Genomic DNA, 57,671 nt, shown 5'->3' with positions numbered 1-57,671 from the left:
TCGCAGCCTTTGGTTTGGTTAAGATACACAGTTTATCTTGGTAAAGATTTGGTATTGCTGCAAGGGGCCCTGTTTGTTCAGAACCACACATGGGATGTGCAGAAATATAGTTGTGCTCAAAATTTCCGAAATGTTGGTCCACTGCTGCAACAATAGATTGTTTGGTGGACCCTAAATCCATAAAAATTGTCGAACTTTTTTTTGGTAAACTAGGAATGAGTTTTAAAACTGACGTTACAGGTGTACTAAATACAACAAGATCATATTGATCCCAATCGATACTAAAAGTTTCATCGTTTAACAATACTTGGTCAGCTAATTTTTTTTGAATAATTGAGTTTTTACTTTTTTCTGACCGAACCACAGCAAATATTTTTGCATTGGGGAATTTTTCACGAATCGTTAATGATAGAGACCCTCCCATAAGCCCCATTCCATAAATGAGAACACGGTCTAGTTTCATGTGGGAAAGGATCCTGCAGTTGGATAAGAACCGAGGACTTTCAAAGCGGTACATTGTGATCTTATGGTTTCTAGGAGAGATTTGATCTTAGGATCTGATTTATGACCAATAAAATCGATGAAAAAATGATACTCCCATAAATTACGTTTTAATGGTCTTGATTCTATTTTGGTTAGGTTCACAGAAACATCATTAAAGGTTTTTAAAATTTGAAATAATGACCCTGTTTGGTTAGGAATAGAAAATACAATTGAAGTTTTGTCTTCATTCGTTTGAGGTGATTCTGTTTTTCCTATGACTAAAAACCGAGTTGTATTACCTGAATAATCTTCGATGCCCTCAGCTATGATACCTAAATTATAAATTTCGCCTGCAATTTTTGAAGCGATGGCAAGGCCATCTCTTCTTTCAGAAACTAGTTTTGCGGCCATCGCTGTAGAAGATGTGTCGACAACTTCCGCATTTGGTAAGTTAGCCGAAATCCAATTCCTACATTGTTCGTTTCCAATACGAATTCCATAAAGTTTTTTCACAGATGCTAAATCTGTTTCAAACCCTAGTAAAGAAAATGAAATCCTTTGGTATAACTCTGAATACACAATGAGATCTGTTTCTAAAAACATATCAAGAGTAGAACTCACTTGTCCTTCAGTCGAATTTTCCACTGGGACAACGCCATAATCTAATTTTTCTTCTTCTACCATACGAAATACATCAGGAATAGAAGTTTGTGGTACAGCTTCAATGGAAGTACCAAATTTTGAACGTAATGCTGAATGAGAAAAACTACCTTCTGGTCCTAAAAAACCGATCTTTAACGGATGTTCTAAGGCGATTGTACCTGACATCATTTCACGATAGATTGCGCGGATTACTGCAGAAGGAAGAGGACCTTCGGAAAGTTTTGTAACTTTTTCATAAACATCTTTTTCACGGTCAGGTCTATAAATCGGACCACCTGATTCTTTTTTTACACGACCAATTTCTTGTGCGAAACCTGCACGTTTTTGAATCAGATTGATAATTTGAGAATCGAGAGAATCGATATCAGCCCTGAGTTTTTTTAATTCTTCTTCTGCATTACTCATTGATTTTCTCTTCTTTTAATTCTTCAGGTAGAGAATCTAAATCAAAGTCCGGATTCATTTCTGTCTCATCTGTCACAACAATAGAATCTAGTGAAAACTCTTCAAATTTGAGCTCTTTCACTTCCACTGGAGTAGGAAGGTCAGTGAGTTTACTCAATCCAAAATGTAATAAAAATTCGTTTGTAGTACCATATAAAGTTGGTCGACCTGGAACTTCTTTTTGTCCAACTGCTTTGACTAATTTTTTGGACATAAGGCTTGCAACCATTGCCCTAGAAGATACACCACGAATTTCATCTAACTCTGTTAAGGTGATTGGTTGTTTGTATGCAATGATCGCGAGGGTATCGAGAGTCCCTCTAGAGAGAGTTTCCCTTTTTTTATCTTTAAATATATGAGATAAGATTTCGCTGTATTTTTGATTGGTAATGAATTGGTATCCACCAGCGATTTCTCTTAGCAAAAAACCACCTTCTCTTTCTTGGTAATCCAAAATCAATTCATCTAAAAGTTCTCGAGCTTCGGTTTTTTCGATTCCACAAGACTTAGCAAGGGCAGATAATTTGATTGGATCCGAAGACAAAAAGAGAAGTGCCTCAAGAAGGCCCTTTGTATAGTTTCTTTCTTCCAAGTTGATCTAAACCTTGACTATTTTGATTTCTCCGAAAACTGCGTGTTGGACCACTTTGCAAACTCGGATTTTAACAACTTCTAATACAGCAAGGAAGGCTGCGACGATTTCTTTTTTTTCTGGTTTGTCATTTTCAAACAAATCCAAAAAGTGAATTTCGCCAGATTTTTCCAATAAATTCTGCAAGTAGGCCATTTTATCTTCTACCGAATATTGGGAAACCCCTTCGTAGATAGGGATTTGTTCCTCTTCCTCATTGGAACTCTCCTGTTCCAAAATGGAATTGAAGGCAGAAATCAAATCAACAAGGCTCACATCGAGCCATACTTCCGTTTCATCTAAAACTTGGTTGGTTTCTCTCGTGAACATTCCTGCGGTCAATCTGTCCAGTTCAGCGAGGCGTTGCCCAGCCATTTGGAATTTTTTGTGTTCCAAAAGTTTATCCACAAGTTCTTTCGGTAGGGGCGGATCGTAATCTTCCTCTTCAAAACCTGGGTCAGGGAGTAATGCCTTAGATTTTAAGTACACCAAATGTGACGCCATCACAGCAAACTCAGAGGTAAGCTCAATGGACAAGGATTGACTCGTTCTCAAAAATTGAATGAAATCAGATGTGATACGCGAAAGGGAGACTTCAAAAATATCAACCTTATAACTATCAATCAGAGACCATAAAACCGTCAAAGGTCCTTCAGTCAATCCACCGTCCTGGTTTTGCCACCGGACGATAAACTCCGGGGTTTGAGACACGACTTATAAACCTAATGCTTTAGCGGCTGCTTGTTGCAATCTCTCCGGTGGAAATGGTTTCACAACGAAATCTTTCACACCCATTTTGATGGCCTTTGCTAAAAGGTCTTCTTGTCCAAGTGCTGTCACCATAATGATCTTTGCAGAAGCATCAAATTTTATGATTTCTTTTGTGGCTTCAATTCCATCTTTTTCACGCATGGTAATGTCCATGGTGACCAAATCTGGTTTGAGGTTTTTATACTGTTCAACCGCAATGTTACCATTTTCTGCTTCACCAACGATTTCGTGACCTGCTCCAACTAACGCATCTTTAACGAGCGTTCTCATGAATTTTGCATCATCTACAACCAAAATTCTTGCCATTTTAATTCCCTCTCGACTTTAATAATTCTATCATTTTTGGTACTAATTCTTCAACAGGGAGAACAAAATCGATCCCCCCAAGTTCTACCGCAACGCGGTTCATCCCATACACTACAGAAGTTGCTTCATTCTGTGCCAAAGTAATACCACCTTTCGCGTGTATGTTGGATATTGCCTGAGATCCATCTTTTCCCATCCCAGTCATAATCATAGACAAAAGATGATCTGCTCCATATGACTCTATTAAACTATCAAATAATACCTCGATGGAAGGCCTATGGCCATTGACTTGTTCGCTATGGGTAAGTTCTATGAAATGATCTTTACCTTTCGCAACTACCTTCATTTGGTAATCTCCAGGAGCAATGTATGCCGTACCCGAATGCACCAAATCGCCATGTTCTGCTTCTTTCACTTGTATTTTTGACAAAGAATTCAATCTGTCAGCAAAAGCTTTCGTGAATCCTGCTGGCATATGTTGCACAACAAAAATCGGCTTTGGAAAATCAGCTGGTATCCCTGCAAAAACGGTTTGTAACGCTTTTGGTCCTCCAGTGGAGGTACCAATTCCGATAGCATCTACTTGGATTGGTTTTTGAAAACTTTTATTTATTTGGCGTTCCGGTCGGGAAACCGTTTCAAAACTAAGTTGTTTGGAATCTGAAAATCCTTTGATTTTTAAAGATAATACAGCCGCAATGTCTTCTGGTGAAAATTGATTCCCACTTGATGGTTTTGGAATAAAATCCACTGCCCCAAGTTCGAGTGCCTTAAAAGTAGCATCTGCGCCATGTTGGGTGAGAACGGACAACATGATGACATGACTTGGGAGTTTTTTCTTTTTGATTTCAGCAAGTGCCGTTAACCCATCCATAATCGGCATTTCGATATCTAAAACAATAAAATCAGGTTTTAGTTTTTCAGCGAGATCAATGCAGTCCATGCCTGTTTTGCCTGTGGCAATGACAGATACTTCCTCTTTTTTAGTGAGTGCATCACTTAAAATATTTCTCACAAGTAGTGAGTCATCAATGATCACGACCGTCGGTTTTTTGTTCATGATTTATGGATTAACTCAACTAACTCGTCAAAATCAGGCAAAAATACTAAAACACCAATTAGGTTGCTCCCTTGGTGGTTGAATTCTGTATGCATTGACAAAAATTTGGTTCGTTCTGGTTTCACAATATCCACAACTTCCATAAAACTTCCTGTGATCATCTCAGGCACAGAAGGCAAAATTTCTTTTTTTAATTTATTTGAAAGTGAATTCATCACACTCGAACAAACAATATTCGAAATTTCGGATAAAACAGACATCATATCATCAGATAACTTATGATTATTTCCATCAGCATATTTTGCTTCTTCCGATCCCAAAAGTTCTTTTGCAATTTCAGATCCATTTTCTTCTGAAAACATCATCAAAAGATTTCCGTTTAAATCCCCGGTCATTCGGATTTTCATTCCAAAAAATTGGTCCATGGAATAACGGAATTCTTTTGCCAAACCATCTCGATCAGTTAACTTAATTTCAGGAATAAATAATTCTACTTCCTTACCAACTAACTGCGATAATACAACACCAGCATTCATCATTCCAGTGTTCACAATATTTTCCAATTTTTTAATATCTTTGGAAGACATGATTTCATTGATTGCATCAGTGCTTAGTGCAGAAACTTGGTTAAGGCGTTCTTCCTTTTGTTCCACAAATCCTTTGATGATTTCGGCGGCTTGTTCCCTTTCGGTTAACTTAACGTTGTCAATTTTTGCAACATCTGCAAGTCGATGAATTTCATCTGTTTTATGATCGAGAACAAGAGTAGAAGTTGCGGAATCAGAAGTTTGTGAATGCCCATCAGAGTGTCCATTTACAGTTGTTTCTTTTTTGGATACTTCTGTAGTTACTTTTTGATTGGTTACAGCTTCTTCTGTAAACACTTCTTCTTTTGGAACGATGATATGCCTTTCGATTTTATGTTTATCTTTTTTGGTACGTGACTTGTCTTTTGCACGTAATTCTATGAGTTGAGCATTGTAACGATTGGTTGGATGATTGGATTTGAAAATATATTCTGAATCAGACATTTCAAGAGAACGAATCGTTGAAGAACGTTTCATCATCTCACCTGACACAAGTTTGTCTGTCCAGTCTATTTTATCCGCAGCAATTTCCACAAGCCCAGGGATATCTAATACCAAAATAATGGTTCCATCTCCCATGATGGTAGCTCCAGTTAAACCCTGTACATCTTGGAAGTTTTTGCCAAGAGATTTGATCACTGTTTCATGTTTTCCGATGAGGTCATCTACCATAAATCCAAGTTTACGCGTTTTATAGTTTACGATGACAACAGGAACTTCCACCATTTCTTGTTTGTCAGCAAGTCCCAAAATACGATTCAATCTGTAAATTGGTAAAACTTCTCCCCGTAAGTTGATGATCTCATGCCCTTCAAGCGTTGTGATTTGGTCTAAGTTAACCTTAATCGTTTCAGATACTTCTGATAATGGGAAGGCATACACTTCTTCTTCCATGATCACAAGGATGGAAGGAATGATGGCAAGGGCTTGCGGGAATGATAGGGTAAATGATGAACCTTTTCCTTCTTCCGAATGGATAATAATTTTTCCTTTGAACTCTTCAATGAGTTTGTTCACAACATTCATCCCAACACCACGGCCTGAGATATCGGAAATTTTATCTGCTGTAGAAAAACCCGGTGCAAAGATAAATTGAAAGATATCAGATTCTGAAAGATTTTGGGAATCAGCTTCTGTGACTAACCCACGTTCGATGGCTTTTTTCAAAATTTTACTTTTACTCAGACCTTTTCCATCATCGCGAATTTCCACAAGGATATTGGAACCACCTTGGTAGGCGTTGAGTTCCACCGTGCCCTCTTCTGACTTACCTGCAAGTTTTCGTTCTTCAGGGGATTCAATTCCATGGTCCACTGAATTTCGAATCAAATGAATGAGAGGTTCCCCAATCGCATCGATTACTTTTTTATCTAACTCCGTGTTTTCACCACGTAAAACTAAATTCACCTGTTTACCGGTTTCCAGTGAAAGATCACGAATGAGCCGTGTGAATCGATTGAACACAGATCCAATCGGAACCATACGGATGTTCATAATTCCAGTTTGTAAGTCTTTTGAAATACGATTGATCTGGTCGATTTTCCCTTTTAGTTCATTGAAAAGAGAATCTTCACCAAACTGAGATACTAAATCATCGTAGATCTTTTGGAATCCAGAGTTTGTGATGACAAGTTCACCAACATTATTCATAAGTTGGTCAAGTTTGTCAGAGGATACCTTTATTGTACGCATGACAACTTTAGAATCAGTGACTGCTTTTTCAAAATTGGCAGACCCTTTTGAAACTAACTTTTCTTCAGAATCAATTGCGTTCGGATTTGATTGAGTAGAGCTCACAACAGAAGATTCGGAACGTTTTTCGAGAGCTTCCATTTCTGTTTCAGGGATTTTAATGGATTGAATGGAAAGATTCTCAACCATATCAATGTTACACTGAGTATACAATTCGTCTTTGTTAAATTTAGTAACCGTGATAAAGGAAAGTGCATAACTCCCTTGTCCATTATCTAAAGCCTCTTCGGTTGGATCACATTTGATCACAACACCAGACTGAGTAACCGACTGCAAAATCAAAAGCAAACGAAGATTTTGCATAGGAGTTTCATTTTTCAATCGAAGGTCGACAGAGAAAACAGAAAGACCATCTTCTTCTCTGAGAGCCATTCTGATTTCGGCGATTTCTTCTTCTGTTAAATTGCCTAGAGAAGTTTGATTTGTATTTTGATTTGATGTATTATTTTGCGGTGCTTCTTTTGCTGCAGTCCCGGATCCACTTCCAGATACCGATACCTCATAATCCTGTAATTTTTGAATCATGTCGGTGAATGGAGTTTCAACCTTTACTCCATTGGCAACACCTTCAATCACTTGTTTGATCAAATCAAAACATTCAAACAGTAAATTAACAAGTTTTACATTTATTTCTAAACTGCCTTCTCTGATTTTCTGGAGAAGGTTTTCCATCGTATGTGCTAAGTCGGATAAATTGTACAATCCAACGAATGCGGAAGAACTTTTTAAGGAATGGGCCGCACGAAAGATATCATTGATGATTTCTGGGTTTTCATGATCTTTTTCAAGTTTTACCAAATTGGAATTGAGTTCTTCAATTTGGTCCTCGGATTCTTCCAGGAAAACTTCTGTGTATTCGCCTAAAATTCCAGCCAATGTCGTAACCCTTTTTCCTTACTTAGTGGATGAAACAAAATCTACAATTTGTTCCAAATCCAAATTCAAAATCAAATGATCCTCGTATCGAGAAACAGACTCTACCATCTTACTATAGTTTAACGACAAGTCATCTGTTGTATAACTGATAAAATCCTTTTGGATTTTCACGACTTGTTTGACTTCATCGACCAAAATACCAATTCGTTTTTCATCTAACATCACAACTACAATCCTTGAAATGGGATGGATATCAGAATCAATTGCGTGGAATCTTTTTTTAAGATCCACGATTGGGATGATCTCTCCACGAAGATTGATCACTCCTAAAATATAATCATCCACATTGGGAATTCGTGTGATGAGAACCGGTTTTAAAATTTCATGGACAAGTAATAAACGTATCCCAAAGAATTCCCTTTCGATGGTAAATGTAAGAAATTGTTCAAGGTCTCCCAAATCGGATTCTTGTTCCATTTTGGTCTTTTCCGCAAGGGATGTGAGAAGTTTTTCTTGGTCCATATTCTACCTGGAATCGTGTCAGAATCCTACGTGGATTCAATCGAAAAAAGAATGAATCTGAAATTCCGTAATCATTTTTCCGACTTTTATATCATGCCCTTCTGTTATGAATGGGACGGGAAAAAATTTAGAAAAACTAAATCCAATGGTTTTCTTTTGCACAGTTTCAGAAGATAAAATGCGATCATAATAACCACCCCCCCTACCGAGCCTTGTTCCATTTTGGTGGTAACCCAGTGCGGGAACGAGGATCAAATCGGCTTCGTCTACGGATATCTCCTCATCCCCTTTTGGCTCAAAAATTCCATGTGGGCCTTTTTCAAAAGAGAACGGACGTATGAAACGTAAGGTAAAATTTTCTCCTACTTTCGGGAAGTACCACTTAGCAGAATGACGGGCTTCCATAAAACTTGTGGGTTTTGGTAAAGGCGACGATTCCACAACAGGCAACACATCCACTTCAAATTGTAGATCGGGAACATAAGTGATGATCTTTGATTTGCCTTGTAATAATGGGAAAAGTCGTTTGAGAATGGCGACTTCCAAATCCTCACGTTCTGTGAGTTTGGCGATATTTGTTTTTAGAATTTGTCTAGCTTCGGATTTTGAAATTGGATTCAAAAATGATCCCCAATGATCCCTTCTTCCAGAAGTGAGATGATTTTTTTAGTTCTTTCTTCGAGTTCCGGATTTTCTTTTGCCTTGGCAGTCACATCTCGCATCTGGAACAATTCGTCTGCAAGATTTAAGGCACAAAGCACAGCAATTTTTGTTTTAGAAGCATTGGGCAATACTTTACCAAGCTCCAAAAGGCGATCTTCGACATAGTCAGCCACTTCAGAAATATACCCTGAAGAAGCTTCACCTACGATTGTATACGTCTCACCAAATATTTGTTTGGTTATTTTTTGTGATTTTGGGGCAGATTCTGCCATATCATTTATTTGGGATCGTCTTCAATGATGAGAAAATCATCGTCATCATCAGCATCAAATACACTGATCGCTTCATCCTCATCGTCAATAATGATATCATCATCCTCATCAATTTCCACTGTAGGGACTTCATCATCTGATTCTACAACGAGTTCTTCTTTTTCAAAAGAAGCGGAGGCTGGAGTTTTTTCTAAAACATCTTCCGCATGGAATTCTGATTCATCTTCATCGAGTAAAATAATTTCATCGTCATCTTCTGAAGTGAGGCTTGGTGTCGTAGCGACAGCAGCAGCCGCTAATGGAGCCGCTGGAACATCAGATTCTGATGGGGGCGTTTGAGTTGATTTCGGAGTGGAACTACCTGTCGTAGGAAGTCCGTCCAAACGTCCAAGCAGTTGGTGCACTTTGGATTCGAGTAAACTTTCTCTTTCTTTGAGTTGGTTTAATTCATCCGTCGCTTCTTGGAGCTGTGAACGCAACGTTTTGAGTTCGCGCTCTTTTTCCTCCATTGCGAGCTTCATTTGGTCATTTTCCGCGCGGAGGGATTCGTTCTCTGTCTCCAGGCGTGCGTTTTCTGTTCTTAGGTCCTGGATAAGCTCAAGGGCCTTAACAACTTTACTTTCTAGCTCTTCAATGGTTTCGATTTTTAACATGATAACAATCCGATGGAATAGAATAGACGAGCTATTCCATTCCTATCAAGCACTAATTTACTTAGCGACTTTGGTTTTTTCGACGATGGCGTTGAATACTTCTTTGTGGTTGTATGCAAGGTCAGCCAATGTCTTACGGTCTAAGTTGATTCCGTGAGTTTTGAGAGCGTGAATGAATTTTGAGTAAGACATTCCATTTTCTCTGACTGCGGCATTGATACGTGTGATCCAAAGTTTTCTAAATTCAGACTTTTTCTTTCTACGGTCACGGTATGCCCATTGACCCGCTTTCATCACAGCAGATTTAGCTGTTCTAAAAAGTTTTGAACGTCCGCCTCTAAAACCTTTCGCTTTAGCGAGAACTTTTTTTCTACGATTCTTATGGATGGTTCCGTTGACTGCGCGTGGCATCGTTTAACCTCCGTAAGGTAGAAGTTTTTCTACACGGTTGTAATCGGTTTCATGGATGAGGTGCATTCCACGGCTTTGGTGTTTCATCTTAGGAGATTTTTTCTCCAAGATATGTCTTCGGAAGGCGCAACCGCGTTTGATTTTACCTGATTTGGTAAACTTAAAACGTTTGGCTGCTGCCCTATTTGTCTTCAGCTTATACATAGTTGTTTTATCCTTTAGGTTTTTCACCAATTGGGTTCATCACGACCACTATCGTCTTTCCGTCGTGTACCGGCATTTTTTCGGGAGAGGCATGCTCTTTTAGGTCCTCGACAAACCGGTTAACAATATTCATTCCAATTTCAGAGTGAACCATCTCTCTGCCTCGGAATCGAAGTGTCACTTTTACTTTATCACCCTTTTGCAAGAATTCTAAAGCATGACGCTTCTTAATCTCGAAGTCATGGTTATCAATCCGCGGGCGGATTTTAATTTCTTTCACCGTGACAACGTGTTGTTTCTTTTTCGCTTCTTTCGTTTTTTTAAGAAGTTCGAATTTGTATTTTCCAAAATCGATCAGCTTACAGACATGAACATCTTGGTCTCCCGAGACTTCCACCAAATCAAGGTTAGCTTCCTTAGCTCTTCTTAGAGCTTCGTCCAGAGTAACGATGTCAGACCCTTCGTCAGAGACGAGTCGGATCGATGCTACATTGGTAATTTGTTCGTTAATTCTGATGTGGGCGAATTTATCTTGGTTTGGGTTCCCTCTAGGGTTGGGCCGTTTCTGCATTCAGTCTCCGAAATTTCTTTCAATTTCCAATTTCGGATGAAAAACGAGGCACGCAAGTACATTTCTTTGCAAATGCACAGGTTCGATGGCTAAAGCGTTCCGCTAGGCCCTTCCCAGACCACATATTCAATGGAAAGGGATTCCGAATCTAAAATTTCTGGCAAAATGGGGATAAGAGACAGATATTCCCCGTGATTTCCCATTCCCATACAAGAACCACCATGGCAAATCCGACCGAACTCATCATACAAAACATACTGGATCAGGTTGTCCCATTTGGTATCTTTCGAAACAGGGTCTGGTGTTTGGACAAGGGCAAGGTAATGGAACGACTGGTTTTCCCTTCTCTCCAAGCGAAAACGAAGTTTATTTTCCTTGGTTAGAGGTTCTGTTGCAAACAAAAGTTTCCCTTTGCCTGGATTCCATTTTTGGACACCATGGATTCCTACCACGTGACCTGCGCGTTTCCATTCTTTTTTGGATTCTTTTTTAATGAGTTTGTATTGGGTTGAGAGTATGTGTCCTTCATTCCTTATTTGCAGGACACACCCAGAGACAGTGATACGTACGGCCACTCTTGCGATTTCAGAAATTGGAAAAGGAAACCGACTCCAAAGTCCCGGCACATCGTATCGTTCCCAAGGTTGTATGCTGTGTTCGGAAGTTTGGCATGACAAAAGTCGATCGTTCTGATCATAGAAGGCTGCAACTACATAGAACGAGACAGGATTGTTTCCGATGTTTTGTCCGCCAGTGATGACAATGTTCGGACAATCGAATGTAACATCCCGACCCATCCCATCGACAAACTGCATTCGACTTACTTTCCAGCCAAGTGTTACACCTTCAGTAATGGGGAGACCCATCATGGGAATGGCATCATACGCATCACATACATCATACGGTGGGTGAATGGGTAAGTCCAGATAGAAAGTAACTGGCTCATTGATCGTATGATAAACTTGGCTCTTGGACACTGGTAGGAAACATATGTTCCGACCAGTGTTAGTCAAGAAATTTCTTTAGTTGAGTTCCCCTTTGAGAAGAGAGAGGAATCCATCTCGAGAAACCGTATCCGTTTTTTCTTCGCCCATACGACGGAACGATATACTCCCTGCTTCTTTCTCTTTATCACCAAGGATGAGCGTATAACTACTACGTTTTATGATGGAATCCCTAATCTTACTTCCGATCTTTTCATTCCGTACATCCAGTTCGACGCGGAATCCATGCATCACCAAATCCTGATATACTTCTTTTGCATAATCACTATGAGATTCTGCCACAGTTAAGACACGAATTTGTGTCGGATTGAGCCAAAGCGGAAATTTACCTTCAAAGTGTTCGATGAGAATTCCAATGAAACGTTCGAGAGAACCGTAGATAGCACGGTGGATCATGACGGGTGCATGTTTTTTTCCATCGGATGCAGTGAAGTCGAGTTCAAATCGGTTTGGCATGGAAAAGTCAATTTGCACTGTCCCACATTGCCATAACCTTCCCAATGAATCTTTGATATTGAATTCGATCTTTGGTCCGTAAAAAGCACCATCCCCTTCTTTGATCCCGTATTCGATCCCTTTTTTCTTTAAGGCATCGTGTAATGCTTGTGTGGCGAGGTTCCAATCTTCATCGCTACCTTGCGATTTTTCTGGCCTCGTAGCAATGAAGGTTTTGAATTCAGTGAATCCAAATTTTTTATACACATCAAATGTAAAATCGATGATGTCTTCTACTTCTGATTCTACTTTTTCCAATGGAGCATAAATATGAGCGTCGTCTTGAGTAAAAGCACGAACTCGAAAGAGTCCATGTAAAACTCCAGACATCTCATGCCTATGTACATTCCCAAGTTCCATAAAGCGAAGTGGAAGTTCTCTATAAGAGTGCATATGGTATTTGTAAATCAAACAACAACCAGGACAGTTCATGGGTTTTACCGCAAACTCACTTTCATCGATGTCAGTGAAGTACATGTTTTCTTTGAAATTATCCCAATGGCCTGATTTTTTCCAAAGCGAAGAATTTAAAATCGCAGGTGTTTTGATTTCTTGGTACCCACGTCTAAAACATTCTTCTCTGATGTAAGAAGCGAGTGTATTCCAAAGTACGGTTCCCTTTGGATGCCAAAAGGGGAAACCAGGAGCTTCATCTTGGAAACTAAACAGATCGAGTTCTTTCCCAAGTTTTCTGTGGTCCCTTTTTTTTGCTTCTTCGATGAGAAAAATATATTCATCTAACTGTTTCTTTGAGGGAAATGAAACTCCATAAATCCGAGTGAGTTGTTTGTTTTTAGAATCCCCTTTCCAATACGCACCTGAAATGGCAGTTAGTTTGAAAGCTTTGATTTGACCTGTGCGGGCAACATGTGGCCCACGACAAAGGTCATACCATTCCCCTTGTCCGTATAACGAAACCGATGCGGAATCAAACCCTTGGATGAGTTCTACTTTGTAAGGTTCGTTTTCTTGTTTGAATTTCTGAATGGCTTCTTCTTTGGAAAGTTCCCAACGTTTTACTGTTAGGTCTTCTTTCACAATTTTTCCCATTTCTGTTTCAATTTTGGGAAGGTCATCGACAGTGATGACGGTGTCTCCAAAATCGATGTCATAAAAGAAAAACCCAGGACCATTTTCTATGACAGGACCTACGGTGAGTCTCGCATGTGGCCATAACCTTTGGACCGCCATCCCTAGTAAGTGGGCTGACGAATGGTGGAATACATCCCTTCCTTCTTTTTCATCGAAGGTGAGAAATTTTACAGTGGTGTTTTCGGTCGGAACAAAAGATAAATCAACAGTTCGTCCATCGGACAAAACAACGGCAAGAGCTTTCTCTTTTAAGAAAGGCAGTTGGTTTTGGATAAAATCAGAAAATGACTTTCCTGATTCGAGTTCTTTGGAACTTCCATCGGGTAGTGTAATCGTAAGTGCTGCCATAAGTGTATTCCCAGGTTTTCGCACACACATTCTCCCGAAAAGTAAAGTTTTACCAGAGTTTTCCAGTTTCGAGAGATTCCGTTAATTTCTGAAAACTTTCATCAACAGATTCCTTTCTCCCAAATCCACCTTCCCGTTCTAGGTCGATGAATCCATGGACGAAAGAACGTATGATTCGAATCTTGTGAACGGTTTCATTGTCCAGATTGACTAAATGAAAAGCATCTAAACAAAGTTGTAAAATTCGATCACCATAACTTTTAATTTCGGGATCAAATTCGGTAGAGGCAATCACAAGAGGATACAAATGTGGATAATCTTTTGCAAATTTTCTATAGGTAATCAAAAATTTAGAAATCCGTTTGGACCTAACTTGATTTAGTTTTAACACTTCGTCTAATTTGTCACCTAATAACCGCAATGTCCTAATTTTCATTTCTCGAAATATATCTTCCATATCTGAAATATGATTGTATAAGGAAGGAGTTCTGATTCCTAAAGTTTCTGCAAGTGTTGACAATCTAAATTCTGAAAACCCAACTTTTTGAATCATATCCCAAGCAACGTCGAGTACCAAATGACGATTGATTTGGATTTGTCCTTTTTTCGGCCTTCCGATTTTATTTTTTATTTTTTTTGCCATAAAGATTGTATGTTTTGATAGAATCGGTTGGGTTCTTCTACAAAGGGATAATGCCCTCCGTTTTCATACAGAAAAACTGTCCCGCCAATTGTATCACGTATCCAATTTGCCTCTCGTTCTGGTGAATCAAAGTCTGGATCTTTGGCACCCATGATGATGATGTGGTTCCCTTTCGCATTATTTAACTCATCCTCACATTCTTTTTTGGAAGCAAATAACATCGATCGAATCGCGGCCATCCTTCCCTCTTGTTTTAAATTCTCTCTAAGTCTGTTCTTTCGTTCTTCTAAGTCTTTTGGAGGTTGGACAGGGAAAAGTGATTCATAAAATTTGACCCAAGCACTTGGCCCCCAAGGTCCGCGAAACATAATTTGTAAAATAGATTTCAAAACAAAGGACATAGGTTCATTGTCACGCACAAATGGACCGGAAAGAACAAGTCCCAACACTCGTTTTTTTTCTTTTGATTGGATGTAAACGGCAGATGCAGCCGTCATTGAATTTGCAATTATATAAACATCTTTTAAATTTTTTTCCCGAATAAATGCCAAAGTATCTAACGCAGTTTCTTTTGGACCATATGAATTAAAATTGATATCTGAATCACCTAACCCTCTTAGGTCGAAAACATATACATTTCCATCTTTTGAAAGTAAACTGGCCAATTCTGCATAACTTTCTTTTCTATCCCCAATTCCTGGGAGTAAGATAAAATTCTTTTTCCCACTACCTAGTTGGTAATACGCAATCTTACCTTCAGTCGTTTGGAAATAAGATGTAATTTGTTTTTGTGATTTGGGAATCTCATCGGCCCAAAGGAATAAAGGGAAAAAAATCGTAACTAAAAGCAGAATCATGTGGTAGTGTGATCTCATAAAATCTAATATAATTAGTTTTTTTAACTAATGCAATTAGTTTTTATAAAAATGGATAGAATTTTCACCCAAATTCGAAAGAAAATAAATAAAAAAAAGGATTTTTTGGTTGCAGCGAAAATAATTTTAAATTTAAACCGAGTGAAAAATAAAAGACTGCGAACAGCTCTAAATCAATTCTCTTCAGAGATCCGAATCCAATAGGTAGATTTCAAAAATAAATCTTGCGTTTCAAAAAATTTTGCTTTTAATGAAATTCAATTCCCTTCATGGCCATCGAACCAATCAAATACCCTCCTGGAAAACATTTACTAAAAATCATTTCCCAATTACTAAATTCCAAACAAGGGCCAACGGCAATTCGTTACAGCATCTACCTGATTGTACTTGTCATCCTATTCAATGTATTTAATGTTTTTAATAGTTTCGTTGGAAGAGATTTTATCTCTTCAATAGAACAAAAAAATCAAAAGGGATTCTATCAATATGCAATTTTGTATGCAATTGTATTTTTAATCTCAGCTGGGATCGGCTCCATCTATCGTTTTATTGAAGAAAGACTTGGGATTGTATGGAGAGAACAATTAACATGGAGGCTCACAAATTCTTACTTAAATGGAAAAACATACCATTTAATTTTAAACCAAAAAGGAATCGAGAATCCTGACCAAAGGATCTCTGATGATGTCAAATCCTTCACTACCACAACTCTTTCATTCATTTTACTTTTTTTAGGAGGACTTTTTTCTGCAATTTCCTTTGCCGGTGTTTTATGGAGTATCAATCCAACTTTGTTTTTGGTAGCGGTTCTATATGCTACGATCGGAACCATTTCTACTATCTTTCTGGGAAAAGAGCTCATTCGACTAAATTACAACCAATTGGATTTAGAAGCAAACTATCGTTCCGATTTACTCCACATCAAACAACATGCAGAATCCATCGCCGTTACCCATAGAGAACTCAGAATGATAGTAAGACTAAAGTCGAAATTGAAAAAACTTGTGACGAATTTTAAAAAATTAATCTCAGTCAATTTAAGACTTAGCTTATTCACAAATAGTTATAACTATTTTATCCAAATCATTCCCATGCTCATCATTGCACCAAGTTATATGCGTGGTGAAATAGAATTTGGAGTTATCACTCAAGCAGGGCTTGCTTTTACTACACTATTAAATGCGTTTTCACTGATAGTAACACAATTCCAATCTATATCAGCTTTCACTGCGGTTGTAAAACGTTTACATACATTGGATACAGCAATGGTTCATTATGAAAAGACGAATCAAAAAAAGGAAGAAACTAACTACAAGTCCAACGAAATCATCTTTGAAAATTATTCTATCTATTCAGGTGATAAATCAAAATTCATCATCGATCACTTAGATCTAACCATCAAAACCAGAGAAAGATGGCTTGTTACAGCCATTGATGAGGAAACAAAATTTAGTTTTTTTCGATCTCTTGCGGGAATCTCTCATCATGAAGAAGGAATCATTTTAAAACCAAGCCGAGATGAAATTTTATTTTTACCCGAACAACCTTACTTACCTCCCGGAAGATTACGCAATGTAATCGTACCTGCATTTTTGGGTAATTCAGTTTCAGACCAACAAGTAATGAAAGAACTGAAAAATCATAACATTGACATGTTAGTTAAACGATTGGGCGGATTATCTGCCCTAAAAGAATGGGACGACGAACTTTCATTAGCTGAAAAATTCAAAATTTCCACTATTAGAATCGAGTTAGCGAAACCAAAATTTGTTGTGATTGACCGTCCGACTTCGAGTGTCGGTAAATTCGAAATTTCTAAAATATTAAAAAAATTCCATAATTTAGGAATTACATGTATTGTCATTGCGAAGGGAGAAGAAACAGCACTTGAATTTGATTACCATCTGAACTTTTCTCATTTTGGGAAATGGAAGGTCATTACGTTAAACCCATTTTTAAAGGAGGTTTAATGATAATCCTTAAAAACAAATCTGGACTCAATGTTCATTTTTTTTCAAATGTTTCATTACATTCCATTTATTTAAACGATACGTTAATGAATTTATATTTTGGAAATGAAATGGATCAAAGTGTATTCAATCTAACTTTAGAATATAGATTAGAATCAAAAACAAAATCCATCGCACTTTTTTCTCCAATTGGATCACCTTTGATCCAAACATCTGAACGTAAGGTTACTATCAGTCGAAAGATTGATAATTTAAATATCATCACGAAATTTGAAATCCATCCTATTCAAAATATTTGGCAAGTCCAAACAACAATTCAAAACCAATCAAACAACATGATCCCAATATCTTTGGTTTACACCCAAGACATTGGACTTTGCGATCCCAATTCCGCAAAACTAAATGAAGCATTTGTTTCCCAATACATTCATCATGAAGTGATCCAAAACCAAACATATGGAACTTCCATTTTATCTAGACAAAATGAATTGGTTTTTGGAAAACACCCAGCAAGTTTTACGTTCTCTGACCAAATAGTTTCTTCCTATGCGACAGATGGAAGGGATATATTTGAACAAGGAAAAGTAAAACCTTTTCAAAACCGAAGATATCAAGGAGAACACTCAATCATTGGACTAGGAACAGAGGAGACAGTTCTACAACCTCAAGAAACAGTTGTTAGCCATTTTTATACATTTCTCATTGAAAATCTGGATAGGATCGAAACATTTTTTTCTCAACCATATGAACCAAAATCCATGTTAGACGATTGGGAGTATGATGTATCACCTGTTGAAATCACATTAGCACCAAATATCAGTTTATTTCACCATCGCAAAAATGGGAATGGCAACAAAGTCAATGAAAATACATTGAAATTACAGTTTGCGAATCCTTGGCGAAATGTGGAACGATCTCAAGACGGATCCATCTTGTCTTTTTTTACCGATGAAGACACCTATGTTTCTCTTTTGCAAAAAGAAATTTTATGTAAAAGACCGCAAGGCCAGCTCTTAAGGACAGGAGTGAATCTCACTCCAGAAGAATCATCTCTTACTTCCACTTCTTATTTTAATGGACTATTTATTTCTCAACTCACACAAGGTCATACTAGCATCAACCAATTGCTTTCGCGAAAAAGTGGTGATTTGGGAACGAACCAATCAAAAGGTCTAAGGATTTTTATTAAAGTAAAAGGGGAATGGATCTGTTTAGAAAATCCATCTTTTTTGGTGTTCAAACCAAGTTCCTTAAAGTGGGTCTATTTTTTTAACAACGAGTCCATTCAGATCCAATTAAATGCCAATGATAACGATTCGTTCACGATCAATTTTTCGCATGACTTTTCGAATCCATTAGAAGTCATTTTTTCTTTTGCGACTAGTTTAGATGGAGACAATGGTAATTTACCATTTCCTCTTACCATCAACAAATCAACCCATTCTATTACAGTTTCTCCAAACCAAAAGAGTACTATTTTCGAAAGATTCAATGGAAAAGGATTTCGGATAGAAACTGATTCAATTGCGAATTTAAATGTTTCCGATGACCGAATGTTATTTGAATCGAATCAATCACTCAACCTACCCTATTTGACCATCAGTACAGAAATTCAATCATCCATTACATTACATATTTTTGGAGAATTACAGGTTGAAAAAAGGGCAAAAAAAACTTCATTTAACAATGAATATCTAATTCAATATCGATCACTATTAAACTCTGCAAAAAAAGCAAATAATCAAAGTTTTTTGGAGATGATTGAAATCCTTCCGTGGTTCAAACAAAATGCCGAAATCCACTACCTAAATCCGAGAGGTTTAGAGCAATTTTCGGGTGGTGGATGGGGAACAAGAGATGTTTGCCAAGGTGCATTTGAATACTTATTGACCTCGGGTAATTTTTCTGCGATCAGAGATTTGTGCATCCGTGTCTTCAGCGAACAGAATGAAGATGGAGATTGGCCTCAATGGTTTATGTTATATGAAAGAGATAAACATATCCGAGCCGATGATTCACATGGAGACATTTTATATTGGCCGATTATATGTATCCTCATTTATCTAGAGAGGACAGACGATTTTAGCATATTGGAAGAAACAACCTCAAATCAGGTCCGAATCAACAAACGTAAGATTGCAGAGGGAATTGAAATCCCTCTAAAAGAAATTTTGAATCGCTTTATTCCCAATACAGTTTTACCAAAATATGGGAATGGAGATTGGAATGACTCGATGCAACCAAAGGAAAAAAACTTTCGAGACGAAGCTGTAAGCCCTTGGACTGCGGAACTACAAATTATCCTCTTTCAAAAATTAGTTTGGTATTATCAAATCCTTGGAAATGAAGAAAAGAAAAATTTCTATTTATCATTATCCAATACGCTAAGTTTTCAAATCCGAGAGAATTGTATGGAATCAGGAATCATTGCCGGACTCATTCAATTTTCATCTAACGGAGAAAAAGAATTTCTATTACACCCAAAAGATAAAGTTTCAAGCATCCGATACAGTATTTTGCCAATGATTTACGGAATCATTTCCAATGTTTTTACGAAGGACGAAGCAGAATTCCATTTAAAAATAATAGAATCTCATCTAACGGGACCAGATGGTGTGAGATTATTTGACAAACCAGTTCCTTACAAAAATGGACAGTCAACATTTTTTAAACGAGCAGAGACTGCCAGTTTTTTTGGACGCGAAATAGGACTTATGTATACCCATGCCCATCTTAGGTATTGTGAAGCATTGGCTGAGATGGGAAAATCACAGGAGTTTTTCAAGCAACTCAATCTAATCAATCCAATAGGAATTAGAAATCGTATTCCAAGTTGTGAAATACGTCAGTCTAACTGCTATTATTCGAGCTCCGATGGAGTATTTTTGGATCGAACGGATGCGGAAACCAATTATAATAAACTTTTAAGAGGAGAAATTCCTTTAGAAGGTGGCTGGAGAGTATATTCCAGTGGACCAGGAATATTCTTAAAATTATTTTATGAAACTCTTCTGGGGATTCAAATCCAAAAAAATGGAATCATCTTTGATCCAATACTACCAATCGATCTAAATGGTTTAAACATTGAAGCGGATTTTTTCTCTACGAAATTCAATCTTAAATATGAAGTTAAATCCATAAATGGATTAATCCATTCAATAAAACTCAATGGTAAAAAAATCAGTGCAAAAAGAATGCCCCATCAGTATCGAACCGGTGGCCTTAAGATAACAAAGGAACAACTGTTATCTGAAATAAAATCTGAGAAGAATACATTGGAGATTTTGATTCAATAAAAAACGCACGAATGAAAAATACCTCACCCGCGCGTTTTCCGATTTTTCCTATTTGAAAGGAATGTTAAATGGCGTTTTTACCTTTTTCGCCAGTTCTGATTCGAATCACTTCTTCTAAAGGAGTGATAAAAATCTTACCGTCACCGATTTTTCCATCACCACTTTTAGCTGCTTTTAGAATCGCATCTACAGTTGGTTTTACGAATTCATCGTTTACAGCAATTTCTAACCTTACTTTCCTGAGTAGGTTCACAGTATACTCATGACCGCGGAAAACTTCAGTTTTTCCCTTTTGTTGTCCGTAACCTTGAACGTCTGATACTGTTAAACGATAGATTTCGTTTTTGGTTAACTCAGCTTTTACTTCTTCCAACTTATGTGGCTGGATGATTGCAATGATCATTTTCATAATGTTAAACTCCTATTTCCTTAACCACGAACTCGGATATTGAAATCAGGGTATGCTTCTGCACCATGTTCTCCAAGATCCAATCCACTTAATTCTTCTTCTTCACTTACTCGGATTCCACCAGCTAGTTTTAATACAAACCAAAGGATGAGAGAAACGGCAAATGTGAATCCACCGATTGCTAAAATTCCATAGAGTTGTGTAAGAATGGAAGGAACGTCTACTCCAGCAGGAGATCCTTCGTATCCAAAAATGGCAACTGCAAGTGTTCCCCAAATTCCACACACCAAGTGAACTGATGTTGCACCAACTGGGTCATCAATTTTCATTTTATCAAAGAATAATACGGACAACACCACTAACACACCTGACACAGCGCCGATGATTGCAGCAGAAGTTGGGCTTACAATTGCACAAGGTGCAGTAATCCCTACTAGTCCAGCAAGTGTTCCATTGAGAATCATACCAAGATCTGGTTTTTTTAGGATGATCCAAGCAGTCACTGTGGATGCAAGTGCTCCGAGTGCTGCAGAAATATTTGTGGTAACAATAACGTGTGACATTGTACTACCATCACCAACACCCATCGTTGAACCAGGGTTAAATCCAAACCAACCGAGCCAAAGGATCAGTGTTCCAAGAGCTGCAGATGTCATATTGTGGCCAAGGATTGGTTTGATACGACCATCAGGTAAAAATTTACCTTTTCTCGCTCCAAGTACGATGGCACCAGCAAGGGCTGCCCATCCACCTACAGAGTGTACGACGGTAGATCCTGCAAAGTCATGAAAACCAAGTCCAGCTAACCATCCACCACCCCATACCCAGTGACCTGTGAAAGGATACATCACGGCAACAAGTATGAATGAGAATATTAAAAAGGAATGGAACTTAATCCGCTCAGCTACAGCTCCTGATACAATTGTGGCAGCAGTAGCAGCGAAAACTAATTGGAAGAAAAATTTCGCAAGTAGCGGAACACCAGTCCAATTCATTGAAGAATAAACACCTTTGTAGTCATCCCCAAGTGCAGGAGAGTTATCAAGTCCAGTTAAAAAGAAAACACCTTCCGTAGCATAATAAGGAGTTCCGTCACCAAACATCAATCCCCAACCAATTGCCCAATAAGAGAATGTTGCGGCTGCAAAAACGATAAAGTTTTTTGCTAAAATATTTACTGTGTTTTTTGATTGTGCAAATCCAGATTCTACTAATGCAAATCCAGCATTCATAAAGAACACCAACATACCTGCAACTAACACCCATAATGTGTCGAGTCCTACAGTTAATGTTTGGATTGCTTTTGCGGTTTCTTCTGCTGGGCTCACGACTGTTGCAGCTTCATCTGCAAAAAGGAACATCGGAACTACCAGGAGAAGGAAGGCGATTGATTTGAAATATTGTTTCATATTGCCATGTATCCTTTCCATGTTATTTGCTGAAAAGTGATGCAAGATTGGTACCCATTGGGAATAATCAGCCAATTTTAGATAAAAAAAAGAAGAACTTGCCTAGAAACCCTCCAATATGCCCTAAAAACCAAGCAGTGATACCATGAATGTATCCCTCTTCGATGGGAACCCTTAATCAATTTGAGTTAATCTAAAACAGACAGCTTAATTTTTAAGCATTTCGTTCGAATGAGTAGGATCCCACAAAAAAACCAAAGCAAGAATTCAATCATAGCCCTCTAATAGGAGTGAATTCCGAACGTATTCGAGTCTGTAACAACAAACCCATTGATGCTAAAAAGCCATTTGTACTCTATTGGATGCAAGCATATAGGCGTTTTGATGCCAACCATGCATTTTTCCATGCCGTCAAGTTAGCGAAAGAATTAAAAAAACAACTCGTTGTTTATGAAGGTCTTCGGATGGATTACCCTTGGAATTCAGAACGGATCCATCAATTTATTTTGGAAGGGATGTTTGAAAACCAAACAAGAGCAGACGAACTTGGAATTCAGTATTGGCCTTTTGTAGAAACACCAAATCATTCAGCTAGAGGACTTCTTAAAGAAATTTGTGAAAACGCAGCCGTTGTCGTAACGGATGACTTTCCATGTTTTATCATTCCCGAACAAACTTCGAAGTTAGCAAAAAAAGTCGAATGCCAATTGTTATCCATTGATGGTAACTCTCTCATTCCATTCTCACGCTTTGAAAAACAAGCAAGTGCAGCAAGAATTTTGAGACTTTGGATCCATAAAGTACTCAATCGAGAATTTCCAAAAACTAACACAATCATTTGGAAACATGAAGATCTAATAGACGTAAAAGGAAACGCAAAACCTCCAAAATTGATAGGCCTTCCAAAATCGATGGGAGAAGTAATGAAACAAATTCCGTTTCAACACCAAGTCTCACCCGTCAATGGAGTCAAAGGTGGGCGAAAAGAAGCACTTCGTTTATTGGATGATTTTTTAAAAAACAAATTAGATTTATATCTGACAAAAAGATCTGAACCAAATAGACCTGAACTTACCGCCACAAGTGGCTTATCTCCATACTTACATTTTGGTTGGATCAGTATTGATGAAATCTTTTTAGCAGTTTTGAAACATAGTACAAAAGGTAAATGGAATCCAGAAAGATTCAGTCACGCGAAACCAGGAGATCGTGAAAATTTTTACTCTCCGTCGTTATCGGCCAATCATTTTCTAGATGAACTCATTACTTGGAGAGACATAGGTTATTTATTCTTTTGGAAAGACAAACCAAAACAAATCAATTTAGAACACTTACCAGATTGGGTAAAAACCAATTTCAATAAACACCAAAACGATCATAGGGAATTTCTTTATACCTTAGACCAATTTGAAAATGCAAAAACCCATGATGAACTTTGGAACGCCGCACAGACGGAATTAGTAAAAACAGGAAAAATCCATAATTATATGCGAATGTTATGGGGGAAAAAAGTCATCGAATGGACAAAATCATATGAAGAGGCATTTTTGATCCTAGAACATCTCAACAATAAGTATGCTTACGATGGAAGGAATCCGAATTCTTATACTGGAATTTTATGGTGTTTTGGATTATTTGACAGGCCTTGGTTTCCCGAACGAAATGTATTTGGGAACGTACGTTTTATGTCTTCGGATTCAACAAAAAAAAAGTTTAAACTGAATTCCTATTTGGAGTATATTGGTGAACTGAGTGGCAAGTCCAACTCACTCTTCCCATGACAGACCAGACAAAACCCATTTTTGAAGAAAAAACAGATTTAAAAACAGATTCGGTTTATTCTTACTTTGTCATTTTGTTCAATGATGCAATCCATGAATTTTCGTATGTAGAAGATTGTCTCATGAAACTATGTTTTAAAACCAAACGCGATGCTAAAAAAATTGCAATCGAAGCCCATTCCAACGGGAAGGCGATTTGTTTCCAAGGGAGTATGGAAGAATGTGAAACCGTTGCAGAAAATATGACAAATGCTAAATTAACAGTGAGTTTTGGAGTATGAATCTGACAAAAGAAACTCTCATCGAAGAGTTAAAAAAACTTAAAGATCCCAAAAAGGCAAAATTTTTTCCACGTTTCTTTAAATCCGGTCCTGGCGAATACGGTGAAGGTGATTTATTCCTTGGAATCACCGTTCCAAATCAAAGAATCATTGCAAAAAAATATGCACATTCACTTGATCTGAAGGATTTACAAATTCTAATGACTTCACCCTATCATGAAGTGCGATTGACTACTTTATTAATTTTAGTCCACCAATACCAAACCAAAAATATTGAAGAGAGTAAAAAAGAAAAAATTGTAAAATTTTATCTAAACAATACAAAATACATCAATAACTGGGATTTGGTAGATGCCAGCGCGGATAAAATTCTTGGTGAATATTATTTCGAAAAAGATAAAAGTTTTATCACCAAATTGAGAAACTCAAATGATTTGTGGGAAAATCGAATTGCGATCTTAACCACTTTTTATTGGATTCGAAAAGGTTTATTCACGGAAACGATTTCACTCTGCGAATATTTCCTAAACCACCCACATGATCTCATTCACAAGGCAACAGGATGGATGTTAAGAGAGATAGGCAAACGAGATTTGGAAATATTAAAACAATTTTTAAAATCACATGTAACTCAAATGCCTCGCACTATGCTTCGTTATGCGATTGAAAAACTTCCTCCCAAGGAAAGGAGGAAGTGGTTGGATTTTAAAAAAGTAAATTAATCTCGTGGAAGGACTTTGGTAACAAAGTATACTTTTACAGGTTCCGATTTCCCTTTTAAGGTTAATTCTTTGGTGTCTTCGTATTCAATGTATTTTTCGCCACCTGCAGCAAGAAAAGCTGCTTCGGATACTGCTACTTTTCCAGGAATTCCATGGCTTTCAAGTCTAGCAGCCGTATTCACAGCATCACCAATCACGGTGTAATCCATCCTTTTAACAGAACCGATATTTCCCACGATTGCTTCTCCAAAATTTACACCAATTCTCAAGCGAAAAGTTCCAGGTTCTAATCCTAACTCTTTATTGATTTCTACCATTCGTTTTTGCATATCAACAGCACAGGCAATTGCATGGTATGCATCTAAATCGGTTTGTTTTGGTGCCCCCCAAAATGCCATAATAGCATCCCCAATGAATTTGTCCAAAGTGGCTGAATAATGAAAGATCAAATCGGATAAGGATTCAAAAATTGTATTTAAGTGATTAAGGACAACACCAGGAGGATTTTTTTCTGCAAACGTGGTAAATCCAACAATGTCAGAAAATAATGTTGCTATGTCTTTTTCTTCACCACCTAACTTTATGCTGTCCGCAACAATGGTTTCCATTACTGCAGGTGAAAAGTACCTAGACAATCTTTCCTTTTCTTCTTTTTGTTTTTCCACAAGTTTTCTAGAATCAATCATGTTTTTGACAATTGATAAAGCAACCGAGATCGTAAAGGCAGCAAAAGCGTAATCTTTTACATAAGTATGACTTGGATACCATTCCCATTGCATTTCCACAAAAACATCATTTAACATAAGTAATATAAATGCAAAAAAACCAAATGAAACAGTTCCCATTGAAGGAATTTTCCTTCCTAGAAATAAAATATAAAACAATGCACCACCGAGTAATATTGTTAGGAAACTCCAGTAAAAGAAAAATTTAGATAAAAATAATAAGTTAGGAGAGAATAGGATCACGAGAGCAGAAATCAATCCTGCGCCATCAATATAACGATTGGTTAAGAGTATCCAACCACTTCTTACATGGGCAAAACGGACAATAAAGTTAAACAAAAAATGGACGAGTCCAACCCATGCAAAATATTCCATTTTTTTTATCCAAAAACCATCACTTAATATGGAATAAATGATTTGGCTCTGAAATAAAGTGTTAAGAGCCATAAAAATAGAACCTAACGAAAAATAAATGGTGGAATGTTCCTCATTTCGGAATAAGATTTGCCAATAGAGATAAAAACATCCAAGTAAAATAGTAAGGACGATGACAAAAATTTTCTTAAAATCATTCCAATACTCTGCTCGTTCCGAATACTTATAGGAAGAAAGATAAAATTTATCATGTGATAAACCTGGACTCAACGGATACTTTGCAAACACTCGGACGGCAAGTACATTAGGTTCATCTATTTTGAGTAAATGATACGGAATTTTGTAGAATCGAATTTTATCACTATACAGTGACTTATCATCTAATTGCACATTAGTGTCTGTATCCAAATGCAAACCAGTACCGCCAATGAATTTTCCATTCCAATAAACAGCATCTGCCTGGCTAATTTGCCCTAGTCTTACGGTTAAACTCCGTGATTTGAATTTATTTTGGATGTCATCATTTGTGATGATAATCTCAGTTCTATACCATCCATATCCTTTGTATTTTTCTAAATAATCTATAAAACTAGGGAAATACAATTCTCCATCACCATCAGTCACTTTATCCCAACCTGTTTGGATTTGGAATCCAGAGATCCAACCATTACGAGCCGACTCCTCTAATACGGGTTGTGCATAAGCAAATGTATGCGCTTTGATCTCACCTGCATCCTCATCTAAATACAAATCGTCCTCCGTATTTTCTGTCACAAGGGGTGAATCTCCAGGTTTGAAACTCCATTTATGAATTTGATTTCCAAACGACGATTCTGATCTTAAATCTAAGATTTGATTGGTTAGCAAAACCTGAGCCGAAACCTGTGAAAGGTTAGAAAGAGAAAGGAAAGATAAAACAAATACTGAAAAGAGTCTTTTCGAAAAAACCATGTCAGAAATCCTATTCAAAAGAAAAGGAACTGGCAAGAAGAAAACATTGGACAAAGTCAAAGTTGAGGGACTCAATTCCGATTTTTCGGGCATAGTGACCGCACCTAACGGAAAGAAGGTGGACATTTTTTTCGTACACCCGGGTGACGAACTGATTGTAGAATATGTGAAACGAAGGCCACGCCAAAGATCCTTAAAAATCCACGAAATCATACGAAATCACAAATGGGATTTAGTAAAATGTAATGTATTTGGGAAATGTGGAGGTTGTACTGGACAACACATTCCATACGAAACCCAATTGGATTTAAAATTCAAACCAATTCTAGATTCCTTCCAAAATGATTTAGGAATATCCTTAACTCCAGTCCCTCAATCCAAAACTTATGCCTATCGTTCTAGGATGGATTTTTCGGTGTTCCCTGGTCCTGTGATTGGACAAAGGCAACGAGGTAATTTTCGTAATGTGGTTCCCATTAATCAATGTTCCATCCAATCTAATTGGGCAAACATTGCTTTACAAGATGTACAAAATTTACTGAATCAATTTCCCGATGTCATTTGGGATAGAAAGTCGGAAGAAGGCGGACTCAAATATCTAACAATCCGCAAAGCTCAAAACACAGACGATGGGATTCTGATTTTTACCTTTACGGATGGGTATGAAAGCCATCCGAACATGGAAACATTTCGCAAATTATGTTTGGAAACATTGTCCCAAGATTCCCTTCTTTTTTGTTACAATCGTCCCAAGTCGGAGGTTTCCGCCGTTGGCCGTCCTGAAGTTTTACGAGGGAAACCAAGTTTTACGGAAACTGTCCTTGGACAAAATTTTGAAGTTCCCTTTGATTCTTTTTTCCAACCGAACCCAAATGGGTTTTTGCCTATTTTACAATTTATCAAAGACCGAATTCCAAAACACCAATCCAATTTAATCGATCTATTTTGTGGTAATGGATTCTTTTCTTTGTTATACGGAGGTTCGTTCCAACATGTTGACGGATATGAACTAACAGAATCCTCAATTCAAATTGCTTCTCATCTTTTTGCACAGACGTATCCTTCGAAATCACAAAATTTTCTGGTGACCAATTTATTTCAATCAGTCGAATCGATCGAAAGAAAAGAAAATGCAACTCTCATCCTCGATCCACCGAGAGCAGGCGCAGGAAAACTGGTGAATCATTGGATCCGAGATTTTGGACCAGAGTTTGTATTCTATGTCTCATGTAATCCCTACTCACAAAAAGAAGATGTGAGTTCCTTTTTATCTACCTACGAATTTGTCGATGGAATGCTTATAGACCCTTACCCACAAACACCTCATACGGAATCTGTCCTTTTCTTCCAAAGAAAACGATCATAAAATCCCTTTACCGATTTTCTATTTCTTCCGAAAGGAATACTGAGGGAACTATGAAACTACGGACATCGATTTTATTTTTCTGTATCGTCATTTTAGGACAAATCGGTTGTGCGAGTGTGATGGTGACTAACTGGGCACCAGAGGAATCTAATTTTAAATCACGGCCTGTCAGAGTTTTTTTGGGTCATGCAAGTGAAGAAGAAATCTTTAAAACCAGTGGTGAAATTGTTGTCAAAGATGCAAATGACTTAGTCATCAAAAAGGCTTACGATTTTTTATCTTTGAATCCGACTGCAATCAAAGCTCCTATCTCGATTCAAAGTCAATCGGAATGGATTGAATATAAAGGAGTAAGTTACCGTGGCACGGTCCTACTCAAACCTATTGATGGAAAAGTTTTAATTATTAATTTAGTGCCAGTCGAGTTATATTTACTTTCTGTTGTACCTTCTGAAGTCAGTGCTTCATGGCCTAAAGAAGCACTAAAGGCACAAGCAATTTGTGCAAGAACTTACGTTGTCAAAGAAATGTTAAGCCGCAAAAAACAAGAGTATGATGTTGATACATCAACCAATACTCAAGTGTATAAAGGGAAAAACAAAGAACACAAAAATACATCTGAAGCAGTTTTTGAAACGGAAGGATTAATCCTTATTCATAAAGGCCAACCTATCCAAAGTTTTTTCCATTCTAATGCCGGTGGGTATACGGAAGACCCTGCAAATGTCTGGGGAAATTCAGTAGAATATTTAAAAGCCGTTCCATCAGAATATGATAAGGATGGAGATCAATATTCTTGGGAAGAAAAATGGAAAACTGATTACGTGAATAACAGCTTACGTGACTTAGGTGTTGGTGATATACAAGATATCATTGTTGCAAGTCGATTCCCTACTTCACGTGTGAATGAATTGGAAATCATTGGAACTTCAGGCAACAAAAGAATCAAAGCCACAGAATTCCGCAAAAAAATTGGTGCCACAAAACTAAAATCCACTCGTTTTGGAATTCGAAAAGAGGAATCTGGAGATTTTTATGTGAAAGGGTTGGGTTCCGGACATGGAGTTGGAATGTCCCAATGGGGAAGTTTTGCAATGGCAAAAAGCCAATTCAACCACAAAGAAATTTTACAACACTATTTCAAAGGAATTGAATTCGCAAGAATCGTTGCCAGATAAGTCATAGTTTTTGGTTTCCAATGCCAGAAGATTTTAGATTCTGGCGTTAGGTCCCAACACAAATGGCAACACTGGAAGAATACCTATCCCAAATCAAAGATCTGACGATTGTTCCGCCAGTCTTACTTTCCGTACTTTCCCTAGACGATGACAATGAACTATCCTTCGGTGAGCTCGAAAAAAAAGTCCAGTCAGACCAAGTCTTAGTTGCTCGACTTTTGAAATTAGCCAATTCACCTTTTTTCTCTCGTGGGAATCCGGTCGCAAATATGAAACAAGTCATCACAAGACTTGGATTCAAAACAGTACGAAGTATGGTTGCGATGTCGATGACAGATTCACTCTTTAGCCAAGGGAATTATAAAAAATTTCGAGATGAAGTTTGGGATCACTCAGTTGCAAAAGGAATCTATGCACAAATTCTTTGTGAAGAAAAAAAATTCAAAAAAGAAGCGGAACTTGCCATCACTTGTGGATTGATGCAAGACTTAGGAAGAATTGTTTTGAATACAATTGATCGGAAAAAATACGTCGAAGTATTAACTGAATTTCAAACATCTGATTTAAGCCTGATCTCATTAGAAAAAAAAGCATTCGGTGTGGACTCATATGAAATGGGAAGTGCCGCCGCCAAACTTTGGAAAATGCCAACGATCATTATCACATCCATTGAAGATTTATCCAAACCGATTACTGAACAATCTACATTGGGTCAAATCATCGGTTTTGCAGGTGTAATTGCCAAACTCACAGGACATGGAAAACCAGAACCAGGCACATTAGAAAAACTTGATGAATACAAATCGGTTCTAGGTTTAGAAATTGAAGATGTGAAAGTTTATCTCTCAGCTAAAGACGAAAAACTGAAAACAAATGAATTGTATCAGTTCTGCAGTACGTTATAGTTTTGTTAATTTGGTTTGACACTTAAGATACGATGTAATCCCTCTTTCCCTTTAATTTTGACAGGTTCCAATTCTTCGTATCGATATTTTTTAGAATACTCTTCCGGTAAGTGATTGTACAATCCTTCCGAAACATAAACATGCATAGGTTTTGCCATCGATTCTAATCGACTTGCCATATTGACGGTGTCCCCTACCGCCGTATAAGATAATTTTTGGAAGGAACCAACGTTTCCTACAATGGCATTACCTGAGGCAACACCGATTCCAATTTGGGGAGTAAAACCATAAATTTGGTCCCACTTTGGTTGCCATAATTCAAACACTTGTATCATTTCCAGCGCACAATCCAAAGCATTTTGTCTATGGTCCTCTTGGAAAACCGGAGCACCAAACAAACACATAATGGAATCGCCAATATATTTATCAATCATCCCACCATAACCTAAGATGACTTCCGTCATTGCAGTAAAGTATTCATTTAAAAATGAAATGACTTGCTCAGGCTTCATCTTTTCGGACAGCGATGTATAACCTCGAATGTCAGAAAATAAAACGGATACTTCCTGTTCCTTTCCTTTTTGATCCAAAGAGAGTGAGTTATTCATCAAACTTTCGACAATGATTGGGTCGACATACATCCCAAATACGTTTTGCATTTTCTTTTTTTCGTGTTCTAAATTTAATTTTTCTTCGTATTCTTTTTCGAGTTCTTTCTTAAATTTTTTCACCATGGTATTCAAATCTTGAATTTCAGACTGGTTCATACCATACAAATCTTGAAAACGTTTCAGACTATCATCCATCTGAATAGAAACAACTTTCTTACGGTATATTTCTCGAAACAAATTACGGAATCGATGTTCTAGAATATTTTTCTTTAACCTTCGTTTGCTGAAAAATTCATTGATCCCTAATTGAAATGCATGGATCGGAAGTTGTTTGCCTTCTGCTTTTGTAAAAACAACGACTGGTAATTCTGATGGACCAGCCATATCCATAATTTTTTCTAAGATTTCTTCAGAAGTTTCATCAATATCGGGAAATTGGATTTCTGTTATCAATAGATCATATTGGACTTTTTTTATTTCTTCTGCACCATTTTCAAATACAGAACGCCAAGTCAGATCAATGTAATCACCAAACCACTCTACAAGTAACTGAGAAATGGTATCATACGATTTCTTCTGTGGTTCTAAAACCAACACCCTGACGATTTCTTCTTTTTCTAAATCCACGCGCCTTATTTTTCACTCTCTAAAAATTTGTGAAGCGCCTCTTGGAATTGGAAAGAAAATCTTCCTAATAATAATCGAAATCCTTGTAAAATGACATCAGGTCTAGGGGGATCTCCTGAAATGTACAAATCTGGCTCCTTGGGAATTTTACCTTTAGGGAAAAGTCCACCACTCACAGCTTCCGTACCACAAGCGATCAGTGCCTTGGGTTCACTCATCACATCCCAGGCGACTTGCAAGGGCATCTCCATATTAGAACTAACGGGACCAGAAAACACAATTGCATCTGCATGTTTTGGACTGGCGACACAACGAATCCCTTCTCTTTCTGAATCAAATACGGAATTGAAGGAAGCATTGAGTTCTGACTCCACTGTATTGTTGCCACCTGCCGCGACTTCTCGGTATAAAAAACCACGTTTATGGGTTAATGCGCGAAAACGCTTTTGATTTTCAGTGAGTGTAAAATTGGAGAGAGTGTTTTTTTGCAATTTACCATTTTTGTAGGAAGTGTAAAATTCCTCTCGGTGCAAAGTGAAAGTGTAAATAAATCCTGAATTACGAAGTTTACCTTCGGGGCAAACTTCTACACAATTTCCGCATTGCAAACATTTCCCATAATCGATATTTAGAACACTTTCGCCAGACCTTTTGATGGCAGACGTCGGACAATTTGTTTCACATTCTCGACAGGCACCACATCCTTTTTCCATTTCCTTTGTAGGTGTGGGTATTCCTCGATTGTTTGCATGAACAAACGAGGTTTTGTCAAAATTGAGGACATTTTTTTTTGTGAAAAAATTTTTAAATTCAAAAAGGAAATTCATAAGTCAAACCCAACATAACTTAAATTAAATGATTTATTATTTAGTGGGAAATCGGCGACTTGTTCCCCACGTACAGCCAATTCAAGCGCATGCCAATTTAATACAGATGGATCCCTTATATATGAATTTGTTACCAAACCATTTTCATTAAAATTAATTGCAACAAGCAATGGACCTCTCCAAGCTTCAACAGCTGCATAAAAAACACCAGGATTTGGTTTTTTACTTATTATATCTTGGTACTTAATTTTTTCTTCAAAATTCCATAACACATCCCAGTTTATCTCTTGAAGAGTCTGTTCAATCCAAGCGAGAGATTGTTCAATTTCCGCATAACGAATGTACATTCTAGCCCAAACATCACCATTATAATGATGGTGTTCTTCCTTCAGAGGAAGTGGACTCCAATTAGGATAATCAGGATCATCAATACGCAAATCTTCATTCACTCCAGCCATTCGTGATACCATTCCAACAAAACCAAATTTTATAACATCAGTTTCAGATATAAAGCCACATCCTTGCATTCTTTCTTTTAGCGTTGAAATAGAAAGTGCCCTTAGTATCTGAGGACGAATTCTTTTTTCAAATATGGTTTTTAATTGTTGAAATGAAACCTTAGCTTGTTTCGCATCAATTCGACGGTTTAAGTTCAATTTACCTGGCCGAATCACTGACTTTCCAAATCGATGTCCAGTCCAAGTTTCCATGAGTCCTAACGCAGCACCTCGATCAGTGACACAAACTCCATACAAAGGATAGTATCCAATATCTTCAGAAATCCCACCCAAATCACCGATATGAACTGCAATTCTCTCTAACTCAACTAAGATCGATCGGAATAAACGAATGTCCTTGGATACATTTAAATCGTATAAGTTTTCATAGATTTTTGAAAAAGCTAAAGCATATGCAATACTACTATCCCCAGAAATCATTTCCGAGAATGGCATCACTTGATTCATTGATTTATTTAGGATAGACTCTCGGATCCCTCTTTTTTGGAAACCTAATCGAATTGTTAGATGGCGAATCACTTCACCATCGACAATGAATCGGAAATGACCTGGTTCGATAATTCCTGCGTGTATTGGACCAACTGCATGTGAATAATCACCAATTGTAAAGGGAACTTTAAGTCCATGGTAAGATAAATCTCTAATAATTCCTGATTTTTGGTGAAGAGATAAATTTTTACCACGTTGGTCAGTAAGATAATCTTCTTCACTGGTATCGGAATAATCTTCCGGACCCATATCTTGTCCAAATGAATGCCGAATGAGCCAAATCGGATATTCGGAGTCTAATAAAAAATCAATATTACTTTTTTTCGATAACTGTTCTTCCATTAACAGTTTTTGATTTTCAAGATAAAATTGATAATAAATTCCATCAAAGTTTGTAATTCCAGTGATCTTCTTCATAAATATTTCGCCATCAAATAATACATACCATATGTTCCGACTATGACAGTTGTTATTAAACTAAACCAAAAAAAATAATATCGAATTTGTAATATCTGATAAATATCTTTTTCGAAATCACGATTGGTTAACCTAACCATCGGTAAAACTTTATTCAATGAAACAAAAAAGAAGATTGAGCCAAAAATGGGAAAAACAAAAAGGTAGAATTGTTTTTGCAATATTGCAATCTCGATTATTTTTAAATCCAAAACAAAAACTGGTGACAAAGGAAATACAAATGCAATTAGCAATGCAAGTAAATATACATATAAAGCTTTATGGCTAAGCATTGAAGCACTTAATATTTGTGATATATTTCTTTTACCGGCATCCATACGTAAAATTCCCATCGAGAGAAATACTAATAATTTGACGAGAACTGTTGAACTTAACAAAAAATAGAATACATCGTCAGATACATCTAACCACAAAAATAAAGTCAGCATACCAGTATGGAACAGGGCGACCTTAGCAGAAATCCTTCGAATATCATCTCTCGATACTAACATTAATGTTGCGTAAAGTATTGTCAAAACTCCAATGAATAAAAGCCCATTGGAAGCATTAATTAAATGGGGATTTAGGTCTCTTTCCAATTTCACAAGTGGCCTTATGGCTAGGACCACACTCACTGGAACAAACGATGCAATTAAAGAAGAAATTTGGCTTGGACTTTCTGCATATGTATCTCCCACCCAAAAATGATTTGGCACCAACCCCAACTTCCCACTATACCCATAAATCGTTAACAAAATTCCTGTTTCTATCAACAACCCAGACTGACCAGCTAATCCTTGTTTTAATGAACTAAATTCTAAATTCTCAAGTGGAGTAGAAGCAAAGAGTAAAATTACAATACCTAGGAACGCCAAACCAAGTGCATAAGAATTAATAAGTAAAAATTTCCAACCCACATGAAATGATCTTTCCGTACCACTTGAAGATATTAGCAAAGCACCAAACAAAGTAGATGCTTCAATCAAAATCCATTTTAAAACAATATTATCTGTAAACCAAGAATAGAACAAAACAGCAAAAAAACAAACTTTAAGTAAACTCCATAACCAAATCCGAGTCTGACCTTTTGTTGGAGCAAAAATAGAAATCAACAAAATAACAATAAATGTTATGATACCAGAAATATAAAAAACATTAGTCATCATACTTTTCGTTCCTTAGTATGCATATGAGGTGAGAGTTGTAAAATTCCACCAGAGACAATAACAAGTATTGCATCCAAAAATGAACCAAACTCCAGACCGAAAGGTAATCCTTTATCCAACACCATAGTTAAAACAAAAATCCCATTTTCAAACACACAAAATCCGGCGATCAATGCCATCCAATTTCGCCTAACAACAAAACAAAGAATACCTACATATACCAATAAAATCACGTAAATTAATCCAATTTTGTGAACAGGTATCGACAAAAGAGAAACTCCTTCCGTAATTTTTACCGCCAGCACCAACCCCAACACCATAAATAAAAGAGTTGCAAGATAACCAAATCTTGGAGCCGTACTCTCATTCATCTTTGATTTGTTAGCTGTCCAATTCAAAATCCAAGGTGTTAAAAATGCTTTGAACAAAACCACCAAAATTATTAATGAAATGGCATGTTGCCAATCACCTTCATGGGTTTGAAGGACAGGGAAAATCAATAAAATCCCTTGGAAACTTAGAAAAAAAATAATCCGGCTTAATCGATTTTCTACAAGAATTACAATTCCCGAAAGTAAAAGTAATAAATAAATAAAATCATATATCATAAATATTCCTTAAGAAAGTTTCACCAAGGTTCCTAATACCAAAATCGAAATAAAAGTTAAACCCATGAACTCAGGGATCCAAGTCCATTTTCTGCGCACGCTGTTCGCTTCCCAAAACCCCATGACTAAAGCCAACAAAATTACCATTGGCAATATTAAAAATTCACGACTAACACCAATTATAGATTCGCTATGAAATATTTTCGAGTGTTCCAATGCAAGTTTAACCAGAAAAGTTAAAAGTGCTGAAAATTTAATTGAACTCGCTAGTTCAAAATATGCTAAATGCCGTCCAGAAGCCTCTAAAATCATTGCTTCATGAACCATAGTTAACTCTAAATGAGTTCTTGGATCATCAAAAGGAGGTTTTGCCAACTCAGCTAAAATAGCGATAAACGATAAAATTAAAAACAAAATTCCAATAAGTATTCCTTGTGGAGTTTCTGAAATTTCAATATGAGATTGGGCTGCTAGAATCATTAATATAAAAGTTGGTTCAACCATTACAGACAATAAAATTTCACGCCCAGATGCCATCCCTCCAAAGGAAGTTGCACCTTCCATTGCAAATCCAATGTATGCAAATCTATATAATGCCAAGAAAAATGGTATTAAGATAAATGGAGCCCATTCAAACAAAACAATGCTCCAAATCATTAAGGATGAATACATCGCCAATCTTGGTGCTAAATTTGAAATTGATGAAAAGTTGTTATGAAGTATTGGAATTTTAAGCCAAGATTTGTTAATCTCCATAAAAAACTGGATCAATCTTGGTCCTTTCCTTCCTTGTGCATTTGCTCTTACCTTTCGCACAATACCCGTTAATAAAAAAGGCAAAACCAAAAACAAAACTACTAAGTAAGTAGTATGAATGATCATTTCTATATAACTATCCATTAAAATCACCTAGTATTAATAATGAAAAAATGAAAATTAAGAACATTGAAGAGATGGCAAGGTATTTACTTATATCTTCTTCTTTCGTTTGATTCGTTGAAGAAACAAAGTTTGTGCCAAATGTGAAGAGTAAAGTTAACAATTTAATCATTAAATAGTCTACAACTGAATCTCCATTCCTATTAACGAAATACCTCCCTAATGAATTCCTTAAAGGTTTAGAATAGACTGATGAAGGAACCGAGAGTTCATCTCCGTCGTAACCTCCCCCACAATCCCAACTTTGTTTTCTTAAAGTCAGGATTTTTTTTCGGTTCCAAAAATCATATAATCCAAAAACTGAAACAAGCAATATTGAAATGAATGAAACAATCGAAATTGACCTAAACCATCGGAGCAATAGTTCGTCAGCAAATGGCTTCAACATTGGCAACTGAACGAAAAGAGGTAAAAGCAAAGGAAACAAAAAAATAAACAAAGCCAAGCTGAAAAGAGAGATGTATAACCATTTCTTTTGTGATTCACCGAATGGTAGAAGTTTTACATTTCTACTGGGTTTCGATAAAAACATACTCATGTATAATTTTATATGTGTAAATCCGCCGAGAACTATCCCAAAAAAGATAAATATCATTGAAGGTAATAAAAATACGGACCGTCCTATAGGCAAATCCAAGATTCGAGCATTTAGATAGAAGTATGTTGCTTCTGAAACAAATCCAATCGTTCCAGGAAGTACTGCATAACTAAAAGTTCCAGCACCCAATAATAAAGGTGATATACCAAGTAACCTACCGATTCCTTTCATTTCATCACTTGAATTTGAATTGATTAACCTAGATACCATTCCAATTGAAAATAATTGAAATGTCTTAGAAAATGAATGATGAAACAAACTTATAAAAAACAAGATACGGAAAGAGTTACTCAAATTCATAAGATCAGTATCCACTGAAAACTGAAACATTCCAGTTATGATTAAACATAACCATAAAAAGTTTAACGACTCTATTGAACTATAGGCTAAAGAGATTTTAGGATCTTTGTGGAAAAAACTAGTAATACCACCAAAGAATATACCGAGTGCTGCTAAAGGAAACAAAACTTGGTAAATCAAAGGATCTAACTGATTAGGAAGAATATAGCGATAAAACAACAACAAAGGAAAAATTTCTAATACACCTGCAAACGAACCGAGTGCATGCGATGGCCCCCCTTCATTTACCTTTGGCAACCAGATATGAAAACCAGAAAATCCAGATTTTATTAATACTCCGATTAACAGTAATATGACGCCAACAAGATCTCCATCAGGTAACATAACCCAAGCTGATAAAAACAAAGCAGAAATTCCAGATGCTAATAGCAAAGATCCTAGGCTTTCAATTTGTTTTTTGCCGTATTCCGTTCCCGAGTATATGAGAATTGTCGAAAAAGAAGTAATCTCCAGGGCTATCGGTAATAACAAAGATTTACCTGAAAGGTAACAAATTCCCAATGCAGACCAAAAAATCGCGTAACCTAATGTAACTTTATTTTTTTCTTTCGGTTCGTATGATTGTACCAACATAAACGAAGAAAAACCAATATAGGCTTGGATGATAAGACCAACTAAAATGGGGAAATCGACTGAAAGTATATCTTCATTTGTGACTAAGAAAATCACGAGCGGTAATAAAGCTGCAATCCCAACGATAATCGATCTGAAAATCGATTTATTTTTATCTTCTAACATAAGCTACCTCAAGATTTAAAATCAAGAAAAGACGTTTATGTGAATTTAGGAGGTCCCCTTAGGTTTTTAATTCTGAGATAAATTGGAAATTGAAGTAAGGTAGGAAAAAGTAATGTCGTTACGAGATAAACATTGCCAAGGAATAAACAAAATATCGAAATATTGAAAATAGTTTCATTTTCACTGGTATTATCTTCAGAATTTTTCTCAATCTGAAGAAATTCACTTACTTCGGAGAATTCCGAAATGTTCCAGGAAACTTGCGACTTTCCGAGAAACAAAAAAGTAAAAATCAGAATAAAAACTACTCGAAATAGCAATTTGTTTCCCTTCCATTTAAAGCTTTCACCTGTCCTATAAAAGGGAAGTTATTTTTCGTGGAATTTAAAAAAAAAGACAAACAAGCAAATATTGCCATCGATGTAAAAAACCTGAAAAAAAGCTATCAACAGGGTAATCTTTCCATTCCAACCTTAAAAGGAATTAATTTCGAAATACCTGAGCAAAAATTGGTGACTCTTATGGGTCCGTCAGGTAGTGGGAAGTCCACTTTACTGAATATCCTTTCAGCAATTGAAAAAGCAGATAGCGGGAGTGTAAAAATCTTTGGGAAGGAATTGATTGGAGCATCGGAAAAAGAATTTACCGAATATCGTAGAGACAAAATTGGAATTGTTTTCCAGTTCTTTCACCTTTTCCCATACCTTACGGCAACTGAAAATGTATCTCTCCCCCTTTTATTGGCGGGCAAAAACAAAAAATTTGCAGAAAAAAAATCTTCCGAAATATTAGAGTTAGTTGGTCTTGGGCATAGATTAAATTTTACACCCAAGGAAATGTCTGGTGGTGAAAAGCAGAGAGTTTCTATCGCACGTTCCATTGTTCACGAACCCAAAATAATTTTCGGAGATGAACCAACTGGAAATCTTGATTCCAAATCTTCTGACTTAATCTTAGAGCTCTTTAAAAAATGTGTATCTGATTTAGGAATCACAGTATTGATTGTCACCCATAATGAGGATATTGGAAAATCAGGTAACATAAACTATCACATGCTTGATGGGAAACTTCTGAAAAAATGATTCAAATCTATTTTCATTTTATATTTGGATATTTCAAAGACCATTTAAGTAAAATTATTTTTAATATATTGAGTATTAGTCTTGGAATTGCCCTTTTTGTTAGTACACAGATCAATGGATGGAAGGCAGAAAAAAGTTTAATCGATCAAACAATCGGCTTCAATGAAAAAAACTTTATTGGGCGTTATGTTTATACTGGAAATTTAATCCAAAACCGCTCGAATCATTCAATTCTAAAAAATCTCGACGATTCATTGCCAAATGGAATCATCGTTGAACCTGAATTACACCTAAAAGGATACTTCAAAATTGAAGACAATCAAATCATAAGTATCCCTGTAATTGGCAGAGACATGATCACCCATTTCAACTTCGAAAACCGAATCAATACCTTTCAACGAATTCCTAAATATATACTCAGCAAATCATTGCTTCATAAACTTAAAACAAGTACAAACACAATTCAATTGTCCTTATGCAACAAACAACTTGAAATAAACATAAGCGAAATTGAAGAAATATCGAAAGATGGTATCTTTGCAATAATGGACTTAGAAAGGTTACAAAACTTCTGCAACCTTACAAACAGTTATACAACAATAAAATTAATTAATCTACCCTATAGTAAATTCGACGAAAAAAACTTTTATCCAACTAACACATTCAATGATTGGACTTTCGAATCAAAAAAGGAAATCATTGAAAGAGCTGGAATCGCATTAGGTTCACTTAAAATTAACCTAATGATCATTTCTCTGGTCTCAGTATTAATTTCATTTTTCATGGTATCCAATATTTATACTGGTTTGTTTTTATCTAGAAAAATAGAATTTGGAATTTTACTTTCAATGGGAGGAACAAGACTCAATAACTTCCTATTATTTATTGTTTTATCCATTTTAATGGGTTTTCTAGGAGGTGGGATTGGAACGTATCTCGGCATAACCATCTCTAAACTAAATTTAGTAAAAACTGTATCCACCGTAACTGATTCTTTACAAATTGAATCTTATCAAGACTTTCCTAATGATATCCTATTCTTTGGAATCACGTTATCTGTATTTGGTTCAATCATCAGTGCAATGTTCAATTCCATAAAAGCTTATAATATTTTACCAATTGAGTTATTACGAGATAAAAATGAGTCCTCAGTAAATTCGCCAATTAATGTATCTAATCATTCAAAATGGATAATCTTAATTCTTTTGATATCATCAGGAATACTAATCGGAAACCTTAAAATTGAAAAACAAATTTTACCTGGACTAATAGGCGTTGCCTTAGTAATATTAGGATTTATCATTTTAAATTTTATTTCGATTCCCTATTTCATTAAGGGAATTAAGAAATTAACAAATACCTTAAATCTATCACCTAGTTTCATTATTGGATTAAAGGAAATTGAATTAGATTCTTGGAAGAATGGATTAATAATTTCCACAATCATGTTATCAACTTCGCTTGTTTTTACACTTTCCACCTTAACAATGAGTTATGAATCATCTTTAAAACATTGGATTGATGAAGAAAACAAATCAGACTTCTCATTAATTAACGAAGAAAAACTTAGTTCAGGTGAGCCAGGAGTTCCAATTGAGCTGTTTCATCTACTAAAAACAAAAAATATTTTTCTAGAAGTTGAACCATTCTTTATTAATTCTAAATTTATATTAAATGGAAAGTATTTCACATTACATGTATTAAATCTTTCTAATTCATTTAATAAAGATCAAATCCTTGTTTCAAAAAACCTTTGTTTTCTCGAAAAAATATGCAAAGGAGATATTATTTTAATCAACTCTGAAAAAAAAGGACAAATACGATTGGAAATCCAAGGTGAAAAAGAACATTTTTTTTCTGAAAGAGGAACAATCCTTATGGATTTTGAATTGTTTAAAAAACTATTTTCAACGGAATTTTTGAATTCTATTCGCCTAACTTTTTACAAAAATACAAAACGAGATGAGGCGTATGAGTTTGTTCAACTTATTTCAAAAAAATACAATTTGGTTTATTTGGATCAAAATCAACTAAAGAAGCTTTATTTAGAAGGAATGAATCAAGTTTTTTCAGTTTTGGATACATTGAAAATTTCTGCGATTTTAATTTCAGTACTATCTCTAGTCACTTCTATATTTTATTTTGTAAAAGAAAAATCAAAAATTCTTGCAGGTTTAAAAGCAATTGGAATGAGTCTCACACAGTTATATTCTTTACTATTCTATCAAATACTATTTCTATTATGCTCTGGAATCTTGTCCGGGATATTAAATAGTTTAATTTTAGCACCCATCGTTGTTTTTGGAATCAACCAGAATGCATTTGGTTGGAATTTAATATTTTCATTTCCAGTTCACTTTGTAGCGAAACTCCCGATTTTGATTCCAATTTTTACAGCTATAATTACTTTAATTCCATTTTATTTCATTTATAGAATGAAAATTTCTAAGGAGTTAAATTACGAATAATTCTTTACCAAAATGATACCATTCCATACTTTTAGATCATGGCAGGTAGTATAAAAATTTGTTTGGATCTTGCGGATATGATTCGAAAAGAGAATCTTGAATCCCGAGATAAAATCCCAACATCTGATTCACACCTTCGCATTTGGTCCTCTCAGTTAGCTAGATCAGAGGAAGAAATCAGAAAACTATTAGCCGCTCTACGAGATAGCCATTTTATTTTTTTAGTTTCTATTGTTTCTCCAGATCCAAATTTATTCGTCTATGGAGAAGATGCATATGTTTTTGCAGAGCCGTTTATATTAAATGAATTAAAAAAACATTCTGAAGAAACATTAGAAAAACTTTACGAAGCAAGTAATTACAAACGAAAATCGGCATTTCAAATTACTAGAGAATTATTTCCAAAAATTAAAGAATTCAATAATACTCCTCTCGGTCGAGCAATCAACTTATCTGTCATGTTGGAAGAGTTCCAACGTATGTTAACTGCACAGAGTTATGAATATACTGACCAATGGCGAAGAAACAAACTACAAGAGATTTTCAAAGACGAAGTGTTACAGGCTGAAGAATTAGCAAATAATGCAAATTTTCGTGAAAATGATCCTACAAAAAGAGCCGTTGACCAATTAAAAGACCAAGCACCTAAGGAAAAAATTGATTCAAATTGGGTTAAAGCAAAGGAAAATTTCTCTACTGAGTTTTTACTTAGAGTTCATTTTCGGAAATACGAATTTGATATTGTAAAAAAGCTGATTCAATCAGGAAAACTAAAAGAAGAAAAAGATATAAAGTATGTAAGAGACACTATTCAATTAATGGAAAGCAGAATGGAGCAAGATAATCTCCTAAAGAGATATGCGAATGAAATGATTGACCTTAGGCGTTATGCACAAGCAAAATTAAATATGTTGAGACAAGGTCTCGGCTCTAGATAAATTACACTTTCTTTTAACGAATTAATTTTTAAACCAACCTACTTTATCCAATTGTGTATAAACCTGGAAGAAAAATACGATCAAACTTATAAAAATCAGCCTACGTTTTAACGAATATCTATTATCGATATGATTTTCCTTTTCAGGTGAATACAACAAATAGATAATTATATTAACATTAAAAAATAAACCTAAAAATTCTGAACTAATAAAGGGTACTTTTTCTCTTAGAATCGGAATATAAAGAAATATTAGAATAATAATGCTCGGTATAAAATAAATAGGAGTTTTAAGATTCCATAGCCTATCGTCCGTTAAATCATAAACACTTTTAATTCCTGTTATTTTTTCAAGAACCAAACGCAATTCATCTTGATTCTTCAAATTTACAATTGGATGGATTTTTTCCTTTGTTTCCAAAACGATTCGATCATACCCTCTAAATTTATCTAAAGTGATCTTTTCCAAATCTTTCACTCGAATTGTTGCGCAATTTCCACTTGAATCAAATTGTTTTAACATCCCTCCTTCTAACTCTATCTTTCCGCTTGAAAGAATTTCGATTTGTTTTAAATAATTTCTACGTAAAAACCAAAAGAAAAATGCTAAAAGTGGGACAAAAATGATGAAAAATTGTCCTCTAGCTTCTTTAGGTATTTGTAAGCTGTTATAAATTACGAATAAAATAAAAAGTAAGATAACTGACCAAGTTCTGGTGAGTAATTTTTTACGAAAAATGGAAACATCGTATAAAAAAAGTTTTTTTTCACTCATTAGAAAAACTCACTTTTCGCAAATATTGATGACATAGAAACATTCTCGGATTCCAAGTTTTCCCTACCACCTTCTTCTCTATCCAATATACAGATCCCTTTTGAAACTTGGATCCCTACTTCTCTTAATACTTTGACCGCTTTCAGTGTTGATCCCCCAGTTGTGATCACATCATCGACAACAAGGCAAGATTTCACCTCTTTCCAAAATCCCTCAATTTGTTGGCCAGTCCCATGACCTTTTGATTCTTTTCGAATTACGAGAGGATATATAGTTTTACCTCTCTTCTGGTATGCTAACGAGATTGCGTAAGCGATTGGATCTGCGCCGAGTGTTAGGCCACCAACCGCCTCAAATTCTATGTTTAAATTTGGAATGATTTCTTCAATGAAGCATTCAGCTAGTATGGATAACCGCAAAGGATGAAGTGTGACTTCCTTACAATTGAAATAATGCTGTGATTCCAATCCACTAGCTAGACGAAATGGTGTTTCGGAAAAACGGTAAACGTAAGTTTTCATCCATTGGAAAAGTTCATCTCGATAGGAATGCGACATATTCTAATTATTTTCTGTGATTTTCCATGAATACAAATTTTTACCAGGAAATTGAATTCTTAAAGCACATCCGATTTTCTGCAGGTATTTATGGGAAGTACATAGAAGACTTGGCTTCAGGGAATCTAGTAAAATCAACATTTAGACCCAATTTTCTGTGCCTTCAGTGACATTGATCGACGGATATAAGGTCAATATTTCTCCTATTCACTCAAGATTTTGTGAAAAGCAATATTTATGCTTTAAGTAAATTTTGTTTTCAAATATATATTCATTAAATAAAAATTTACAGTTAGTGTAAATATACACTTAAGGTAAATTTTGCTTGAAAAAAATAACTTACCATTAAAATCAACCGATAGATACGAAGCAATGACTGGGATTCTGATTCCCCTGTAGCGCCTTTTGATCATGAATCCTGCGAGGGATTAGAAAAATGGGACCAATTGAGAAAAACATGAACTCTGAATCTACTATGTTAGTGAAAATACCTCTGAGAATTCGAAAAAAGAAGAAAACGGAAGAAACAATTCTATCCGTGGCAAAACAACTTTTCCAAGAAAAAGGATATGCACGAGTAACAGTTCCAGAGATCGCAGACGAAGCCGATGTATCAGTTAAAACCATTTTTAACTACTTTGGTTCGAAGGAAGAATTGGCATTTCAAGAAGAAGTTCAGTTTTGTGACCAGTTGATATTACACCTATTATCGAGAAATGAAAACCAAACCATATTTGAATCCTTTCAAAACTTTCTATGGACATTAATCCAATCGATAGATCCCGATCATCTAATTGAGTCTTTACCAGGATTTCATGCATGGATGGATGATCCAATTCTTGAGCAACGTTATTTATTATTATGGGAAAACTACGAAAAAAGGATTACGGATGCCTTACAATTAGAGCTTGGAAAAAAAGAGTATGACCCAGTTTTAAGGGTGATCGCTTGTCAAATTGTTGCAATTTTAAAGACTTTAGGTTCGAAAGATTTTAAAAATTATTTAAAACCAATCCCTTTGGCACTTAGGTACCGAGCTTTGGAAAAATGGACACTCGGATCCCTCGAGCTAATATCGGGGATCCGAAATCATCTTCAGAAAACTGATTTTAATTGACTCGATTCTTATCAGCGAGAGTTCCTAAGAACAAAACGATCTTTTTTGTTTCATCTTCTGAAAGGTTAATACCCAATTGGTGGTACGCCATTTTTTGTACTGCTTCTTCAATCGTGGCAATTTTACCATCGTGAAAATATGGTCCTGTCAAAGTAATATTGCGTAAACTTGGCACTTTGAAGACGAATTTATCTTCTGCTCTTTTTGTGATTTTAAAAAGGCCTAAGTCCTCAGTTTTAAATTCATTCACAAGACCTACTTTACGGTAAGAATTCCCTCCAAGTAAATTTCCTGAATGGCATGAAGTGCATCCTGCGGCGAGGAAACTCTTAAATCCTTCTTGTTCTGCCTTTGAAATGGCTTTAAAATCGCCTCTGACAAAATCATCGAAACGAGATTGAGTCACAAGTGTGCGTTCAAAAGCTGCAATGGCTCCAGCAAGATTGTCATAAGTAACCGGATTCTTATCATTAGGGAATGCTTCCGCAAATAGTTTTGGGTATTCCGCATCCTCATTGATTCTTTTTAGAACTTCTTTTTCAGTAGGCATTGCCATCTCTACTGGATTAAGAATTGGTCCTTTCGCTTGGGCTTTTAAATCAGGAGCTCTGCCATCCCAAAATTGAACAAAATGAAAACCAGCATTGAGTACAGTTGGTGAATTCCTATCTCCATTTTTTCCAAAAGCACCTGGAGAAGTTGGAAGGTTATCTACTCCAGCAGACTTACCTTCAATATTATGGCAGGAATTACAGGATTGAGTTTCATTTTGAGAAAGTTTCTTCTCAAAATAAAGTTTTTTACCAAGTGAAACAAGTTTCTCTGAGTCATTCTCTGACCCTGGCATTTTTTCCGGCAAAGCACCGATGATTTGTTTTGCTTTTCCTTGGATTTCTTTTGTATCTTCAGATGGGCCACAAAAGACCAAAGAAAAGAGCACGAATGTCATTAGAAAAGGTGTAAATATTTGTTTGGACATGTCCTTCCTCTATGCGCTATCTCAAGCGAATTTAGTTCTGCGGGCAAGTGAGATTTCATGGAAATCTACCGAAAAGGAATTGAAACCGAAGAAAACAATGTAACTATAGCAATTCTAAAAAGTAGGCATTTTTCTTAGCGATCATCTTTCAACTGCTAGTGGAATCGGCAATGTACGGCAAATAAATGGCATGACGATGATCGTTTCATGTAAACCAAACATTTCTAGGCCCATCCTCAATTGGCACGAAATATGCAGTATACCAATGGCATACAAATCATATGGAGTTTATTATGTTAAATACAAGAAGAACAGATCGCATTACTTCCTTGGAATGGGATGACTTAGTATTGAAACTTTTTTCCATCAATGAAAAACCCGAATTTCTTGTGACAAAGATTGGAAATATTTCTGAATTGGGAGTTAGCAGTTGGATCCAACACGAAGTTGGACTGCAAGAACGAGACATTGTGACTGGAATCATTGAAAGTGACTTAACTCGATCACGAATTTCCTTTCGTGGAAAAATTGCATGGATGAAAGAATCTGACGATAGTGTCCAGTTCGGAATTAAATTTTCAGAGGAATTGATTCTCCCTAATTTTATCATCGCTAGGTCTATGGCAGAATCAGCAGCATAAAAAAATAGTTTTCTAGGATGTAATCGTTATAGATTCCTCTCGATTTCGAGACATGAAAGTCCGATACTTGTAGAGTAGCTATGTCCCAAGTGAAACATTTGATCTCCTGGCAGGATTGGTCCGATGGAGAAATCCAAGAACTCCTAGATTTTGCAGTTTATGTAAAGAAAAATCGCGTGTATTTTTCTGGTCACATGTCGGGTAGATCACTTGCAATGTTATTCCAAAAGACTTCGACAAGGACCAGGGTTTCATTCGAAGCTGGAATGACGGAACTAGGTGGGCATGCGATTTTTTTGGATTGGATGGCTTCCAATTTTTTACTTTCTGACATTGACTTTGAAGGAAAGTATCTATCAAGTAATGTCGCCATTATCATGGCTCGACTCAAAAAACATGAAGATCTTTTAGTTTTAAAATCAGGCTCCACTGTACCTGTCATCAATGGATGTTGTAATTTATTTCATCCTTGCCAATCATTGGCAGATATATTAACGATTGTTATGGATTCACCGAGTGATTGGAAAAAGAAACAATTATGTTATATTGGAGTCCACAATAATGTCGCCAATTCGCTTGTAGAAATCACAGCTGCCCTAGGTATCCATTTGATTTTGGTCACTCCAATTGCGGCAAAAGAATCCATTGTCTCAGAAGCGATCGACAGAGCACAAAAGAAGGGAACGATTTCTTGGGAAATGGATGTTAAAAAAGCAGTTTCTCATGCAGATTATGTTTATACAGATACTTGGGTTGATATGGAATTTTTTAATGACCCAAAATACCAAAAAGAAAAAGAAGAACGCATCCAAATGATGATGCCTTATCAATTGAATGCAGAGCTAATGAAACATTCAAAGGCAAAAGTAATGCATGATATGCCAATTCACGCAGGTTATGAAATCACACGGGAAATGGTCGAAAGCGATCGTTCTATCATTTTTACGCAGGCTGAAAATCGATTGGATGCACAAAAAGCAGTGATCTTAAAACTCTTAGAAAATCACAATTAAAAGCCTATCATTTGAAATTTTAAGACTATTTCCATTATTGCAATTGATTTTGAGAGATTCCTTTTGAAGCCATAGCAAATTTACATTCACTGTAAATTTTCTGAAAACCTAATATTGCAACTATTGGCAAATGGGTTTCAGGAATACTTTTCCCATGGTGGTTCTTTCCGATTAACCATCCATCCACTAAATCCATCTAAAAAATATAGAAAATCAATTTTATCATCATGTTCAAAATCAAATCCCTGTAAGGCTTCATCGTAACATTGAAACCAAATGGATCGTTCTTTTTCTGATATAGGAAAAACGAAATGGCGCATCCGCATCCTTGCGGGTCCCCATTTCTCGATATAATAACTTGGTCCACCTAACACCTGGATGAGAAAATCAGCTTGTTTTTCTTTTGCAAGTTCCCAATCACCTTGGAACATCCATCGGATTTCAGATTCTTTGATACGGTCATAAAAGTCTGAGACCAAATGACGAATTTTTTCCTCACCCCATTTTTGGAAGAGGAGTTTGATATTTGGATTCGCAGTAGGTGGTCCACCTGGTGGGGTGTAAGGTTCGTTCGGTTCCAATTCTCTACTAAGATTGCGAAAGGGACAGGAAGGGGAAGTCGATTTTTCGACCGGAGCCGAAGGCGGAGCCCGGACTGGCCCGGCCCTTGTTTGCAAGGGTTCGCCCCAGAAAAGTTTGCAAACATAGTAACGTTACTACCAGTGTAAAATTGACGATTGATTGCAAAGGTAGGTCTGAATGCTGTTAGATCCCTTCAGATTTTGGCATTAAATCCTGGACGACAGGCAAAATTCACAAAACTTGGTAAAAAAATCCGAAAAAGGTATATTAAATGGCACTGACTCACCCGCAATCAGCTCTCTTTGCAGGAGAAAAACCTTTCCCTATCATCCCTGCTTGTGAACACTTCGCTGGATCTGAAAAACTCATCACAAAAGCACTCGAGTTACAAAACAAACTTGGTGGTCTTTTTGATATTACGATGGACTGTGAAGACGGTGCCCAAACAGGGAAAGAAAAAGAACATGCCGAAATGATTGTTCGTATTCAAAATTCTGAATTGAACAAACATAAAATGAGTGGTGTTCGTATTCATGATTATACAAACGAACATTGGAGAGGTGATATTGATATCATCGTTCCAGGTGCAGGAAATGTAATTGCTTATATCACAATTCCAAAACCAACTAAAGCAAGCCAAGTAAAAGAACAAATCACTTACATCCAAGAAGCTTGTAAAAAAGCTGGGATCAAAAGAGAAATTCCAATTCACGTATTAATTGAAACACACGGTGCACTTAACGATGTATTTGAAATCGCAAGTTTGCCTTGGTTACAAGTTTTGGATTTTGGATTAATGGACTTCATCTCTGGTCACCACGGTGCAATCCCTGCTTCTTGTATGAAGTCACCAGGACAGTTTGATCACGAATTACTTCGACGTGCAAAATCTTCTATGGTTGCTGCGGCTCTTATGAATGGAGTGATCCCTGCACACAACGTAACTTTAGATTTGAAAAACACATACCAAACATACCAAGATGCAAAACGAGCTCACGATGAGTTTGGTTTTTTACGTATGTGGTCAATTTATCCAGCACAAATCCAATCGATTTTGGATGCTATGGCACCTAACTTTGCAGAAACTCAAACCGCTTGTGATATCCTTATCAAAGCACAAGATGCAGATTGGGGACCAATCCAACACGATGGTGACCTTCATGACCGTGCAACTTACAGATATTTCTGGGAATTGGTTCAAAGGGCTAAACTTACAGGACAAAAACTTCCAGACGAAGTTGAGAAAAGATTTTTCTCAAAATAAGATTTTAAACAATCAATCCAAACATTTTGAAAAAGGTCCACATATGTGGACCTTTTTTATGTCAATTTAAACTTCTCTACCTGAGTGGAAAGGTAGGAAGCTTGTGATGCAATCTCTGCCGAGACAATCGTTAGTTGGTCTGAACCAGAGGCAACATCTTGCGTTCCATTTGAAATGCTAATGATTGTTTTAGATATTTCTTCGGTGGCACGTTTTTGTTCAAAAACTGCCTCTTCGATTTGTAAATTTAGATTTGTAAGTAGGTTCGAATTTTGTGCTATATCTTTTGCATTGTTTTCTTGCTTAAGAACAGAGTTTAATACTCGTTTTGCTGAAGTTTCAAATTCTTTGACACGATTATTCAACAAGTTTAAAACTTGAGCAGCTTCCGATACCTTTCTGTTCCCGTTTTCGACTGCTGAATTAGTAGAAAAAACAAGGTCACCAATTTCTTTTACCGAAGCTCCAGTTTGTAAGGCGAGTTTTCCAATTTCTTCTGCAACGACTGCAAATCCTCTTCCAGCATCCCCTGCTCTTGCTGCTTCAATGGCCGCATTCAAAGCTAATAAATTTGTTTTTTCCGAAATTTCAGTGATGATATCTAAAACCTCACTGATTCGTTCTGCCTTTTCACCGATGTCTTCCATTGCTTTCGTTGATTCATTCATAGCTGTTTCACCAATCACAGCGTGTTCTCTTGATTCGGATGCAAATTTGGCAAGATATTCCATTTCTTTATTAATGTTTTGCACTTCTTCACGAAGGGTTAATACAGACTTGTCAATTTCTTTCATTTTGAGAACTGCTTCTTCCATCGACTTACCAACATTGTCAGCGGAAGCAGATAATTCTTCTACTGCAGCTGAAGACTCTTCTGCTGCACTTGCCTGGGTTTGTGATATGTCTGACAAATTTTGAGATGTAGATGCCATCTGCGTCGATTGGTTTCCCAATTTGTGTACTGTAAGTTTGATATCTCCGATAATGGAAACCAAACTATTCCTCATTTGATTCATAGATTCTAACAAACTTCCAATTTCATCTTGGTTGATTTCATCGGCGTTCGTAGATAAATCGCCACTCGCAATTTGAGAAGAAAAGGAAATGGCTTTGTTTAAGCGATTGCTAATCAGATTCTTAAACACAAAATTTAAGAAAAACAATACAACAAAAAGAATCAAAAGTGAAATTGTAATTGAGCTTATTACAACTTTCGTGACTTGTTCTGTTACGATCGAATCAGGGATACTGACTTGTAACGCCCAAAATTGAGGATCTTTTCCTATATGAAAGGGTGTAAAATAGTCGGTGATTCCATCATGGTGAATGGTAAACATCTCCCCGAGTTTCAATTTCTCTAAATATATTTTCAGATGGTCAGGATTTTGTATTTTTGTACCAAGTTTTCCTTTATCCTGACCATACATCACATAGGTTCCGTTATCTGAAATAAATGATATATATCCTTGCCCGCGGAATGCTCTGTTGTCTCCAATTTTTTCTTGTAAGGTGCTTATGTCTAAATCGATCCCGGCGGCACCTAAAAATTTTCCTTTAGGATAAATGGGAACAACAAGTGATATCATTTGGATTTTTTTTCCACCTGCAAGGTATTCATAGGGTCCAAAAACTTTTGCTTTGTTTGTTTTTTTTACCTGGAGGTAAAAGTCTCCAGCTCCATTCGGATTGTCATAATCTACAAGTGGTTCAAAATTAATTTTTCCATCAAGTGTATGGTGTAAGTATGGGATAAACCTTCCTGTTTTATCGTGCCCAGGTTTTCCAATAAAAGCGGCATCTCTACCTTCGTAGGCATTTGGTTCATAACACAACCAAATCCCAAAAATATTATCGTTCCTTTCCAAAATTTCCCTAAGACTGCTTACCATTGAGTCCCGAGGAGGTGAGGCATAAAATAAAGCAAATCGATACCCACGAATCACTCCCATCATCGCATTCAAATGTTCTTGGATTTGGAAGGACCATTTTTCAGAGGTGATTTTTGCATTTTCTTGGATTTCCGATTTCAGATCCGTGATGGTACGGTAGATCTGAAAGGAGGTTAATATTGTAAAACCAACAAACAAAATTCCTGCGATAAAAAGAGAAACCCTCTGGCGAATACTCATAGGGGTCGATCTTAGACCTTCAGAAATATTTGTAAATTGTTTCGTATCTGATTTTGGTAATTTTCTTCTCGGGAATTGAGTGATTCACACATAAAATGGAGAAGATACATAATGCAAAAGGCAGCGATCCTATTTTAAAAGGATCGCCGTTACTGATTGTATATTACTTTTTCGTCTTAGTTTGCACTTTAAAGTTTTTGTATTCGACATATTCGATTTCATCCACTTTCAATTGCATCACCCCTTTTGTGGAATGCACGATGAAGATATCACCAAGTTGAGCCACTACGGCTCCTGAAAGAACTTCTCCATTTGACTTATGAATTGTTTCTAAAACACTGTAATGTTTTTGAATTTCTTCTTCTTCGTCTAAATTCATCTTTTCAGCATTGGATGTAATATTAGAAATTGCAACGTTACGTTTGCTTTCATGTTCCTTTTCAATGTTCTCAACAATTTCTTGTGAAACTTGATTGTTTTCACCTTTGTTTTCTACTTGTTTTTGAATGAGATCAGGATCCACCGAAACGAGAGTTTCAACTTCTGCTTTTTCTTGTGGTGAAATTGGACTCTCCACTTTCTTGATTCCACTCTGAACATCCGAAAATCCAGCGATTTCGTCCTTAGTGAAACTTGATGCTGCCATCTTTGCATTGATGATATATACCAATTCATTGAGGCTTGGGTTCACCTCTAAGGTTTCACCTGGTTCAAGAACCACTTCGTTTTCTTCTAATGTTTTTACTAAACGATCATAACTATCCTTAGAAAGACCATCATTGAGTTCGATGAGCTTCGGACTGGTTTTAAAAGCAACGGCGACAGCTCCTTCATATACCTTCACCTTCGGAACAGAACCCTTTTCCAATTCAAAAGAAAATACGGTACCACGAACCCCCGCCACCATTGTAGGCGAAGTTATCGAAAGGCTTTCATTTGCTTTGAGTTTGACTGATTTGACTAAAAGATTCCCTGCCCAAATGTGGATGTCGGTATTAGGTCTCGTAGTTCCTGCAAAATCCCGAAATAAAACGTCCGAATTCTCTTTGATCCGGATGATTTCCCCACGGTATGTTTGTAAGTCGACCTTTCCAAGTTTCGATAAAATTCGATCCCCGGGTTTGATCACATCACCGAGTACTGCAAACTTTTCCTTTCCTTCATTCATGATCGTGACTTGGCCTTGCAAAAAAGTGACAACGGCCCCAGAAACTTCATCCTTTGATTCGTTTTGCCAAAATACAAATTTTTGGCATTGTGTGATTGATACAAAAACGAGAAGTAGGAGTAAGATTTTTTTCATATGATTTTCCGATTGTGTTGGTATTTTCTTCAACAGATCAATAGAGGCACATTCTCAAAAAAGGTAAAACATTTTAAAAAAAAATACGAGATAAAATAGGATTTACCTCAATTCCAAAGTAAAAATACAAAAATATGACAATCGTTACTGTAACAGAAAGTAGAATCGAATGATGAATCCGATTTTTTTGCTGTTGATTGGCGGTACATCGGGCATAACAGGTCGGACCAAACCGATAAAAATGAAAGTTGGACCGATGAACAAAGGTTTACCGTCAAAACTGTAACTTTGGTGTTTGATTTCCTTGTCCTCGGGAAGGGAAACAAATGTTGATACTTCTCGAAAATATCAGCCAGTGAAAATGTTTCAAGGGATTCTGTGTAAAAAATTTATCATACCCATGGGTAAAGATGGTTAGAACAGTCAATGGATGCACTAACTCCATTCATAGAAAACATACAAGAGTCAGTTTAAACCATCCCCGCTTTTGGTCTTCCACTTCCCTTTTCTTTATTTTGTTTTCAATACGATTCAGTTTTTTTAGAAAAATGAAACCAATGATCGCAAGATGAATCGATTCGAAACCATTATTCAAGTTAGATCATTTCAAAAAAAATTCTTTGGTGGATCGATTCTAAGTTGCAGATAGTATGTTAAAGTAATATTGGAAAAAAGAATTGTCCGTCAAAGTTGTCTAAAACTTTCTTATGAGAGATACATGTTGCATAAAAGACCATGATAGGACAAAAATCTTGTAAGATTTGAGTCCCAAAATTCCATAAAACTTTACGTTTGGTTGACCAAAGATAGTTCTTTTTCCTCCAAATATTTTTTCTTCTTTTTCATTAAATTTTCAGCTTTTGAAAGATACTCTTCAAATGTTGGATAATCCTTTGCTAAAATAGAACCACAATAATGAAAATAAATTGTTTTTGAATTTGCTAAATGTTTGTATTCTTCCAAACTTGAATATCCCATAAATCCGCTGACAACAAATACATCTAAGTTGATGTGAAATTTATAAGCAATTTTCATCACACCTGTTTGAAATGGCCTGATCTCCTCTGTAAATGTCCTTTCACCTTCTGGATAAAGAAAAATTGACCTAGTTTTTAATACACGTAGAACATCATTTTTAAAGTTTCGAAAGTTTGGCCGTTTTTCGGAATAAATGACAGCTTCTACAATTGTTTTATGCATCATCAGTGGTATGATTTTATATCTTTGGATGATATCTCCACCTAAGTAAGACAAACGAACATCTTTAGATTTGGCTAAATATGGAAGTGAGACAATTAATGGAACTTCTAAAGCATTTGTATGATTACAAATCAAAAATCGATTATTCCCTTCAGGATTCCAATTTTCAAGTGAAACTTCTAAGGTTCTTCCTGTTAAAAAGAAAAAAGAACGATACCAAAAATATCCCAAAAAATTATTAATCCGATTAGACCATTTGTCAAGTTTCGTGATTTTGAACAAATAGGAGAAAACCAGTCCAACGGGAAAAATGATCACGAGTACTGGTATAAAATAACATAAAACTACAAAAATTTGAAGTTTGCCCATTGGTGAATAGCAGTCCAATTCATGGAAAGGTAAACTAATATTCTAGTTCATTGCATAAAAAAAATACTAGTTATACTTTTAAATCTAATATCACCTTTGGATAGTTTGTTCTGTCAATTCTGATTTTACCTTCAATTTGTTCAGTCAACATCCCAATGAGTTGTAACCCAAACCCAGGTGTATTCTGAAAGGAAATTGTTTCAGGTATTCCAATTCCGTTGTCTGAATACTCCAAAGATAAGATATTTTTATGTTTGGAAATATTTAATCTGATTTCTGGATTTTGAATTTCAATGAATGCATGTTTCATTGAATTTGTAATCAATTCATTCAAAATTATTCCTAAAGAGGATAACAATTTAGCGTTTAATTCAATCGGTTCTTCGAGAATATTTAGATTTACATCTACATTTTTTGGAAAAATCGAAACGATTTCTGAACAAATGGAAGGAAAATAGTTTTGGATTGAAACACTATTGTCTGTCTCGGAATGATAAAGTTTATCATACAAAACAATCATACTTTTAATTCTACCGGCAGCTTCATACAATATGTGTTGTACAGAATGATTTTCTTGGGATTTCGCTTGTAAGGTAAGCAAAGTAAATAAGGAACTCATGTTATTTTTAACTCGATGGTGAATTTCTTTTAAAATGTTTTCTTTTTCATGTAATAATTTCTGAATTTTAGATTCAGATATCGTCCTTACACTTACATCTCTCAATATAACCGTAAAAAGTGTTTCACCATTCACTGAAATCTGAGAGATTGATGCTTCAATTGGAAATTCTTCCTTGTTAGAACGTAATCCACTGATTTCACCTAATGCACCCATGGCTCTTCGACTCACTCCAGTTTTACCAAATTGATCAATATGTTTATCGTGTTGGTTTCGAAAACTTTCAGGAATCAGTTGGTCTAATGGTTTCCCTATAATCTCGTTCGATTCGTATCCGAACATTTTTTCTGCAGCACCATTGAATAATATTATCTTTTTTGATTTATCGATGCTAATGATTGCATCCATCGCGGATTCTATGATTTGTGTTAGTTTTGCCTCTGATTCTTTGATTTGTTTGAGAGCTTTGAGTCGATCAGATATGTCCCTTGCTACAAAAATATAACCCGAAGGTAATTCAAATTCATCATTCAACAAAACTAAATTGATTTCAATATTACGAAGGCTTCCATCTTTTGCTTCCTGAATTGCTTCCCCGATAAAACTTCCTTCTAAATTTACTTTTTCAATGATCTCCTGCTCTGAAAAATTAGAGTAATTGGTTTTCAATACTTTTAGAATATTTTTCCCTATCACTTCTTCTGATTTCCAAAAGAATATTTTTTCAGCAGCTTTGTTCCAATAATTTATTTTTTGAGTGAAATCAGTTCCAATCACTGCATCTAATACATTATTGAGCATATTCGCTTGTTTTGCGATTTGGCTCTGGACATTGTATTCGGCAGTGATATCTCTAAAAACTAAAACCACACCTTTCGTTTCACCATTTAAATCTTTTATGGGTGAACCAGAATCGGAAATTTGGTATTCCGCTCCATCTTTTGCAATTAAAACAGTATGATTGGCTAAGGCAACAACGGCATTGGTCTTTAAAACGATATCCACTGGATTTTCAACTTTAAGCCTTGTTTTAACATTAATTATATTGAAGACTTCATTGATTGTAAGCCCTACTCCATCATCGTGAGTCCAACCTGTTAATTTTTCTGCGACTGGATTAATTCGAATGACTTTTCCATCTTTGTCGGTTGCAATCACTCCATCGCCAATCGAATGTAATACGGTTTCAAGATGTTCTTTTTTACTTTTTGTTAACTCATTTGCTTCAAAAAGTTTGAAAGCCATCTTTATTGAAGCATCCAAAACCGTGAATCCAGAATTTTTAACAACATATCCATATGAAGTGATACTTTCTGTTTTTTTAACAATTTCCCTTTCCGTATGTGATGATAAAAAGACGATCGGTATTTCTTTATGATTCAGGATATGTGTTGCCGTCTCTGTTCCATCGAGTCCTTTTCCCAAATCGATGTCCATTAATATCAAATCAAACGGGTTTTCTTCTTCGATGACAAGTTGGATTGCATTTTCTCCACATGAAACATGTGTTACCTTATATCCACCTTGTTCCAATTGGTTTTTTTCATAGAGAGCTAAAATGGCTTCATCTTCGACAAGCAATATGGATTTTTCAGCTACCAGTGTCATCGTTCATCCTTTCGCATTTCAGACTTGAAAAAGAATCGAAATGCCGACTCCAAAGGATGATACATCGAATTTTTTGTTCAATCAATAATTTAGAAAAATTCTAATATTAGAATTTTGATCATCTAAACTTCGTTTGGATCTTCTATACTTCTTTTTATGACAAAATAAACGATTTTGCACCCCGAAAGGAGTAAATTGACGATTCCAATCCAAACAATCCAATTTCCAAATCTAGAATATACAGTGTTCAATTTTGAAGTTGCGACAGAAGATATGAGGATTCCATCGTTTTCTTCAAAATAATCTAAAGTACCTTTGGGCCTTCCGTAGGCATCAAAGACACCCGATAAACCACTTCGTGCAGACCTGACAATGGATGAGCCATTTTCAATGCCTC

General features: G+C 36.2%; 52 protein-coding genes (2 of these 52 running past the window's edge). 15 read left to right on the top strand and 37 right to left on the bottom strand.

Annotated features, from left to right (window positions below; all coding sequences use genetic code 11):
* The 18 genes from EHQ43_RS11040 to EHQ43_RS10955 all read right to left on the bottom strand — a co-directional run.
* Positions 1-463: the 5' portion of a prephenate dehydrogenase gene (locus EHQ43_RS11040; RefSeq protein WP_135771231.1), read on the bottom strand. It extends 431 nt beyond the left edge of the window; the window shows 463 of its 894 coding nt (coding positions 1-463); the start codon lies at positions 461-463; its stop codon lies beyond the left edge, outside the window.
* Complete coding sequence (gene pheA / locus EHQ43_RS11035) at positions 460-1,551, bottom strand: prephenate dehydratase (RefSeq protein ID WP_135771230.1); 1,092 nt, start codon at positions 1,549-1,551, stop codon at positions 460-462. The genes EHQ43_RS11040 and pheA overlap by 4 nt, the downstream gene beginning before the upstream one ends.
* On the bottom strand, positions 1,544-2,182 hold the full coding sequence (gene scpB / locus EHQ43_RS11030) for an SMC-Scp complex subunit ScpB (RefSeq protein ID WP_135771229.1): 639 nt from the start codon (positions 2,180-2,182) through the stop codon (positions 1,544-1,546). The genes pheA and scpB overlap by 8 nt, the downstream gene beginning before the upstream one ends.
* Positions 2,183-2,188: 6 nt before the next feature.
* The gene (locus EHQ43_RS11025; protein ID WP_135742971.1) at positions 2,189-2,932 is read right to left on the bottom strand and encodes a segregation and condensation protein A; all 744 of its coding nucleotides are present in this window, start codon (positions 2,930-2,932) and stop codon (positions 2,189-2,191) included.
* A gap of 3 nt (positions 2,933-2,935) precedes the next feature.
* Positions 2,936-3,298: a response regulator gene (locus EHQ43_RS11020; RefSeq protein ID WP_002975323.1), complete on the bottom strand. Its 363-nt coding sequence runs from the start codon at positions 3,296-3,298 to the stop codon at positions 2,936-2,938.
* A 1-nt stretch (position 3,299) separates the two neighbouring features.
* A complete protein-coding gene (locus EHQ43_RS11015; RefSeq protein WP_135752984.1) occupies positions 3,300-4,358 on the bottom strand; it encodes a protein-glutamate methylesterase/protein-glutamine glutaminase in 1,059 nt (352 codons plus the stop codon).
* A complete protein-coding gene (locus EHQ43_RS11010) occupies positions 4,355-7,573 on the bottom strand; it encodes a chemotaxis protein CheW (protein WP_135771228.1) in 3,219 nt (1,072 codons plus the stop codon). The genes EHQ43_RS11015 and EHQ43_RS11010 overlap by 4 nt, the downstream gene beginning before the upstream one ends.
* An 18-nt stretch (positions 7,574-7,591) precedes the next feature.
* A complete protein-coding gene (locus EHQ43_RS11005) occupies positions 7,592-8,095 on the bottom strand; it encodes a chemotaxis protein CheW (protein WP_135742968.1) in 504 nt (167 codons plus the stop codon).
* 36 nt (positions 8,096-8,131) lie between these two features.
* On the bottom strand, positions 8,132-8,716 hold the full coding sequence (locus EHQ43_RS11000) for a 5-formyltetrahydrofolate cyclo-ligase (RefSeq protein WP_135771227.1): 585 nt from the start codon (positions 8,714-8,716) through the stop codon (positions 8,132-8,134).
* On the bottom strand, positions 8,713-9,030 hold the full coding sequence (locus EHQ43_RS10995; protein WP_135742966.1) for a cell division protein ZapA: 318 nt from the start codon (positions 9,028-9,030) through the stop codon (positions 8,713-8,715). The genes EHQ43_RS11000 and EHQ43_RS10995 overlap by 4 nt, the downstream gene beginning before the upstream one ends.
* A gap of 5 nt (positions 9,031-9,035) precedes the next feature.
* On the bottom strand, positions 9,036-9,683 hold the full coding sequence (locus EHQ43_RS10990; protein WP_135742965.1) for a hypothetical protein: 648 nt from the start codon (positions 9,681-9,683) through the stop codon (positions 9,036-9,038).
* 57 nt (positions 9,684-9,740) lie between these two features.
* On the bottom strand, positions 9,741-10,094 hold the full coding sequence (gene rplT / locus EHQ43_RS10985) for a 50S ribosomal protein L20 (protein ID WP_002975326.1): 354 nt from the start codon (positions 10,092-10,094) through the stop codon (positions 9,741-9,743).
* Between the two features lie 3 nt (positions 10,095-10,097).
* A complete protein-coding gene (gene rpmI, locus EHQ43_RS10980; RefSeq protein ID WP_002988170.1) occupies positions 10,098-10,298 on the bottom strand; it encodes a 50S ribosomal protein L35 in 201 nt (66 codons plus the stop codon).
* A 7-nt stretch (positions 10,299-10,305) separates the two neighbouring features.
* A complete protein-coding gene (gene infC, locus EHQ43_RS10975; protein WP_012389351.1) occupies positions 10,306-10,869 on the bottom strand; it encodes a translation initiation factor IF-3 in 564 nt (187 codons plus the stop codon).
* Positions 10,870-10,958: 89 nt separating this feature from the next.
* Positions 10,959-11,846 (bottom strand): hypothetical protein, encoded by an 888-nt coding sequence (locus EHQ43_RS10970; RefSeq protein WP_208731019.1) that lies wholly within the window; start codon positions 11,844-11,846, stop codon positions 10,959-10,961.
* 45 nt (positions 11,847-11,891) lie between these two features.
* Positions 11,892-13,808, bottom strand: coding sequence for a threonine--tRNA ligase (thrS, locus tag EHQ43_RS10965; protein ID WP_135743086.1), 1,917 nt, complete (start codon positions 13,806-13,808; stop codon positions 11,892-11,894).
* Between the two features lie 49 nt (positions 13,809-13,857).
* Entirely contained in the window at positions 13,858-14,451 is a 594-nt protein-coding gene (locus tag EHQ43_RS10960) for a TetR/AcrR family transcriptional regulator (RefSeq protein WP_135752988.1), read from the bottom strand.
* Positions 14,436-15,326, bottom strand: a complete 891-nt coding sequence (locus EHQ43_RS10955; protein ID WP_135771226.1) for an alpha/beta fold hydrolase — start codon at positions 15,324-15,326, stop codon at positions 14,436-14,438. Before EHQ43_RS10955 ends, EHQ43_RS10960 begins: the two co-directional genes overlap by 16 nt.
* Before the next feature lie 269 nt (positions 15,327-15,595).
* On the opposite strand from EHQ43_RS10955, the gene EHQ43_RS10950 reads away from it, so the two are divergent.
* Together EHQ43_RS10950 and EHQ43_RS10945 are read left to right on the top strand one after the other, a co-directional pair.
* A complete protein-coding gene (locus tag EHQ43_RS10950; RefSeq protein ID WP_135771225.1) occupies positions 15,596-17,296 on the top strand; it encodes an ABC transporter ATP-binding protein/permease in 1,701 nt (566 codons plus the stop codon).
* Positions 17,296-20,592, top strand: a complete 3,297-nt coding sequence (locus EHQ43_RS10945) for a GH36-type glycosyl hydrolase domain-containing protein (RefSeq protein WP_135771224.1) — start codon at positions 17,296-17,298, stop codon at positions 20,590-20,592. The genes EHQ43_RS10950 and EHQ43_RS10945 overlap by 1 nt, the downstream gene beginning before the upstream one ends.
* Before the next feature lie 64 nt (positions 20,593-20,656).
* On the opposite strand, the gene EHQ43_RS10940 is transcribed toward EHQ43_RS10945, so the two are convergent.
* A complete protein-coding gene (locus tag EHQ43_RS10940; protein WP_012389358.1) occupies positions 20,657-21,001 on the bottom strand; it encodes a P-II family nitrogen regulator in 345 nt (114 codons plus the stop codon).
* Between the two features lie 20 nt (positions 21,002-21,021).
* Positions 21,022-22,410 (bottom strand): ammonium transporter, encoded by a 1,389-nt coding sequence (locus tag EHQ43_RS10935; protein ID WP_135742959.1) that lies wholly within the window; start codon positions 22,408-22,410, stop codon positions 21,022-21,024.
* Between the two features lie 290 nt (positions 22,411-22,700).
* Between EHQ43_RS10935 and EHQ43_RS10930 the strand changes: the two genes are divergently transcribed.
* From EHQ43_RS10930 to EHQ43_RS10920, 3 genes are read left to right on the top strand one after another with little or no spacing between them, the layout of a single operon-like run.
* Positions 22,701-24,191, top strand: a complete 1,491-nt coding sequence (locus EHQ43_RS10930) for a deoxyribodipyrimidine photolyase (protein WP_208731017.1) — start codon at positions 22,701-22,703, stop codon at positions 24,189-24,191.
* Complete coding sequence (locus tag EHQ43_RS10925; RefSeq protein WP_135771223.1) at positions 24,188-24,472, top strand: ATP-dependent Clp protease adaptor ClpS; 285 nt, start codon at positions 24,188-24,190, stop codon at positions 24,470-24,472. The genes EHQ43_RS10930 and EHQ43_RS10925 overlap by 4 nt, the downstream gene beginning before the upstream one ends.
* Positions 24,469-25,194: a DNA alkylation repair protein gene (locus EHQ43_RS10920; RefSeq protein WP_135771222.1), complete on the top strand. Its 726-nt coding sequence runs from the start codon at positions 24,469-24,471 to the stop codon at positions 25,192-25,194. The genes EHQ43_RS10925 and EHQ43_RS10920 overlap by 4 nt, the downstream gene beginning before the upstream one ends.
* Here the strand turns inward: EHQ43_RS10920 and EHQ43_RS10915 are convergent.
* Positions 25,191-27,245, bottom strand: a complete 2,055-nt coding sequence (locus EHQ43_RS10915) for an adenylate/guanylate cyclase domain-containing protein (protein ID WP_135771221.1) — start codon at positions 27,243-27,245, stop codon at positions 25,191-25,193. The two genes, EHQ43_RS10920 and EHQ43_RS10915, sit on opposite strands and share 4 nt — an antisense overlap.
* 46 nt (positions 27,246-27,291) lie before the next feature.
* Between EHQ43_RS10915 and EHQ43_RS10910 the strand changes: the two genes are divergently transcribed.
* From EHQ43_RS10910 to EHQ43_RS10900, 3 genes are all read left to right on the top strand, one after another.
* Positions 27,292-28,611: a class I SAM-dependent RNA methyltransferase gene (locus EHQ43_RS10910; RefSeq protein ID WP_135771281.1), complete on the top strand. Its 1,320-nt coding sequence runs from the start codon at positions 27,292-27,294 to the stop codon at positions 28,609-28,611.
* Between the two features lie 50 nt (positions 28,612-28,661).
* The gene (locus EHQ43_RS10905; RefSeq protein ID WP_135742955.1) at positions 28,662-29,789 is read left to right on the top strand and encodes a SpoIID/LytB domain-containing protein; all 1,128 of its coding nucleotides are present in this window, start codon (positions 28,662-28,664) and stop codon (positions 29,787-29,789) included.
* Between the two features lie 62 nt (positions 29,790-29,851).
* The gene (locus tag EHQ43_RS10900) at positions 29,852-30,694 is read left to right on the top strand and encodes an HDOD domain-containing protein (RefSeq protein WP_135771220.1); all 843 of its coding nucleotides are present in this window, start codon (positions 29,852-29,854) and stop codon (positions 30,692-30,694) included.
* Between the two features lie 5 nt (positions 30,695-30,699).
* Here EHQ43_RS10900 and EHQ43_RS10895 read toward each other — a convergent pair whose 3' ends face one another.
* From EHQ43_RS10895 to EHQ43_RS10865, 7 genes are read right to left on the bottom strand one after another with little or no spacing between them, the layout of a single operon-like run.
* Positions 30,700-31,932 (bottom strand): adenylate/guanylate cyclase domain-containing protein, encoded by a 1,233-nt coding sequence (locus EHQ43_RS10895; RefSeq protein WP_135742953.1) that lies wholly within the window; start codon positions 31,930-31,932, stop codon positions 30,700-30,702.
* A gap of 5 nt (positions 31,933-31,937) precedes the next feature.
* On the bottom strand, positions 31,938-32,759 hold the full coding sequence (locus EHQ43_RS10890) for an NADH-quinone oxidoreductase subunit B family protein (RefSeq protein WP_135752994.1): 822 nt from the start codon (positions 32,757-32,759) through the stop codon (positions 31,938-31,940).
* Positions 32,756-34,183, bottom strand: a complete 1,428-nt coding sequence (locus EHQ43_RS10885; protein WP_135771219.1) for a hydrogenase large subunit — start codon at positions 34,181-34,183, stop codon at positions 32,756-32,758. Before EHQ43_RS10885 ends, EHQ43_RS10890 begins: the two co-directional genes overlap by 4 nt.
* On the bottom strand, positions 34,180-35,388 hold the full coding sequence (locus EHQ43_RS10880) for a proton-conducting transporter transmembrane domain-containing protein (protein ID WP_135752996.1): 1,209 nt from the start codon (positions 35,386-35,388) through the stop codon (positions 34,180-34,182). The genes EHQ43_RS10885 and EHQ43_RS10880 overlap by 4 nt, the downstream gene beginning before the upstream one ends.
* The gene (locus EHQ43_RS10875) at positions 35,385-35,996 is read right to left on the bottom strand and encodes a formate hydrogenase (RefSeq protein ID WP_135742949.1); all 612 of its coding nucleotides are present in this window, start codon (positions 35,994-35,996) and stop codon (positions 35,385-35,387) included. Before EHQ43_RS10875 ends, EHQ43_RS10880 begins: the two co-directional genes overlap by 4 nt.
* 9 nt (positions 35,997-36,005) lie before the next feature.
* Positions 36,006-36,896 carry an NADH-quinone oxidoreductase subunit H gene (locus EHQ43_RS10870; protein WP_244242769.1) on the bottom strand — a complete coding sequence of 297 codons (891 nt, stop codon included), beginning with the start codon at positions 36,894-36,896 and terminating at the stop codon, positions 36,006-36,008.
* Positions 36,889-38,631, bottom strand: coding sequence for a proton-conducting transporter transmembrane domain-containing protein (locus EHQ43_RS10865; protein WP_135771218.1), 1,743 nt, complete (start codon positions 38,629-38,631; stop codon positions 36,889-36,891). Before EHQ43_RS10865 ends, EHQ43_RS10870 begins: the two co-directional genes overlap by 8 nt.
* Before the next feature lie 377 nt (positions 38,632-39,008).
* On the opposite strand from EHQ43_RS10865, the gene EHQ43_RS10860 reads away from it, so the two are divergent.
* From EHQ43_RS10860 to EHQ43_RS10850, 3 genes are read left to right on the top strand one after another with little or no spacing between them, the layout of a single operon-like run.
* Positions 39,009-39,713, top strand: a complete 705-nt coding sequence (locus EHQ43_RS10860) for an ABC transporter ATP-binding protein (RefSeq protein ID WP_135771217.1) — start codon at positions 39,009-39,011, stop codon at positions 39,711-39,713.
* On the top strand, positions 39,710-42,181 hold the full coding sequence (locus EHQ43_RS10855; RefSeq protein WP_135771216.1) for an ABC transporter permease: 2,472 nt from the start codon (positions 39,710-39,712) through the stop codon (positions 42,179-42,181). The genes EHQ43_RS10860 and EHQ43_RS10855 overlap by 4 nt, the downstream gene beginning before the upstream one ends.
* Before the next feature lie 38 nt (positions 42,182-42,219).
* Complete coding sequence (locus tag EHQ43_RS10850) at positions 42,220-43,119, top strand: hypothetical protein (protein WP_135742944.1); 900 nt, start codon at positions 42,220-42,222, stop codon at positions 43,117-43,119.
* Positions 43,120-43,140: 21 nt separating this feature from the next.
* Here the strand turns inward: EHQ43_RS10850 and EHQ43_RS10845 are convergent, their stop codons facing one another.
* Both EHQ43_RS10845 and pyrE read right to left on the bottom strand, forming a co-directional pair.
* Positions 43,141-43,893 (bottom strand): hypothetical protein, encoded by a 753-nt coding sequence (locus tag EHQ43_RS10845; RefSeq protein WP_135771215.1) that lies wholly within the window; start codon positions 43,891-43,893, stop codon positions 43,141-43,143.
* Positions 43,893-44,450, bottom strand: a complete 558-nt coding sequence (pyrE, locus tag EHQ43_RS10840; protein WP_135742942.1) for an orotate phosphoribosyltransferase — start codon at positions 44,448-44,450, stop codon at positions 43,893-43,895. The genes EHQ43_RS10845 and pyrE overlap by 1 nt, the downstream gene beginning before the upstream one ends.
* 436 nt (positions 44,451-44,886) lie before the next feature.
* Between pyrE and EHQ43_RS10835 the strand changes: the two genes are divergently transcribed.
* Complete coding sequence (locus EHQ43_RS10835; RefSeq protein ID WP_135771214.1) at positions 44,887-45,567, top strand: TetR/AcrR family transcriptional regulator; 681 nt, start codon at positions 44,887-44,889, stop codon at positions 45,565-45,567.
* Here the strand turns inward: EHQ43_RS10835 and EHQ43_RS10830 are convergent.
* Positions 45,560-46,546: a cytochrome-c peroxidase gene (locus EHQ43_RS10830; RefSeq protein WP_135771213.1), complete on the bottom strand. Its 987-nt coding sequence runs from the start codon at positions 46,544-46,546 to the stop codon at positions 45,560-45,562. The genes EHQ43_RS10835 and EHQ43_RS10830 overlap by 8 nt on opposite strands.
* Before the next feature lie 293 nt (positions 46,547-46,839).
* On the opposite strand from EHQ43_RS10830, the gene EHQ43_RS10825 reads away from it, so the two are divergent.
* Together EHQ43_RS10825 and EHQ43_RS10820 are read left to right on the top strand one after the other, a co-directional pair.
* Complete coding sequence (locus tag EHQ43_RS10825; RefSeq protein WP_135742939.1) at positions 46,840-47,187, top strand: LEPBI_I2431 family sigma-54 regulated protein; 348 nt, start codon at positions 46,840-46,842, stop codon at positions 47,185-47,187.
* A gap of 80 nt (positions 47,188-47,267) precedes the next feature.
* Positions 47,268-48,200, top strand: coding sequence for an ornithine carbamoyltransferase (locus tag EHQ43_RS10820; RefSeq protein ID WP_135742938.1), 933 nt, complete (start codon positions 47,268-47,270; stop codon positions 48,198-48,200).
* A gap of 137 nt (positions 48,201-48,337) precedes the next feature.
* Here the strand turns inward: EHQ43_RS10820 and EHQ43_RS10815 are convergent, their stop codons facing one another.
* Positions 48,338-48,781: a globin domain-containing protein gene (locus EHQ43_RS10815; RefSeq protein WP_135753001.1), complete on the bottom strand. Its 444-nt coding sequence runs from the start codon at positions 48,779-48,781 to the stop codon at positions 48,338-48,340.
* 272 nt (positions 48,782-49,053) lie between these two features.
* Between EHQ43_RS10815 and EHQ43_RS10810 the strand changes: the two genes are divergently transcribed.
* Complete coding sequence (locus EHQ43_RS10810) at positions 49,054-50,046, top strand: HpcH/HpaI aldolase/citrate lyase family protein (RefSeq protein WP_135742936.1); 993 nt, start codon at positions 49,054-49,056, stop codon at positions 50,044-50,046.
* A 56-nt stretch (positions 50,047-50,102) separates the two neighbouring features.
* Here EHQ43_RS10810 and EHQ43_RS10805 read toward each other — a convergent pair whose 3' ends face one another.
* From EHQ43_RS10805 to EHQ43_RS10785, 5 genes are all read right to left on the bottom strand, one after another.
* Entirely contained in the window at positions 50,103-52,175 is a 2,073-nt protein-coding gene (locus EHQ43_RS10805) for a methyl-accepting chemotaxis protein (protein ID WP_135753002.1), read from the bottom strand.
* A gap of 163 nt (positions 52,176-52,338) precedes the next feature.
* Positions 52,339-53,478, bottom strand: coding sequence for a FecR family protein (locus EHQ43_RS10800; RefSeq protein WP_135742934.1), 1,140 nt, complete (start codon positions 53,476-53,478; stop codon positions 52,339-52,341).
* Between the two features lie 786 nt (positions 53,479-54,264).
* Positions 54,265-55,047 (bottom strand): 1-acyl-sn-glycerol-3-phosphate acyltransferase, encoded by a 783-nt coding sequence (locus tag EHQ43_RS10795; RefSeq protein WP_135742933.1) that lies wholly within the window; start codon positions 55,045-55,047, stop codon positions 54,265-54,267.
* A 70-nt stretch (positions 55,048-55,117) separates the two neighbouring features.
* The gene (locus EHQ43_RS10790; RefSeq protein WP_135771212.1) at positions 55,118-57,274 is read right to left on the bottom strand and encodes a PAS domain S-box protein; all 2,157 of its coding nucleotides are present in this window, start codon (positions 57,272-57,274) and stop codon (positions 55,118-55,120) included.
* 122 nt (positions 57,275-57,396) lie between these two features.
* Positions 57,397-57,671, bottom strand: partial view of a nitrilase-related carbon-nitrogen hydrolase gene (locus tag EHQ43_RS10785; RefSeq protein WP_135771211.1) — the 3' portion only. Its footprint extends 1,186 nt past the window's final position; only the last 275 of its 1,461 coding nucleotides appear in the window; its start codon lies off the right edge, out of view — the gene reads right to left on this strand; it ends in the stop codon at positions 57,397-57,399.

This window comes from Leptospira bouyouniensis, assembly GCF_004769525.1.
GTDB lineage: Bacteria > Spirochaetota > Leptospiria > Leptospirales > Leptospiraceae > Leptospira_A > Leptospira_A bouyouniensis.
The sequence above is the reverse complement of the archived record's forward strand: the minus strand, read 5'-3'. Positions and strand labels throughout refer to the sequence as shown.

Excerpts from the sequence above, each read along its gene's own strand:
- pheA (WP_135771230.1), bottom strand. The coding sequence starts at position 1,551 with ATGAGTAATGCAGAAGAAGAATTAAAAAAACTCAGGGCTGATATCGAT.
- EHQ43_RS11020 (WP_002975323.1), bottom strand. The coding sequence starts at position 3,298 with ATGGCAAGAATTTTGGTTGTAGATGATGCAAAATTCATGAGAACGCTC.
- EHQ43_RS11015 (WP_135752984.1), bottom strand. The coding sequence starts at position 4,358 with ATGAACAAAAAACCGACGGTCGTGATCATTGATGACTCACTACTTGTG.
- EHQ43_RS11005 (WP_135742968.1), bottom strand. The coding sequence starts at position 8,095 with ATGGACCAAGAAAAACTTCTCACATCCCTTGCGGAAAAGACCAAAATG.
- EHQ43_RS10995 (WP_135742966.1), bottom strand. The coding sequence starts at position 9,030 with ATGGCAGAATCTGCCCCAAAATCACAAAAAATAACCAAACAAATATTT.
- EHQ43_RS10990 (WP_135742965.1), bottom strand. The coding sequence starts at position 9,683 with ATGTTAAAAATCGAAACCATTGAAGAGCTAGAAAGTAAAGTTGTTAAG.
- rplT (WP_002975326.1), bottom strand. The coding sequence starts at position 10,094 with ATGCCACGCGCAGTCAACGGAACCATCCATAAGAATCGTAGAAAAAAA.
- rpmI (WP_002988170.1), bottom strand. The coding sequence starts at position 10,298 with ATGTATAAGCTGAAGACAAATAGGGCAGCAGCCAAACGTTTTAAGTTT.
- infC (WP_012389351.1), bottom strand. The coding sequence starts at position 10,869 with ATGCAGAAACGGCCCAACCCTAGAGGGAACCCAAACCAAGATAAATTC.
- thrS (WP_135743086.1), bottom strand. The coding sequence starts at position 13,808 with ATGGCAGCACTTACGATTACACTACCCGATGGAAGTTCCAAAGAACTC.
- EHQ43_RS10960 (WP_135752988.1), bottom strand. The coding sequence starts at position 14,451 with ATGGCAAAAAAAATAAAAAATAAAATCGGAAGGCCGAAAAAAGGACAA.
- EHQ43_RS10955 (WP_135771226.1), bottom strand. The coding sequence starts at position 15,326 with ATGAGATCACACTACCACATGATTCTGCTTTTAGTTACGATTTTTTTC.
- EHQ43_RS10950 (WP_135771225.1), top strand. The coding sequence starts at position 15,596 with ATGGCCATCGAACCAATCAAATACCCTCCTGGAAAACATTTACTAAAA.
- EHQ43_RS10945 (WP_135771224.1), top strand. The coding sequence starts at position 17,296 with ATGATAATCCTTAAAAACAAATCTGGACTCAATGTTCATTTTTTTTCA.
- EHQ43_RS10940 (WP_012389358.1), bottom strand. The coding sequence starts at position 21,001 with ATGAAAATGATCATTGCAATCATCCAGCCACATAAGTTGGAAGAAGTA.
- EHQ43_RS10935 (WP_135742959.1), bottom strand. The coding sequence starts at position 22,410 with ATGAAACAATATTTCAAATCAATCGCCTTCCTTCTCCTGGTAGTTCCG.
- EHQ43_RS10925 (WP_135771223.1), top strand. The coding sequence starts at position 24,188 with ATGACAGACCAGACAAAACCCATTTTTGAAGAAAAAACAGATTTAAAA.
- EHQ43_RS10920 (WP_135771222.1), top strand. The coding sequence starts at position 24,469 with ATGAATCTGACAAAAGAAACTCTCATCGAAGAGTTAAAAAAACTTAAA.
- EHQ43_RS10915 (WP_135771221.1), bottom strand. The coding sequence starts at position 27,245 with ATGGTTTTTTCGAAAAGACTCTTTTCAGTATTTGTTTTATCTTTCCTT.
- EHQ43_RS10905 (WP_135742955.1), top strand. The coding sequence starts at position 28,662 with ATGAAACTACGGACATCGATTTTATTTTTCTGTATCGTCATTTTAGGA.
- EHQ43_RS10900 (WP_135771220.1), top strand. The coding sequence starts at position 29,852 with ATGGCAACACTGGAAGAATACCTATCCCAAATCAAAGATCTGACGATT.
- EHQ43_RS10890 (WP_135752994.1), bottom strand. The coding sequence starts at position 32,759 with ATGAATTTCCTTTTTGAATTTAAAAATTTTTTCACAAAAAAAAATGTC.
- EHQ43_RS10885 (WP_135771219.1), bottom strand. The coding sequence starts at position 34,183 with ATGAAGAAGATCACTGGAATTACAAACTTTGATGGAATTTATTATCAA.
- EHQ43_RS10880 (WP_135752996.1), bottom strand. The coding sequence starts at position 35,388 with ATGATGACTAATGTTTTTTATATTTCTGGTATCATAACATTTATTGTT.
- EHQ43_RS10875 (WP_135742949.1), bottom strand. The coding sequence starts at position 35,996 with ATGATATATGATTTTATTTATTTATTACTTTTACTTTCGGGAATTGTA.
- EHQ43_RS10870 (WP_244242769.1), bottom strand. The coding sequence starts at position 36,896 with ATGGATAGTTATATAGAAATGATCATTCATACTACTTACTTAGTAGTT.
- EHQ43_RS10865 (WP_135771218.1), bottom strand. The coding sequence starts at position 38,631 with ATGTTAGAAGATAAAAATAAATCGATTTTCAGATCGATTATCGTTGGG.
- EHQ43_RS10855 (WP_135771216.1), top strand. The coding sequence starts at position 39,710 with ATGATTCAAATCTATTTTCATTTTATATTTGGATATTTCAAAGACCAT.
- EHQ43_RS10850 (WP_135742944.1), top strand. The coding sequence starts at position 42,220 with ATGGCAGGTAGTATAAAAATTTGTTTGGATCTTGCGGATATGATTCGA.
- EHQ43_RS10845 (WP_135771215.1), bottom strand. The coding sequence starts at position 43,893 with ATGAGTGAAAAAAAACTTTTTTTATACGATGTTTCCATTTTTCGTAAA.
- pyrE (WP_135742942.1), bottom strand. The coding sequence starts at position 44,450 with ATGTCGCATTCCTATCGAGATGAACTTTTCCAATGGATGAAAACTTAC.
- EHQ43_RS10835 (WP_135771214.1), top strand. The coding sequence starts at position 44,887 with ATGGGACCAATTGAGAAAAACATGAACTCTGAATCTACTATGTTAGTG.
- EHQ43_RS10830 (WP_135771213.1), bottom strand. The coding sequence starts at position 46,546 with ATGTCCAAACAAATATTTACACCTTTTCTAATGACATTCGTGCTCTTT.
- EHQ43_RS10825 (WP_135742939.1), top strand. The coding sequence starts at position 46,840 with ATGTTAAATACAAGAAGAACAGATCGCATTACTTCCTTGGAATGGGAT.
- EHQ43_RS10820 (WP_135742938.1), top strand. The coding sequence starts at position 47,268 with ATGTCCCAAGTGAAACATTTGATCTCCTGGCAGGATTGGTCCGATGGA.
- EHQ43_RS10810 (WP_135742936.1), top strand. The coding sequence starts at position 49,054 with ATGGCACTGACTCACCCGCAATCAGCTCTCTTTGCAGGAGAAAAACCT.
- EHQ43_RS10805 (WP_135753002.1), bottom strand. The coding sequence starts at position 52,175 with ATGAGTATTCGCCAGAGGGTTTCTCTTTTTATCGCAGGAATTTTGTTT.
- EHQ43_RS10800 (WP_135742934.1), bottom strand. The coding sequence starts at position 53,478 with ATGAAAAAAATCTTACTCCTACTTCTCGTTTTTGTATCAATCACACAA.
- EHQ43_RS10795 (WP_135742933.1), bottom strand. The coding sequence starts at position 55,047 with ATGGGCAAACTTCAAATTTTTGTAGTTTTATGTTATTTTATACCAGTA.
- EHQ43_RS10790 (WP_135771212.1), bottom strand. The coding sequence starts at position 57,274 with ATGACACTGGTAGCTGAAAAATCCATATTGCTTGTCGAAGATGAAGCC.